General features: G+C 69.3%; 44 protein-coding genes and 5 pseudogenes. 32 read left to right on the top strand and 17 right to left on the bottom strand.

The window, feature by feature from the left end:
* The first annotated feature begins 62 nt into the window (after nt 1-62).
* From ACFYXM_RS24870 to ACFYXM_RS24835, 8 genes are all read left to right on the top strand, one after another.
* Complete coding sequence (locus ACFYXM_RS24870; protein ID WP_389292443.1) at nt 63-527, top strand: hypothetical protein; 465 nt, start codon at nt 63-65, stop codon at nt 525-527.
* Nucleotides 528-727: 200 nt separating this feature from the next.
* The gene (locus ACFYXM_RS24865; protein WP_389292442.1) at nt 728-1,234 is read left to right on the top strand and encodes a hypothetical protein; all 507 of its coding nucleotides are present in this window, start codon (nt 728-730) and stop codon (nt 1,232-1,234) included.
* Between the two features lie 188 nt (nt 1,235-1,422).
* Nucleotides 1,423-2,331 carry an LLM class F420-dependent oxidoreductase gene (locus ACFYXM_RS24860; protein ID WP_389292540.1) on the top strand — a complete coding sequence of 303 codons (909 nt, stop codon included), beginning with the start codon at nt 1,423-1,425 and terminating at the stop codon, nt 2,329-2,331.
* 13 nt (nt 2,332-2,344) lie between these two features.
* Nucleotides 2,345-3,142, top strand: coding sequence for an SDR family NAD(P)-dependent oxidoreductase (locus ACFYXM_RS24855; protein ID WP_389292441.1), 798 nt, complete (start codon nt 2,345-2,347; stop codon nt 3,140-3,142).
* Nucleotides 3,143-3,272: 130 nt separating this feature from the next.
* Nucleotides 3,273-4,400, top strand: coding sequence for an LLM class flavin-dependent oxidoreductase (locus ACFYXM_RS24850; RefSeq protein WP_389292439.1), 1,128 nt, complete (start codon nt 3,273-3,275; stop codon nt 4,398-4,400).
* Nucleotides 4,401-4,752: 352 nt separating this feature from the next.
* Nucleotides 4,753-6,492 (top strand): amidohydrolase family protein, encoded by a 1,740-nt coding sequence (locus ACFYXM_RS24845; protein ID WP_389292437.1) that lies wholly within the window; start codon nt 4,753-4,755, stop codon nt 6,490-6,492.
* Nucleotides 6,489-7,967: an aldehyde dehydrogenase family protein gene (locus ACFYXM_RS24840; RefSeq protein ID WP_389292436.1), complete on the top strand. Its 1,479-nt coding sequence runs from the start codon at nt 6,489-6,491 to the stop codon at nt 7,965-7,967. Before ACFYXM_RS24845 ends, ACFYXM_RS24840 begins: the two co-directional genes overlap by 4 nt.
* A gap of 248 nt (nt 7,968-8,215) precedes the next feature.
* Nucleotides 8,216-9,796, top strand: a complete 1,581-nt coding sequence (locus tag ACFYXM_RS24835; RefSeq protein WP_389292434.1) for an APC family permease — start codon at nt 8,216-8,218, stop codon at nt 9,794-9,796.
* Between the two features lie 163 nt (nt 9,797-9,959).
* Here the strand turns inward: ACFYXM_RS24835 and ACFYXM_RS24830 are convergent, their stop codons facing one another.
* Together ACFYXM_RS24830 and ACFYXM_RS24825 are read right to left on the bottom strand one after the other, a co-directional pair.
* Nucleotides 9,960-10,700 (bottom strand): endonuclease, encoded by a 741-nt coding sequence (locus tag ACFYXM_RS24830; protein ID WP_389292433.1) that lies wholly within the window; start codon nt 10,698-10,700, stop codon nt 9,960-9,962.
* Nucleotides 10,697-11,359, bottom strand: a complete 663-nt coding sequence (locus ACFYXM_RS24825) for a DNA polymerase ligase N-terminal domain-containing protein (RefSeq protein WP_389292431.1) — start codon at nt 11,357-11,359, stop codon at nt 10,697-10,699. The genes ACFYXM_RS24830 and ACFYXM_RS24825 overlap by 4 nt, the downstream gene beginning before the upstream one ends.
* Nucleotides 11,360-11,618: 259 nt before the next feature.
* Here ACFYXM_RS24825 and ACFYXM_RS24820 point away from each other — a divergent pair, with 259 nt between their 5' ends.
* On the top strand, nt 11,619-12,464 hold the full coding sequence (locus tag ACFYXM_RS24820; protein ID WP_389292430.1) for an LLM class F420-dependent oxidoreductase: 846 nt from the start codon (nt 11,619-11,621) through the stop codon (nt 12,462-12,464).
* Between the two features lie 322 nt (nt 12,465-12,786).
* Nucleotides 12,787-15,369 carry a bifunctional FO biosynthesis protein CofGH gene (locus ACFYXM_RS24815; protein WP_389292428.1) on the top strand — a complete coding sequence of 861 codons (2,583 nt, stop codon included), beginning with the start codon at nt 12,787-12,789 and terminating at the stop codon, nt 15,367-15,369.
* A gap of 90 nt (nt 15,370-15,459) precedes the next feature.
* Here the strand turns inward: ACFYXM_RS24815 and ACFYXM_RS24810 are convergent, their stop codons facing one another.
* On the bottom strand, nt 15,460-15,837 hold the full coding sequence (locus ACFYXM_RS24810; RefSeq protein WP_389292426.1) for a hypothetical protein: 378 nt from the start codon (nt 15,835-15,837) through the stop codon (nt 15,460-15,462).
* Between the two features lie 374 nt (nt 15,838-16,211).
* On the opposite strand from ACFYXM_RS24810, the pseudogene ACFYXM_RS24805 reads away from it, so the two are divergent.
* Nucleotides 16,212-16,643, top strand: a pseudogene (locus ACFYXM_RS24805) (ADP-ribosylglycohydrolase family protein); the annotation flags it as partial.
* A 2-nt stretch (nt 16,644-16,645) separates the two neighbouring features.
* Here the strand turns inward: ACFYXM_RS24805 and ACFYXM_RS24800 are convergent.
* The 3 genes from ACFYXM_RS24800 to ACFYXM_RS24790 form a co-directional block, all read right to left on the bottom strand.
* Complete coding sequence (locus tag ACFYXM_RS24800; RefSeq protein ID WP_389292425.1) at nt 16,646-16,852, bottom strand: DUF397 domain-containing protein; 207 nt, start codon at nt 16,850-16,852, stop codon at nt 16,646-16,648.
* Between the two features lie 249 nt (nt 16,853-17,101).
* Nucleotides 17,102-17,971, bottom strand: coding sequence for a helix-turn-helix transcriptional regulator (locus ACFYXM_RS24795; protein WP_351522379.1), 870 nt, complete (start codon nt 17,969-17,971; stop codon nt 17,102-17,104).
* A 453-nt stretch (nt 17,972-18,424) separates the two neighbouring features.
* Nucleotides 18,425-19,141, bottom strand: coding sequence for a GPP34 family phosphoprotein (locus ACFYXM_RS24790; RefSeq protein WP_073787079.1), 717 nt, complete (start codon nt 19,139-19,141; stop codon nt 18,425-18,427).
* 181 nt (nt 19,142-19,322) lie between these two features.
* Here ACFYXM_RS24790 and ACFYXM_RS24785 point away from each other — a divergent pair, with 181 nt between their 5' ends.
* The 3 genes and pseudogenes from ACFYXM_RS24785 to ACFYXM_RS24775 all read left to right on the top strand — a co-directional run.
* Nucleotides 19,323-21,926, top strand: coding sequence for a serine hydrolase (locus ACFYXM_RS24785; protein ID WP_389292424.1), 2,604 nt, complete (start codon nt 19,323-19,325; stop codon nt 21,924-21,926).
* Between the two features lie 502 nt (nt 21,927-22,428).
* Nucleotides 22,429-24,246 (top strand): MFS transporter, encoded by a 1,818-nt coding sequence (locus tag ACFYXM_RS24780; RefSeq protein WP_389292423.1) that lies wholly within the window; start codon nt 22,429-22,431, stop codon nt 24,244-24,246.
* A gap of 105 nt (nt 24,247-24,351) precedes the next feature.
* Nucleotides 24,352-24,820, top strand: a pseudogene (locus tag ACFYXM_RS24775) (isocitrate lyase/phosphoenolpyruvate mutase family protein); the annotation flags it as partial.
* A 37-nt stretch (nt 24,821-24,857) separates the two neighbouring features.
* Here ACFYXM_RS24775 and ACFYXM_RS24770 read toward each other — a convergent pair.
* Nucleotides 24,858-25,595, bottom strand: a pseudogene (locus ACFYXM_RS24770) (TerD family protein); the annotation flags it as partial.
* Nucleotides 25,596-25,657: 62 nt separating this feature from the next.
* Here ACFYXM_RS24770 and ACFYXM_RS24765 point away from each other — a divergent pair.
* On the top strand, nt 25,658-26,140 hold the full coding sequence (locus ACFYXM_RS24765; RefSeq protein WP_389292421.1) for a DUF5994 family protein: 483 nt from the start codon (nt 25,658-25,660) through the stop codon (nt 26,138-26,140).
* Nucleotides 26,141-26,227: 87 nt separating this feature from the next.
* Here the strand turns inward: ACFYXM_RS24765 and ACFYXM_RS24760 are convergent, their stop codons facing one another.
* From ACFYXM_RS24760 to ACFYXM_RS24750, 3 genes are all read right to left on the bottom strand, one after another.
* Nucleotides 26,228-27,421, bottom strand: coding sequence for a PP2C family protein-serine/threonine phosphatase (locus tag ACFYXM_RS24760; RefSeq protein WP_389292419.1), 1,194 nt, complete (start codon nt 27,419-27,421; stop codon nt 26,228-26,230).
* A gap of 134 nt (nt 27,422-27,555) precedes the next feature.
* Nucleotides 27,556-28,068 (bottom strand): DUF5994 family protein, encoded by a 513-nt coding sequence (locus tag ACFYXM_RS24755; protein ID WP_389292417.1) that lies wholly within the window; start codon nt 28,066-28,068, stop codon nt 27,556-27,558.
* A 232-nt stretch (nt 28,069-28,300) separates the two neighbouring features.
* Nucleotides 28,301-29,275 carry an STAS domain-containing protein gene (locus ACFYXM_RS24750; RefSeq protein WP_389292416.1) on the bottom strand — a complete coding sequence of 325 codons (975 nt, stop codon included), beginning with the start codon at nt 29,273-29,275 and terminating at the stop codon, nt 28,301-28,303.
* Between the two features lie 386 nt (nt 29,276-29,661).
* Between ACFYXM_RS24750 and ACFYXM_RS24745 the strand changes: the two genes are divergently transcribed.
* The 7 genes and pseudogenes from ACFYXM_RS24745 to ACFYXM_RS24715 all read left to right on the top strand — a co-directional run bounded on the left by ACFYXM_RS24745 (nt 29,662) and on the right by ACFYXM_RS24715 (nt 35,564).
* A complete protein-coding gene (locus tag ACFYXM_RS24745; RefSeq protein WP_389292414.1) occupies nt 29,662-30,060 on the top strand; it encodes a hypothetical protein in 399 nt (132 codons plus the stop codon).
* 1,097 nt (nt 30,061-31,157) lie between these two features.
* Nucleotides 31,158-31,328 (top strand): hypothetical protein, encoded by a 171-nt coding sequence (locus ACFYXM_RS24740; protein WP_389292412.1) that lies wholly within the window; start codon nt 31,158-31,160, stop codon nt 31,326-31,328.
* Nucleotides 31,329-31,387: 59 nt separating this feature from the next.
* Nucleotides 31,388-32,146: pseudogene (gene repSA, locus ACFYXM_RS24735) on the top strand (replication initiator protein RepSA); the annotation flags it as partial.
* Nucleotides 32,143-32,334 (top strand): helix-turn-helix domain-containing protein, encoded by a 192-nt coding sequence (locus ACFYXM_RS24730; RefSeq protein WP_389292411.1) that lies wholly within the window; start codon nt 32,143-32,145, stop codon nt 32,332-32,334. The pseudogene repSA and the gene ACFYXM_RS24730, both read left to right, overlap by 4 nt.
* The gene (locus ACFYXM_RS24725; RefSeq protein WP_389292539.1) at nt 32,331-33,485 is read left to right on the top strand and encodes a tyrosine-type recombinase/integrase; all 1,155 of its coding nucleotides are present in this window, start codon (nt 32,331-32,333) and stop codon (nt 33,483-33,485) included. Before ACFYXM_RS24730 ends, ACFYXM_RS24725 begins: the two co-directional genes overlap by 4 nt.
* Before the next feature lie 499 nt (nt 33,486-33,984).
* Nucleotides 33,985-34,202: pseudogene (locus tag ACFYXM_RS24720) on the top strand (transposase); the annotation flags it as partial.
* 90 nt (nt 34,203-34,292) lie between these two features.
* Complete coding sequence (locus ACFYXM_RS24715; protein ID WP_389292409.1) at nt 34,293-35,564, top strand: PIN domain-containing protein; 1,272 nt, start codon at nt 34,293-34,295, stop codon at nt 35,562-35,564.
* 54 nt (nt 35,565-35,618) lie between these two features.
* Here the strand turns inward: ACFYXM_RS24715 and ACFYXM_RS24710 are convergent, their stop codons facing one another.
* The 3 genes from ACFYXM_RS24710 to ACFYXM_RS24700 form a co-directional block, all read right to left on the bottom strand.
* Complete coding sequence (locus tag ACFYXM_RS24710; RefSeq protein ID WP_389292407.1) at nt 35,619-36,113, bottom strand: hypothetical protein; 495 nt, start codon at nt 36,111-36,113, stop codon at nt 35,619-35,621.
* A gap of 37 nt (nt 36,114-36,150) precedes the next feature.
* Nucleotides 36,151-38,232, bottom strand: a complete 2,082-nt coding sequence (locus tag ACFYXM_RS24705; RefSeq protein WP_389292537.1) for a tetratricopeptide repeat protein — start codon at nt 38,230-38,232, stop codon at nt 36,151-36,153.
* Between the two features lie 284 nt (nt 38,233-38,516).
* Complete coding sequence (locus tag ACFYXM_RS24700; RefSeq protein WP_389292405.1) at nt 38,517-39,053, bottom strand: hypothetical protein; 537 nt, start codon at nt 39,051-39,053, stop codon at nt 38,517-38,519.
* 636 nt (nt 39,054-39,689) lie between these two features.
* On the opposite strand from ACFYXM_RS24700, the gene ACFYXM_RS24695 reads away from it, so the two are divergent.
* A complete protein-coding gene (locus ACFYXM_RS24695; protein ID WP_389292404.1) occupies nt 39,690-39,902 on the top strand; it encodes a hypothetical protein in 213 nt (70 codons plus the stop codon).
* A 108-nt stretch (nt 39,903-40,010) separates the two neighbouring features.
* On the opposite strand, the gene ACFYXM_RS24690 is transcribed toward ACFYXM_RS24695, so the two are convergent.
* The 4 genes from ACFYXM_RS24690 to ACFYXM_RS24675 form a co-directional block, all read right to left on the bottom strand.
* Nucleotides 40,011-40,595, bottom strand: coding sequence for a hypothetical protein (locus tag ACFYXM_RS24690; protein WP_389292403.1), 585 nt, complete (start codon nt 40,593-40,595; stop codon nt 40,011-40,013).
* Nucleotides 40,596-40,995: 400 nt separating this feature from the next.
* Entirely contained in the window at nt 40,996-44,784 is a 3,789-nt protein-coding gene (locus tag ACFYXM_RS24685) for a hypothetical protein (RefSeq protein WP_389292402.1), read from the bottom strand.
* 268 nt (nt 44,785-45,052) lie between these two features.
* Nucleotides 45,053-45,592, bottom strand: a complete 540-nt coding sequence (locus ACFYXM_RS24680; protein WP_389292400.1) for a GNAT family N-acetyltransferase — start codon at nt 45,590-45,592, stop codon at nt 45,053-45,055.
* On the bottom strand, nt 45,589-46,875 hold the full coding sequence (locus ACFYXM_RS24675) for an XRE family transcriptional regulator (RefSeq protein WP_389292398.1): 1,287 nt from the start codon (nt 46,873-46,875) through the stop codon (nt 45,589-45,591). Before ACFYXM_RS24675 ends, ACFYXM_RS24680 begins: the two co-directional genes overlap by 4 nt.
* A gap of 227 nt (nt 46,876-47,102) precedes the next feature.
* On the opposite strand from ACFYXM_RS24675, the gene ACFYXM_RS24670 reads away from it, so the two are divergent.
* From ACFYXM_RS24670 to xerC, 9 genes are all read left to right on the top strand, one after another.
* Nucleotides 47,103-47,549 (top strand): ATP-binding protein, encoded by a 447-nt coding sequence (locus ACFYXM_RS24670; protein ID WP_389292396.1) that lies wholly within the window; start codon nt 47,103-47,105, stop codon nt 47,547-47,549.
* Between the two features lie 132 nt (nt 47,550-47,681).
* Complete coding sequence (locus ACFYXM_RS24665) at nt 47,682-47,870, top strand: hypothetical protein (RefSeq protein WP_389292395.1); 189 nt, start codon at nt 47,682-47,684, stop codon at nt 47,868-47,870.
* Between the two features lie 195 nt (nt 47,871-48,065).
* Nucleotides 48,066-48,245 (top strand): FxLD family lanthipeptide, encoded by a 180-nt coding sequence (locus ACFYXM_RS24660; protein WP_016825826.1) that lies wholly within the window; start codon nt 48,066-48,068, stop codon nt 48,243-48,245.
* A 215-nt stretch (nt 48,246-48,460) separates the two neighbouring features.
* Nucleotides 48,461-51,415 (top strand): lantibiotic dehydratase, encoded by a 2,955-nt coding sequence (locus tag ACFYXM_RS24655; RefSeq protein ID WP_389292393.1) that lies wholly within the window; start codon nt 48,461-48,463, stop codon nt 51,413-51,415.
* Nucleotides 51,412-52,677, top strand: coding sequence for a lanthionine synthetase C family protein (locus ACFYXM_RS24650; RefSeq protein WP_389292391.1), 1,266 nt, complete (start codon nt 51,412-51,414; stop codon nt 52,675-52,677). The genes ACFYXM_RS24655 and ACFYXM_RS24650 overlap by 4 nt, the downstream gene beginning before the upstream one ends.
* Before the next feature lie 21 nt (nt 52,678-52,698).
* Nucleotides 52,699-54,780: a methyltransferase, FxLD system gene (gene fxlM, locus ACFYXM_RS24645; RefSeq protein ID WP_389292390.1), complete on the top strand. Its 2,082-nt coding sequence runs from the start codon at nt 52,699-52,701 to the stop codon at nt 54,778-54,780.
* An 88-nt stretch (nt 54,781-54,868) separates the two neighbouring features.
* A complete protein-coding gene (locus ACFYXM_RS24640) occupies nt 54,869-56,005 on the top strand; it encodes a hypothetical protein (protein ID WP_389292388.1) in 1,137 nt (378 codons plus the stop codon).
* Nucleotides 56,006-56,303: 298 nt separating this feature from the next.
* Nucleotides 56,304-56,531, top strand: a complete 228-nt coding sequence (locus ACFYXM_RS24635; protein WP_389292387.1) for a hypothetical protein — start codon at nt 56,304-56,306, stop codon at nt 56,529-56,531.
* A complete protein-coding gene (xerC, locus tag ACFYXM_RS24630; RefSeq protein WP_389292385.1) occupies nt 56,512-57,531 on the top strand; it encodes a tyrosine recombinase XerC in 1,020 nt (339 codons plus the stop codon). Before ACFYXM_RS24635 ends, xerC begins: the two co-directional genes overlap by 20 nt.
* Nucleotides 57,532-57,671 lie beyond the last annotated feature (140 nt).

Here is a 57,671-nt window from a genome sequence, read left to right as displayed (position 1 = left end):
GACCCACGGGCCCCAGAGGACCCCGGGGAATCAGAGGACTCAGAGGAAAGAGGAACCGGATCATGGCAGCCGACTCATCCAAGGCGCGTGCGGTCCTGGTGGCCGCTCTCGGCCTGCTCTGCCAGGGCCAGTTGGCCGCCGGACATGCCTGGGCCGACGCCCCGGACGGCGGAATGGAGACACACCACGGCCCCTCCTTGATCACCATCGACAACTCCAACGCCGATTCCTGGCTCGAAGTCGACCGCACGGCCAATGTGCTGGCCCCCCTGAGCAAGGGCACGGCGGGCAGCGACCACGACGGCGGCGGGGGCGCGATCGACCAGAACGTGTCCGCCTCCCAGGACGTCGGCGTCCAGGCCGCACCGGACGAACGGGCGGGCGAGGAGGAAGAGGAAGACGCCCCGCGGCAGGGCGCGGCACCCAGGAACACGGCACCGGAGAGTGCGGCGACCGGAGGGGACGACGACGAGGGCGACGCGGACACCGAACGCGATGACCGCGCCGACGGGACCGTACAGCCGTAGCCCGACACCGCCGCCCTGTCCGCGTTCCGTCCGCTCCCTGATCGGGCACGGTTCAGAAACGCAGGGCAGCCGTCAGCCGATGGCCGGGCGCCCGGTGCGGCGCTCGGCGTTCCCGGCGGCCTCGTCGGCCGTACTCCGTGCGTCCCTCGTCGACCCGATCGGTACCGTGAGCGGTGTCGGACGGACGAGAAGGGCGCGGGATGCGTGAGCGTGCGGCAGGGGCGGACCGTTCCGGGGGCCGGTTCGTTCTGCACCGGTTCAACGGGGACGAGGTGTACCGCATCGCGTTCGCCGACATCTGGGTCTGTGCGGCGGAGGGGAGCGAGGGCCCGGTCACGCTCTGGTTCGAGGTCGCGGCGGATTCCGACGGCGCCCGGCGCTGCGAGGACACGGAGGCCCTGGGGATGGCGCCGACGGCGGAGGTCGGCGTCGAGCTGCCCGGGATCGATGTGGACGCCCTGGTGGGACGGGAGTTCGTGATGCCGGGCGTGCGGGACGACGACGAGGACTCGTGCATGTCGCTGCTGTACTACTGCGAACACCAGCCGCTGCGAGACAACCGGATCAACGTCCTCTCCCGTGACGGCGATCGGTTCCGGCTGCGCTGGACGGCTCGTACGCAGGACGTGAACTACTACGACGGGAGCAAGCCCCCGACCCGGATCGAGATCGAGGGCGATTTCCTGTTCAAGAGGGCCCGCGGCTGATCCGGTCATGACCGCGATCCGGCCCCGCCGCCCGTGCCGACGGGGCCGGGGGCGTGACCCTTGTGTGATGGCGCGTCAGGCACGACGATGGCCCCCGCAGGATGATGTGACGGTGTGTCAGATTCCTTCGGTCCACGGAAGGAGGCCGTTCGGTGCCGATCACGACCACCGGGCCGCTGTCGTACGGAATGCAGCTCCCGATCCAGTCGCAGAGCGCGATCTTCGCGGAGGGGTGGGAGGCGTCGGCGACCCCCGCCGACCTCGCCGAGATCGCCCGTACCGCCGACCGCACCGGCTTCGCCTATCTGGCGAGCTGTGACCACGTGGCGATCCCGCGCCGGCTCGCCGATGCCATGGGGACCGTCTGGTACGACCCGGTCGCCACCCTCGCCTTTCTCGCCGGGATCACCGAGCGGGTGCTGCTGATGAGCCATGTGGCCGTTGTCGGTCTGCGGCATCCGCTGGTCACCGCCAAGCAGTACGCCACCCTCGACCACCTCTGCGGCGGCCGGCTGGTCCTCGGGGTCGGGGCGGGGCACGTGCCGGAGGAGTTCCGGGCGCTGGGCGCGGACTTCGAGGGGCGGGGCGGGCTGCTCGACGAGACCGTCGATGCGCTCAGGGCGGCCCTCGGGCCGGAGGAGTACCCGGAGTTCGCCGGGGAGCGGTTCGCCTTCTCCGGGCTGGGGCAGCTGCCGCGTCCGGCACAGGGGCGGGTGCCCGTCTGGGTGGGCGGCTCCTCGCCCGCCGCCGTGCGCCGGGCGGCGGTGCGGGGCGACGGCTGGCTGCCGCAGGGCGACCCCCGGGACCGGCTGCCCGCGCAGATCGCCCGGCTGAAGGAGCTGCGCGAGGCCGCCGGGATCGAGCAGCCGATCGTCGTCGGGGCGATCACCGAGCCGCTGTACGTCGGCGATCCGGGGTGGCCCGTCGGGCGGCGCACCCTCACCGGGAAGCCGCAGGCCCTCGCCGAGTCGCTGCGCGCGTACGCGGCCATGGGTGTCCACCAGATCCAGGTGCGGTTCCGCAGCCGGAGCCGCGACGAACTGACCGACCAGATGGCGGCGTTCGCCGCCGAGGTCGCGCCTCATCTCGACGCGTAGGAGGTACTCGGACATGGGCAAGCTGGACGGGCGGACCGTGCTGATCAGCGGCGCGGCACGCGGGCAGGGCGAGCAGGAGGCGCGGCTGTTCGTCGCGGAGGGCGCGCGGGTGGTGATCGGCGACGTGCTCGACGAGCAGGGCGAGGCGCTGGCCGGGGAGCTGCGCGAGAAGCACGGGAAGGACGCCGCGCGGTTCGTCCACCTGGACGTGGGCGTGGAGGACGAGTGGCGGGCCGCCGTCGCCGCCGCGAAGGGCGCGTACGGGAGGATCGACGGGCTGGTCAACAACGCGGGCATCCTCCGGTTCAATGAACTGGTGAGCACGCCGCTGGAGGAGTTCCAGCAGGTCGTCCAGGTCAACCAGATCGGGGCGTTCCTCGGGATCAAGCACGTCGTGCCCGAGATCGAGGCCGCGGGCGGCGGGACCGTCGTCAACACCGCGTCGTACACGGGGCTCACCGGCATGGCGTTCGTGGGCGCCTACGCCGCCACCAAGCACGCGGTCCTCGGGCTGACCCGGGTGGCGGCGATGGAGCTGGCCGCCAAGAACATACGGGTCAACGCCGTCTGCCCCGGCGCCGTGGACACCGCCATGACCAATCCGGCGGCCCTGGACCCGGACGCCGACCCGGAGGAGACCGCGGCGGCGGTGGCCGAGCTGTACCGGAAGCTGGTGCCGATGGGGCGGATCGGCAGGCCGCAGGAGGTGGCGGCGCTGGCACTCTTCCTGACCTCGGACGACTCCTCGTACATCACCGGGCAGCCGTTCGTCATCGACGGCGGGTGGCTGGCGGGCGTCAGCCCCTTCTGAGCGGACCCCGGTGAAGGGATCTGACGGTGCGTCAGGTATTGACGGGTGCGGGGGGCGGTGGAACAGTCGGACGCATCACGATCTGACGGTACGTCAGAAAAGTCAGGGCGACTGAGGACGGTGAACCCCCTTGGAATTCGGGATCTTTGTACAGGGGTACGTGCCCGCCGCGCGGGCCAGGACCGACCCCGAGGCAGAGCACAAGGCGCTGATCGAGGAGACCGAGTACGTCATCCAGGCGGACAAGTCCGGCTTCAAGTACGCCTGGGCCTCCGAGCACCACTTCCTGGAGGAGTACTCGCACCTCTCGGCCAACGACGTGTACCTGGGCTACCTCGCGCACGCCACCGACCGCATCCACCTCGGCTCCGGAATCTTCAACCCGCTCGCCCCCGTCAACCACCCGGTCAAGGTGGCCGAGAAGGTCGCCATGCTCGACCATCTGTCCGAGGGGCGCTTCGAGTTCGGCTCCGGACGCGGGGCGGGCAGCCACGAGATCCTGGGCTTCATGCCGGGTGTCACCGACATGAACCACACCAAGGAACTCTGGGAGGAGACCATCGCGGAGTTCCCCAAGATGTGGCTCCAGGACGAGTACGCCGGCTTCCAGGGCAAGCACTGGTCGCTGCCGCCGCGCAAGATCCTGCCCAAGCCGTACGGGAAATCGCACCCGGCGATGTGGTACGCGGCCGGGTCGCCGTCCTCGTACGCCATGGCGGGCAAGAAGGGGCTCGGCGTGCTGGGCTTCAGCGTGCAGAAGGTCTCCGACATGGAGTGGGTCGTCGAGTCCTACAAGACGGCCGTCAAGGAGGCCGAGCCCGTCGGGGACTTCGTCAACGACAACGTCATGGTCACCTCCACCGCCATCTGCGCCGAGACGCACGCCAAGGCCGTCGAGATCGCGGTGGGCGGTGGGCTCAACCACCTCCAGTCGCTGCTGTTCCGCTACCACGACACGTTCCCCAGGCCGGAGGGCATTCCGGAGTGGCCCGAGCTGCTGCCGGAGTACACCGAGGAGATCATCGAGCTGCTGATCGCCGAGGAGCTGATGATCTGCGGCGACCCGGACGAGGTGCTGCGCCAGTGCAAGCGGTGGGAGCAGGCGGGCGCGGACCAGCTGAGCTTCGGGCTGCCGATCGGGATCAGCCGCGAGGACACGCTGAACTCGATCCGTCTGATCGGTGAGCACGTGATTCCGAAGATCGACACGGACCCGGTGCACCGGACCTCACGGTTCCGGGCCGCGGGGCGCGCGTAGCGCGTGTCGCCTGCGGCGTGGGGCGGTGCGGGGGCGTGTCGCCTGCGGCGGGGCTGTTCCCCTGCCCGCCCCTTCCCATAACCGGGGGCTCTGCCCCCGGACCCCCGCTCCTCAATCGCCGGAGGGACTGAAAGGGGTCCTCGGAGGGGCCGACGAGACCGGCGGCGTCTTCCCGGACCGCCGCCGCGTGGAGCCGGGGTGCGTACCGCGGCCGTGCGCACCCCGGCCGCACACCCGGCCGCACGCTCCGCCGCGCCCCGGCCGCCCGCCCCCGCGTACCGGGCCCCCGGCCGCCCGGCTGCCCGTCGACGTATCCGTACCTGCGGTTGGAAACACGGAAGGGAACCCCGTCATGCTCGACCACCTCATCCGCGGAGCGACCGTCGTGGACGGCACCGGCGGCCCCTCGTACCGCGCCGACGTCGGCATCCGCGACGGCCGCGTCGCCGTCGTCGCCGAACCGGACACCCTCACCGAGGAGGCCGTCACCAGCGAGGACGCCACCGGACTCGTCCTCGCCCCCGGCTTCGTCGACCCGCACACCCACTACGACGCCCAGCTGTTCTGGGACCCGTACGCCACCCCGTCCATGAACCACGGCGTCACCACCGTCGTCGGTGGCAACTGCGGCTTCACCCTCGCCCCGCTCCACCCGCAGCGGCCCGAGGACGCCGACTACACCCGCCGCATGATGGCGCGGGTGGAGGGCATGGCCCTGGCGGCGCTGGAGGAGGGCGTCGACTGGTCCTGGTCCAGCTTCCGCGAGTACCTCGACGCACTCGAAGGACGGATCGCCGTCAACGCCGGGTTCATGGTCGGCCACTGCGCCCTGCGCAGGCACGTCATGGGCGCCGACGCGATCGGCGGACAGCCCACGCCCGAACAGCTCGACGCCATGCTCGCGCTGTTCCACGACGCCATGGACGCCGGGGCCTGGGGGCTGTCCACCACCCGGTCCTCCACCCACTCCGACGGCGACGGGAAGCCGGTCGCCTCCCGGCACGCCCTCCCCGAGGAGCTCCTCGCCCTCGCCCGCGCGGTCGGCGAACACGAGGGCACCCAGCTCGAAGCGATCGTCGCGGGCTGCCTCGACCAGTTCTCCGACGAGGAGATCGACCTCCTCGTCGACCTGACGGCCGCCGCCGGGCGCCCGCTGAACTGGAACGTCCTCACCATCGACGCCGCCGTCCCCGAACGCGTGCCCCGCCAGCTCGTTCCCAGCGAACGCGCCCGCCGGGCCGGGGGCCGGATCGTCGCGCTCACCATGCCGATCCTCACGCCCATGAACATGTCGCTCGGCACGTTCTGCGCCCTCAACCTCATACCCGGCTGGGGCGAGATCCTCGCCCTGCCCGTACCCGAGCGCGTCGAACGGCTCCGCGACCCCGCCACCCGCGCCGAGATGCTGCGCCGCGCCGACAGCAAGGAGGCCGGGGTATTCCGCCGCCTCGCCGACTTCGGCCGGTACGTCATCGGGGACACCTACAGCGCCGCCAACGAAGGGCTGACCGGCCGGGTCGTCGGCGACATCGCCGCCGAACGCGGCCAGGACCCCTTCCACTGCCTGGTCGAGATCTGCGCCGAGGACGACCTGCGCACCGTGCTGTGGCCGATGCCCACGGACAACGACCCCGCCTCCTGGGAGCTGCGGCGACAGACCTGGGAGCACGAGGACGTCCTGCTCGGCGGCTCCGACGCCGGTGCCCACCTGGACCGCATGTGCGGTGCCCCGTACACCACCCGGTTCCTCGGGGACTGCCTGCGCCGACGCGGGCTCGTACCCCTGGAACAGGCGGTCAGGATGCTCACGGACGACCCGGCCCGGCTGTTCGGGCTGCGCGAGCGGGGGCGGATCGAGGAGGGCTTCCACGCCGACCTCGTCCTCTTCGACCCCGAACGCGTCGACGCCGGACCCGCCACCCTCGTCCACGACCTGCCCGGCGACAGCCCCCGCCTCGACTCCAGGGCCATCGGCATCGTGTCGGTCCGCGTCAACGGGGTCGAGACCCTGCGCGACGACAAGGTGACCGGCGCGGTCCCCGGCACGGTGCTCCGCTCCGGCCGCGACACCCGGACGGTGAGCACCGCATGAGCGACGGGAACCGGACGGAGCGGCGCCTCTTCATCGGCGGCCGGTGGACCGAACCGGACCTCGGCCACTACGAGATCGTGAACCCGGCCACCGAGGAGGTCGTCGGCCTCGCCCCCGAGGCGAGCCGCGAGCAGGTGCACGCGGCGGCCGCCGCCGCCCGAGAGGCGCTGGACGGCTGGTCGCGCACCCGCCCCGAGGAGCGGGCCGCGATCCTGGACCGGGCCGCCGATCTGATGCTGCGCGACCTCCCCGCCCACGCCGCGCTCGCCCAGGCGGAGAGCGGCGCCACGACGGGAACCGCCCGGGGCATGCAGGTCGCCGTCGGCGCCGCCCGCTTCCGCCGGTACGCCAGGGGTGCCCTGGAGCCGGTCGAGGAGCCGGTCGTGCCGCAGATCAACGAGGCCGGGCCGATGGGCCGGGCGGGCGTCTTCGGCGCGCTCGCGGTGCGTCAGCCGGTGGGCGTCGTCACCTGTATCACCTCGTACAACAACCCCTGGGCCAACCCGGCCGGGAAGATCGCCCCCGCGCTGGCCATGGGCAACACGGTCGTCGTGAAACCCGCGCCGCAGGACCCGCTCTCCGTCTACCGGATGGCCGAGGCGCTGGAGGCGGCGGGTGTCCCGGCGGGCGTCGTCAACGTCGTCACCGGTTCCGGCCCCGAGGCGGGCGAGGCCGCCGTCGACGCGCCGGACGTCGACATGGTCAGCTTCACCGGTTCCACCGCCGTCGGCCGGCGCATCGGCGAGGTCTGCGGGCGCGCCATGAAGCGGCAGCTGATGGAGCTGGGCGGGAAGGGGGCCGCCGTCGTGCTGGACGACGCCGACCTCGACTCCGCCGCGGCGGGCATCGGCACCACCTTCTCCTTCTACAGCGGCCAGATCTGCACCGCGCCGACCCGGGTGCTCGTCCAGCGCGGCGTCCACGACGCCCTGCTCGGCAGGCTCGCCGCGTACGCGGACCGGCTGACGGTGGGCGATCCCACGGACCGGGGCACGGTCGTCGGCCCGGTCGTCTCCGCCGCCCACCGTGACCGTGTCGAGTCGTACGTCGAACTCGGCCGCGAGGAGGGCGCGCGCATCGTCACCGGGGGCGAGCGGCCCTCCGGCCGCGGATTCGAGCGTGGCTTCTACGTCGCCCCCACCCTCCTCGCCGACTGCACCAACGACATGCGCGTCGTCCGCGAGGAGATCTTCGGACCGGTCGTCGTGGTCGTCCCCTTCGACGACGAGGAGGAGGGCATCGCGCTGGCCAACGACAGCGACTACGGACTGATCGACTACGTCTGGTCCTCGGACGTGGCCCGGGCCTTCCGGATCGCCCGCCGGCTGCGCGCCGGAGGGGTCGGCGTGAACACCGTCGGACGGAACATGGAGGCCCCGTTCGGAGGGTTCAAGAAGAGCGGGGTGGGCCGCGACGTCGGCTCGTACGCACTGCACGCGTACAGCGAACTCCAGGCGATCGTCTGGCCCGGCTGAGGCCCCGTACCGCCGTGGGTGTCCGCTGAGCGGACACCCACGGGAAATTTTTGAATGCACGCAAAACGGACAGTGGTGCGATTCCCGTACGGTGTCGTGAGTCGAGTCGACCTTCGTATCAGCAGGCATTGTGGGTCATTCGCCTTCGATTGGGGCCAACTTCGCCGGTCCGTAACGAAAAATTCAAGGATGAGACGGCGGAGTCTCATAATCCGGATGTGGAAATCGCAGGGCTTAACGTCCCTTTCATGACACACCTGGACGTGCGGCCGCAGGCCGGAGACACGGTACGGGGAGCCGCCCCGGCCGACGGCGGTGCGCGCGGCGACGGAGTACGCGGCAAGGGCCTGGGCGGGAACTCCGTCGGCCTGATGGGAAGCGCCGTCATCGGCGTCTCCACCGTCGCCCCCGTCTACTGCCTCACCTCCACCCTCGGTTCCACCGCGGGCGAGGTCGGGCTGCAGATGCCCGCCGTCTTCCTGGCCGGTTTCCTGCCGATGCTGCTCGTCGCCTTCGCGTACCGCGAGCTGAACAAGGCCGTGCCCGACTGCGGAACCTCCTTCACCTGGACGGTGAAGGCGTTCGGCCCGCGCGTCGGCTGGATGTGCGGCTGGGGCCTGGTCATCGCGACGATCATCGTCCTGTCCAACCTCGCGGGCGTCGCGACCTCGTACTTCTGGCTCCTCGCGGGCGAGGTCACGGGCAACCCCTCGATCGCCGCCCTGGACGACAACAAGCCCGTCCACATCCTGACCTGCCTGACCCTGATCGCGGTCGCCACGGCGATCAGCTACCGGGGCATGACCGCCACCAAGGGCGTCCAGTACGCCCTGGTCGGACTCCAACTCGTCGTCCTCGCGGTGTTCGTGGCGATGGCGGTGCAGAAGGCGGGCAGCGGCGAGTTCGCCACCTCGCTGGAGTTCTCCTGGTCCTGGCTGAACCCGTTCGCGGTGGAGTCCTTCGCGACGTTCACGGCGGGGCTGTCGCTGTCGATCTTCATGTTCTGGGGGTGGGACGCCTGTCTGACCGCCAACGAGGAGACCGTCGGCAGCGAGAAGACCCCCGGGCGCGCCGCCCTCATCGCGATGGTCGTGCTCGTCGGCTCCTATCTGGCGACGGGCATCGCCGCCCAGATGGCCGTCGGCTCCGGCGAATCCGGGCTCGGCCTGGCCAACCCGGACACCTCCGACAACGTCTTCGCCGCGCTCGCCGGTCCGGTGATGGGCCCCGGCCTCGGGATCCTGCTGTTCGTCGCCGTCCTGGCCTCCGCCGCCGCGAGCCTCCAGACCACCTTCATCCCGGTGGCCCGCACGGTCCTGGCGATGTCCACGTACGAGGCGCTGCCCGCCTCCTACGCCCGCGTCCACCCGCGCTTCCGGACCCCGGGGAAGGCCACGATCACGGCGGGCGTGGCGACCGGCATCTTCTACGCGGTCATGACCCTGGTCAGCGAGCACGTCCTGGTCGACACGATCTACGCGCTCGGCCTCATGATCTGCTTCTACTACGCGCTGACGGCCTTCGCCTGTGCCTGGTACTTCCGCGCCGACCTGACCCGTTCGTTCCGCGACCTGGCCTTCAAGGGCCTGTTCCCGGTCGTCGGCGGCATCCTGCTCAGCGCGGTCTTCGTCAAGACCCTGTGCGACATGTGGAACCCGGCGTACGGCTCCGGCTCGTCCGTCCTCGGGGTCGGCTCGGTGTTCGTGATCGGCGTCGGACTGCTGCTGCTCGGCCTGGTGCTGATGCTCATGATGAAGCGCCACAGCCCGGCCTTCTTCCGCGGCGAGGTGCTGACCAAGGAGACCCCGGCGCTCGTCGTGACGGACTGAGGCCCCCGGGCACGAGCCTTCCCGGGCCGGCGTCACCCGGCCCGGCGCCGCCCGGGCGACCCTTCCGGGCCGGTGTTCCCGGGCGACCTTTCCGGCCCGGCGTCACCCGGCCCGGCGCCGCTCGGGCCGGCGTTCCCGCAGCCGGCCGTTCCTGGGGCCCGCCTCACGCGGCGTGCTCGATGACGTCCTCCACGACGTGCTTGTCCAGGGCGGCCCGCACCAGGGCCGCCGCGAGCGCCGCGGTCCCGTCCTCGGGCCCGGTGGCCTCCCGATCCCGCGACCCCTGCCCGCTCCGGCGGCCCCGCCCGGCCCGTCCGCCGCGCTCCGCCTCCTCGGCCAGCCGCGCGAGCCTCGCCGGTGAGGTGGGAAGCCCGAGCCTCTCCGCGCCCTGGAGGGCCTTCCCGTCCACGAAGGGGGCCGTCTCCGGCCATACGGCCTGCACCTCGCGCAGGAAGATGTCCGCCCCGGCCGGGCCGATGCCCGGGGTCCGGCGCAGCCCGGCCCGCAGTACGTCCAGATCCCCGTCGGCCTCCGCGCGCAGCCGCCGCAGATCACCCCCGTAGTCGTCGAGCAGGCGCTCCGCGCCCTCGCCGAGCTGGGTGGCGGTCCGCTCGTCGTAGCGGCGGTAGCCGCCCTCGCCCAGCGCGTCGACGCGTTCCTGCCAGGTCGCGTCCCGCATCCGGTCCGGGGAGCGCAGGCCGTGGGCGAACAGCGCACGGGCCGCCGCCACCGCCACCGACGCCCGGATGCGGGCGCTGAGCAGATCGCTGAGCACCAGGAGCTGGTACAGCGACTGCGGGGTGTTGCGCAGCCGGATGCCGGCCTCGGCCGCGTACGTGGTCCCGTGGCGGTCGAGCAGGGTTTCCACGGTCTCGCGCGCGCTCGGGGTGTCGCGCGCGGTCACGGGGCCCCGCCTCCTTCCTCGGCGGCGACCTGCGCCAGGGTGCGGCCGGTACGGGCGGAGCGGGCCAGGTACGGGTCGGGGGCGTCCGGTCCGTCGTGCGTGGCCTGCCCGTCCCTGGCCTTGATCAGCAGCCACACCTCCTCGCCCGGGACGTCGTGCCCGCTGCCGCCCTTGAAACGGGTCAGGGCGAACTCGCCGTGCAGCCTGATGCCGTCCAGCCAGAAGGTGGCGTGCCCGTCCTCCAGCGCCTGCTCGAACGGCACGGGGGTGCCCCATCGGTCGTGGCTGAGCGGGTGGTAGATGCCCTGGTCCCAGACGATCACCGTGCCGCCGCCGTACCGGCCCTTCGTGATGACGCCCTCGAAGGTGCGGTACTCCAGCGGATGGTCCTGTGTGGCGACGGCCAGCCGCCGCTCGCGCGGATTCTCCGAGGGGCCGCGCGGCACCGCCCACGACTTCAGCACCCCGCCGACCTCCAGCCGGAAGTCGAAGTGCATGCGCCGCGCCTGGTGGATCTGCACGACGAAACAAGGCGCCGACGCCGCCGACGCCCCGGAGCCCCGTGCTGCTCGCCGTGCCGCTCCGGCGTGCCGTGCGTCGTCCCCGGAGCGTCCGCCGGGGGGTCGGAGCCGTTCGTCTCCCGCGTCGGTCGTGTTCATCCCGACACCTCCTCCGGCAGCCCCCGGTGCCCCTTCTTCCACTGTGACCCTCCTGGCGGCGAGGCGCACCGGATGCGGGAAGCGGGGCGCACCGGATAGAGAAACTCAGGGCAGGCACACCTGAATTCCTCCAGGGTTTCCCTCATGGACCGCTGGGATCCGGCGGGTGTCATGAACCGACGAGGCGCTCGGTTTCGCGCGTCGTACGGCATACGTTGGGGCCGTCACCGGACCGACCACGACGGAGGTGTCCTTTCCCATGCGGATCGCCACGACGATCTTCCTCACCGATGAGACGATCACGCCGCTGAGGCTCGCCCGTGAGCTCGAACAGCGCGGGTTCTCCGGGCTCTACCTGCCCGAGCACACCCACATCCCGGTGAGCAGGGAGACCCCCGCCCCCATGGGTGGCGAACTCCCGTCCGAGTACGGCCGCACCCTGGACCCCTTCGTCGCCCTCGCCCAGGCCGCCGCCGTCACCGAACACCTCGACCTCGGCACCGGCATCACGCTCGTCGCCCAGCACGACCCGATCGACCTGGCGAAGCGGATCGCCACCCTCGACCACCTCTCCGGCGGCCGGTTCACGCTGGGCGTCGGCTACGGCTGGAACGTCGAGGAAGCCGCCGACCACGGGGTGGACTGGCCGGCCCGCCGCGCGCTCACCCACGACCGCCTGGCCCTGATGCGCGCACTGTGGGAGGACGAACCGACCGCGTACGAGGGCGAGTTCGGCTCGGTCCGGGCCAGTCACGCGTACCCCAAGCCGGTGCAGCGTCCACGCGGCCCCGTGAACGGCCCCCGCACGCTGTTCGGCGGCGCGGCGGGCCCGAGGCTGTTCGACCACATCGCTCGGCACGCCGACGGCTGGCTCCCGATCGGCGGAGGCGGCCTCACGGAGTCGCTGCCGAAGCTGCGCACCGCCTGGGAGGCGGCCGGCCGCGACCCGAAGCACCTCCAGGTGGTCCCGTACGCGGTGGCCCCGAACCGGGGAAAGCTGGCGCACTACGCGGACCTCGGCATCGAGGAGGTCGTGCTGCAACTGCCGCCCGCCCAGGAGGCGGAGGTGCTCCGGGCGCTGGACGCGTACGCGGAGTTCTTGTAGCGGACCGTACGGCACACCCGGCCGCGCCCGACACGGGACGGCGGGCCCGGGCCCCATGCGCGGCCCCGTCCGGCGCCCCGTCGGCACGGCCGGGCCCCGGGCCCCATCGCCCTGTGCCGGTCCCCGGGCCGCCGTCCCGTGCCGGGAGGCGGGCCGGGGACCGGGAGCGTGTCACAGCATGAGCAGGGCCGGCGTGCCCCGGCGCCCGACTCATGGCGAGCCCGCCCCGCTCCGCCCCGTCCCGTCGGGAGCCCGCCCGGCCGGCAACCCGCCTCGCCGAGGCCCTGGTCCGGGGCGCGGCTCTCGCTCGTATGCTCGGTCCATGACCGATCCCCAGAGCGGACGCCCGACCACCAACGCCATGCGGCGCGCCCTCAGACGCGCCCGTGACGGCGTCGCCCTCGACGTCACCGAGGCCGCGGTGCTGCTCCAGGCGCGGGGCGACGACCTGACGGATCTGGCCGCGTCGGCGGCCCGGGTGCGCGACGCCGGTCTCGAAGCCGCCGGACGGCCCGGGGTCATCACGTACTCGCGCAAGGTCTTCATCCCGCTGACCCGGCTCTGCCGCGACAGGTGCCACTACTGCACGTTCGTCACCGTCCCCGGCAAGCTCCAGCGCGCCGGCCACGGGATGTTCCTGTCGCCCGACGAGGTGCTGGCCATCGCTCGTGAGGGCGCGGCCCTGGGCTGCAAGGAAGCGCTGTTCACGCTGGGCGACCGGCCCGAGGACCGCTGGCCCGAGGCCCGGGAGTGGCTGGAGGCCGAGGGATACGACGACACCCTCGCGTACGTACGCGCCATGGCGATCCGGGTCCTGGAGGAGACCGGCCTCCTGCCGCACCTCAACCCCGGCGTGCTGACCTGGACCGACCTCCAGCGCCTCAAGCCGGTCGCCCCCTCCATGGGCATGATGCTGGAGACGACCGCGACCCGCCTGTGGTCCGAGCCGGGCGGCCCGCACCACGGCTCCCCGGACAAGGAACCCGCCGTACGCCTGCGCGTCCTGGAGGACGCCGGACGCTCCAACGTCCCGTTCACCACCGGCGTCCTGATCGGCATCGGCGAGACGTACGGGGAACGCGCCGACGCCCTCTTCGAGCTCCGCCGGACCGCCCGCGCCTACCACGGCATCCAGGAATTCATCGTCCAGAACTTCCGCGCCAAGCCGGACACGGCGATGCGTGGCATGCCCGACGCCGAGCTGGAGGAACTCGCCGCGGCCATCGCCGTCGCCCGGCACATCCTCGGCCCGTCCGCCCGCATCCAGGCCCCGCCCAATCTCGTCGACGCCGAGTACGGGCTGCTCATCGGCGCGGGCATCGACGACTGGGGCGGCGTCTCCCCGCTCACCCCCGACCACGTCAACCCCGAACGCCCCTGGCCGCACATCGACGAACTCGCCTCCAGGACCGCCGAGTCGGGCTTCATGCTGCGCGAACGTCTCACCATCTACCCGGAGTTCGTCCGGCGCGGCGAACCCTGGCTCGACCCGCGCCTCCTCCCGCACGTCCGCGCCCTCGCCGACCCGGAGACGGGGCTGGCGAAGGAGGGCGTGATCCCCTCCGGTCTGCCCTGGCAGGAACCCGACGAGGAGTTCGGCGCCACCGGCCGCACCGACCTGCACCGCACCATCGACACCGAGGGCCGCACCGGCGACCGCCGCGAGGACTTCGACGAGGTGTACGGGGACTGGGACGCGCTGCGCGAGGCCGCCGCCCCCGGCATGGTCCCGTCCCGCATCGACACCGATGTGCGCGAGGCGCTGAGCCGGGCGGCCGACGACCCGACGAGGCTCACCGACGACCAGGCGCTCGCCCTGCTCCACGCCGACGGCCCGGCCCTCGACGAACTGTGCCGGATCGCGGACACCCTGCGCCGTGACGTCGTCGGCGACGATGTCACGTACATCGTCACCAGGAACATCAACTTCACCAACGTCTGCTACACCGGCTGCCGGTTCTGCGCCTTCGCCCAGCGGCGCACCGACGCCGACGCGTACACCCTCTCCCTGGACCAGGTCGCGGACCGGGCCGCGCAGGCGTGGGACGTCGGCGCCGTCGAGGTCTGCATGCAGGGCGGGATCCACCCCGACCTGCCCGGCACCGCGTACTTCGACATCGCCCGCGCGGTGCGGGAACGCGTCCCCGGCATGCATGTGCACGCCTTCTCCCCGATGGAGGTCGTCAACGGAGCCACCCGTACCGGCATGTCCGTCCGCGACTGGCTGATCGCCGCGAAGGAGGCCGGGCTCGGCTCGATCCCCGGCACCGCGGCCGAGATCCTGGACGACGAGGTCCGTTGGGTCCTCACCAAGGGCAAGCTGCCCACCGCCACCTGGCTGGAGGTCGTCCGCACCGCCCACGAGGTGGGCCTGCGCTCCTCCTCCACCATGATGTACGGACACGTCGACCAGCCCCGGCACTGGCTCGGCCACCTGCGGACCCTCGCCGAACTCCAGCAGGAGACCGGCGGATTCACCGAATTCGTCACCCTCCCGTTCATCCACACCAACGCCCCGGTCTACCTGGCGGGCATCGCCCGCCCCGGCCCCACCGACCGCGACAACCGGGCCGTCACGGCCATGGCCCGGCTGCTGCTCCACCCGCACATCACCAACATCCAGACCAGTTGGGTGAAGCTCGGCACGCAGGGCGCGGCGGAGATGCTGCGCTCCGGCGCGAACGACCTCGGCGGCACGCTGATGGAGGAGACCATCTCCCGCATGGCCGGGTCGAGTTACGGCTCGTACCGGTCGATCCAGGACCTGGTCGCCATCGCCGAACTGGCGGGCCGCCCGGCGAAGCCGCGTACGACGCTGTACGGCGAGGTGCCCGAGGAACGGGTGGCAGCGGCCACCGCGTCCGATGGCCACCTCCCGGAACTGCTGCCCGTGCTGCCGGACTGAGCCGGGCGCCTTTCGGGCCGATACGAGCCCCTGTCGGACCGATACGCGCGCCCTGTCGGTCCTGTCGGCGCTGTCGCGCTGGAGGTCCCGTCAGCCCTTGAGGTCCCGGGCCCGGGCCTGTACCAGGGCCTGCCGCAGCCGGTCGGCCCCGGGCAGCCCGCTCGGGCCCGAGCCGTCCGGGTCCCGGTACAGCCGGCAGGCGAGCCCCGGAGGGCGGCCGGGCTCGGCGAAGGGGTCGCGGCCGTCGATCAGGAAGGTGGGGGAGCCGGTGAACGCGGCCGCCTCGGCCTCCGCCCGGTCCGCGATCACCCGTGTGGAGAAGCCGGTGTCGTGCAGCCCCATGCCGTCGAGCACCTGACGCAGCAACTCGGCCGCAGGCCCGGTGTTCGGGCAGTCCGGTACGACCAGGATCTCGATGTCCATGACTTCGGCGCCCATGCCCTCGGCCTCCCTGTCCTCGGCGTCCATGCCTCCAGCATCGCGCATCCCGTACCGGGGCGCGGCTGCCCCACCCGCCGCTGAGGCACGGGCCCGGCGATCAACGGTCCCCATCGGGCCGGAACGACGGGAAGAAGTCCGTGACGTGCGGGTTCCCGCTCGGCGCCGCGTCGACCCGGCCCCGTACGCAGTCACCGGTCACCGGAGACTCCAGTGCCTTGTCGGATGCTCCCCGGGAGTGCCTGTTCGCGGTGCCCGTCAACCGTCCGGCCGGTCAAAAACGACCTGCGGGGACGTCCGTCCGCATACCCACGCGTACCCAGATCGGCGCCCTCTACCGGCCGTTCCTGTTCGATTACAGTGCTGCGCAGTCACAGGCGGGCTGCCCGACGGGGAGGGGAGCGGTGAGCACAACGACCACGGCTGTCTGGGGCCGTGCCGAGCAGCAGGACTTCCGCAGCCGGGTGCGTGGCGCGTTGTTGGGCGGGGCCATCGGGGACGCGTTGGGAGCCGGGGTCCACAGGCTCACGCTCGAAGAGATCCGGGCCGCCCACGGCGTCGACGGCGTCACCGACTTCGAGCCCGCGCACGGCGGGCGCGGTACCGTCACCGCCGTCACGCAGCCCAGCCTGTTCACCGTCGACGGGCTGATCCGCGCCCAGGTGCGGCGCGACACGGGTGCCTGGCACCCGCCCACGTGGCCGGCGGTGTTGGCACGGCCGTCGGGGCGAGGCCCCGGTGGAGCGGTGAGCCCTCTCGGCCGGGACGGCGAACCAGTCGAGAGGGCTGCCGGCAGCACCGGAACCGGTGCTGCGACGCGGGCTCCGAACGGCATCGATCAGGCGTCGGCGGCGCCCTTGCCGACGTCACGGACGAAGGCGTTCCACGCGGCGGGGACGAAGTTGATCGAAGGGCCCTCGGGGGCCTTCGAATCGCGTACGGCGACGGCCTGCGCGAAAGGCGACCTGACTTCGACGCATGCGCCGTTGCCCCCGGAATACGAGGACTTCGTCCACTTGTCCGTAGCACCCTGACGAATGGCCATTTTCACTCCGCTTCAGTTTCAGAGAGTCGTGGGGTCGTGCGAAAGACGCCAACAACGTTTTCGGTCGACGTTTTTCGTTGGCGTGATCGACGCTACTCGGCAAGCTCCTGGAGCGAAGGGGGTGTTCACTCGACCTAGTGGTATGTACCAGTCAGGTCTTCCCTAGTGGGGTGGCGGCGGTGTATCTTGCCGTCGCCGCCCAGAGAAATGGGCTCATTTCCAGCATCACGGACTTTTTTTGCTCTCCTCTCAGAGATCGGTGCGCTGGGCGTATTCCTTCGCGATCTCGCCGATGAAGATGCGGCTTTGTTCCACATTCAGCGACTGCGCCCGCAAGTGTTCGTACATGACGCTGTATCGCTGTACGTCGTGGGCCTTCTCCAGATACAGATCGCTGGTGACGCCCTCGATGTAGACGACGCTGGAATCCGCGGCGTCCGGGAATTCCAGAACGGCGTACTGCCCGTTGATACCGGGGTGGGCGCCCATGTCGAACGGCAGTACCTGCACGGTGACATGCGGCAGGTGCGACAGCTCGACCAGCTGTTCCAACTGCTCGATCATCACCTGCTTGCCGCCGACCATGCGGCGCAGCGCCGACTCGTCGATGACCGCCCACAGCCGCAGGGGCTGCTCGGGCGTGGTGATCCGGTCCTGGCGGCGGGCCCGGACGGTGACGCGCTTCTCGATGTCGTTCGGCGGGGCCTCGGGCAACGCGCCGTTGATCAGCGCCTCGGCGTAGCCCCGGGTCTGCAACAGGCCTGGAACCACCTGCGGTTCGTACACGCGAAGGGACTCGGCGTCGGTCTCCAGACCGATGTAGACGCTGTACGGGATGTCGCCGAAGGCGTGCCACCAGCCCTGCTGGCGCGAGTCCTTGGCCATCTGCATGAGCGATTCGACGATCCGGTGGTCCTCGACCTCGTACACTCCGCAGAGGTCGCGGACATCGCGCTGGCTGATGGAGCGGCGGCCGTTCTCCAGTCGGCTGATCTTCGACTGGGAAACCAGCAGTCGTTCGGCCACCTCCTCGGCCGTCATGCCTTTGAGTTCGCGCAGTCGGCGCAATTCCTGGCCCAACCGGCGTCGCCTGACGGTGGGATTGACGTGGGACGGCACGGAAACAGCACCTCCGGCTATGTAGGTGTATGTAGTAGCTGTGCGTATCTACTGCTGAGCAGATTGCCACCCCCGGCAGGGGATGCGCTGGGAAATGGACACAGACGAGTGCGCGGGGCAGCCGTGGTTGACGGCTGCCCCGCGCTCGGTGCGGCTCCCGGACCGGCTCCTGGGGGTGACGGTGCGGCGGTGTTCGGTTGGGTGGTCCCGTGGTGTTGATGGGGATGGTGCTGTTGGTCGTGCTTGTGGCGTTGATGGTGCTGGTGGTTCTGGGGTTCGACGTGTTGCCGTGGTACGGCGCTTTGACGTCGTGAGGTGCTGCGGTGGTGTGGTGCCGGTGTGGCTGTGCGGTGCTGCCGGTTGTTGCGGTGCTGCGGTGCTGCGACGTCACACGATGTGGCGTGATGTGGTGCTTGTGTGCGGCGGTGGTGCGGTGCGCGGGCCGGTGCGGCCCTAGCGGGCCGCGGTGTGCGCCATGCGGCCGCGACGCGACTGCGCTTGCGGTTGCAACGGCATTCCGCCCGCCTGGGTGCGGCGCGGCTGCGCGACTGCTCCGTTCTGGACGTCCATCACGGCATGCGCCACGAGTCCGCCCATCGGGTCGTGCCTGATCAGGTCCCGGAGCCGGGAGCGGGATGAACGCCCCTCGTTCCCGGGGTACAGATGCTTGCCGAGTCCGACCGCGTGGGCCAGTGCGGCGAGCGCCGCGGTCCGCGGGTCCGGCGGTACGCCGGTGCGGATCGCGCTGTCCAGCCTGGCCCTGATGTCCCGGCTGATTGCCGTGTCCGTCGCCTGGTAGCGAGTCGTCGGCAGTACTCCGCACATCTGGCCCGCCACGGCATGCACCATGCCGCACCGCTCCAGATGCGCGAGGTAGATCTGACGGAGCCCCAGCCGGGGTCCGCCGATCCAGTGGACCGCCCGTACCGGGCTGCCGCGTCGGCGCAGCAGTTCCAGTGCGGAGTCCAGAGTCGGATCTCCTGTCGGCCGCGGCATCACCACGGCGATACGATCCCCGTCAGGGGCTATCCGTCCTGCCAGAGCCAGCTCCACTAGCTGAGCTCCGGCGAGGCCGAGGTCGAGCGACTGCGGCTGCGCTGTGGTACCCGTGGCCGGGTCCAGAGCGAGCAACAGAAGCTCCTCCGGAATTGTTCTGCGGCTCCTGCCCATCCATGCCTCCCCGCGTGGATGAATGACAGGGTGACCCCTCTCACATTGGTCTGTCGAGAGTGCCTGGGCGCTTTGCATGGGAACCAGTAGGTATGTCGTTCTCGTCTAGCAGCCGAGGCCGGTGGTTCACACAGGACACTGGTAGATGGTTCGGACAGCGCGGGATTCCACCCCGCGGCGCATGGAGGAGGCATCGGTGGCGGGCGAGTCCCCCGACAGGTCGAAGCAGCAGAAGTCGTCGGGCACGGCTCGGAGCGAGAGTGATCCGCGGCTCGCCGTCTTCCGCGAAGAGTCCGCCGGGGGCGAGGGAGGCGGCGCCACGGACACCGCGACGGCCGTCCTCCGTACCGGGCCGTCCGGCGACGGTGACAGCGGGGACGAGGGCGCGGACGCCCAGGGCACCGGGAACGGCAGGGCGGACACGGCGACGGCCGTCTTCCGTACGCCGTCGTCGGTGCGCGCCGGGGGTTCTGGTGGCTCGGACGGCCCTGACGTTTCCGACGACGGCACCGACGACTCCGACGGCCCTGACGGCTCCGATGCGGCGGGGCGCGCTGCCGGGGGCCGGGAGGACGTGGAGGGCCAGGCGGCTCCGGAAGGTTCGGAGAGCCCGGAGGATTCGGCGGGGGCGTCCGACGCCGAGGCCGAGGGTTCAAAGGGCTCCGGCGGTGCTGCCGACGCGGACGCCGTGAAGCCCGAGCCGGGTGACGCGCGGCTGCGTGAGGCGGTCGCGGCCTGGGTGGCCGAGGACGACGGCTCGAAGAGCGGCGACGACGCCGTAGAGCCCGCAACGGCCGCGGATGCGGGAGCGGACCGTACGGACGGCGAGGAGGCCGACTCCGAGGCTTCCGGGGCTTCGGGGAAGGACGCGGGGGCCGCCGAGGGCGACGTGGACGCGGAAGGGCCGGATGCGGGGTCGGCGACCGAGCGCTCATCCAAGCCCGAGGCCAGGTCCGAGACCGGACCCGAGGCCGGGCAGCAGCCCGAGTCCCGGTCCGCGGCGGGTACGGAGGCGGACGAGGCCGACTCCGAGGCTGCCGACGAGGCCGACGAGGTCGAAGGGGAGGACAAGGGCTCCAGGGACTCCGGGGACTCCAAGGCCGACGCCGGCAAGGACTCCGAGGCCGACGCCGACGAAACGCCCCGGGGCGAAACGGAGACCAAGGGCGACAAGGAGGCCAAGGCGGCCGACAAGCAGGCCAAGGGCGACGAGCGCGGGGTCGATCAGCCGACCGCCGTCTTCAGGACTCCCGCCGCCGGGGTCGACCAGCCGACGACCGCGCTGAAGGTCACCCCGCCCCCGTCGAGGCCGAAGCCGGGCTCGGAGCCCAAGCCCGAGTCCGACGCCGAGCGGACGAGCAAGTTCGTGCCCCTGCGGCAGGACGACGTACGACCGGCGAAGGAACCGGCGGCCGCCTCCGTGGCGACGCCCGGCGAACGCCCCGCCGCGCCCTCGCTCGTCACCGCCGAGCGGACGACGCAGCAGCCGATGCCGCCCAGGCCGCCGCTCGACCTGCTGGCCGAGCTGACGAACACGCCCCCGCCGCCGGACACACCGGTCCGCGTAGCCGTCCGCAGGGTCAAGATCTGGACGCCGCTGGCCCTGCTCCTGCTGATCGTCTTTGCGATCGTGCAGATGGTGCGCCCGCTCCCGGACCCCGAGCTGGTCCTGTCGGTGGAGTCCGCCTACACCTTCGAGGGGCAGCGCCTGGAGCTCGACTGGCCGTCGCAGGGGCAGTCCGCGGTGAGCGTGGACGGCGTCGGCTCGATGGGCAGTGCGGGGGCGCAGAAGCCCGCGCCCATCGCCAGTGTCGCCAAGGTCATGACGGCGTACGTGGTCCTCAAGGACCACCCCCTCACCGGCAAGGAAGAGGGCGAGAAGATCACCGTCGACCAGCAGGCGGAGGACGAGTCCAAGCGTGAGGACGAGTCGACGGCGCCGATCACGAAGGGCCAGCAGTTCACCCAGAAGCAGCTGCTCCAGTTGCTGATGATTCCCTCCGGCAACAACGCGGCGCGGCTGCTCGCCCGCTGGGACGCTCCGTCCGAGAAGGAGTTCGTGGCGAAGATGAACGCCGCGGCCAAGGAACTCGGCATGACGAATACCAGGTACACCGACCCGAGCGGCCTGGACAAGGCCACCGTCTCCACCGCCGAGGACCAGATCAAGCTGGCCCGGGCGGTCATGCAGAACGACGTGTTCCGGGAGATCGTCGACACCCCGCAGATAAAGATCCCGGGCATCGACCAGTTGATCTACAACAACAACACCATCCTGCTGGAGCCGGGTGTGAGCGGCATCAAGACCGGCTCGTCCACTCCGGCGGGCGGCAACCTGCTCTGGTCCGCGAACACCGTCGTCGACGGCAAGAAGCTCTGGATCTACGGCGCCGTCATGGGGCAGCAGGCGGGCACCGGCCAGCCTTTCGACAGTCTCGCCATGTCGCTGGAGAACAGCCTCAAGGTGATCAAGGGCGCACAGAAGGCCGTCACGTCGGCCCAGGTCGTGAAAAAGGGGGACGTCGTCGGATACGTGGACGACGGCCTCGGCGGTCGTACCCCGGTGGTCGCGACCCGCGACCTGAAGGCGAAGGGCTGGCCGGGTCTCAAGGTTGAGCTCTCCATCTCGGACAACGGCAAGAGGGTCCCGAACAGCGCCTCGACGGGCACCGAGGTGGGTGTGGTGACCGTGGGCACCGGACCGGGCAAGGTCAGTGCCCCGGTGGCCCTCCAGGAGGAAATGAAGTCCCCGGGCTTCGGCCAGAAACTGACCCGGCTCGGCTGATCCGCTGCATCAGCGTCGAACGGACGGTGGCTCTGGGGGCAGCCCCAGAGCCACCGTCCGTTCGTCTGTGAGGTCAGCCGCAGTGCACGAGTCACTTGTCGAAAAGGGATGGGAAGCACTACTTCGTCTTCGTTCCATAGGTGATGCGACCGTTGTGCAAGGTTGGCTATGCCAAAGGTCGGAGGTGCCCGTGACGTTGTGGAGCGATCCGGTGGGCCGGTCCGCCGGGAGCTGAACCGGCTCGGCTGACCCCCGGTTCTGCCAGATGTGTCCGGTCCATCTCGGTCAGGTACCCGGTCGACCGCATGGCGCGAAGAGCCCTTGATCTCGACGGAAAGCACTCGGACGGGGTTTGCCGGAAACCACCCGGACGGGGCGAAAACCCGCGTGCTAGCGTCCCCGGAGCAACGTGGGGACAAGAAGGACGCGTCTTCCGGCAATGACGCCCGTACAGCAGACCGGAGGTTCCGGCGCGTCGGGGCGAGGACGGGAGAGAGCCGCAGTGACCACTGCTGAGCCCACATGGGCGAAGCGTCCTACAGCCGGTGCGGACTCGGCCGAGGGTTCCGCGCGGGCCGGCGTACCGGGGGAGAAGGGCCGGGCGGGCCGTTTCAAGGAGCGGTGCCGCCGACATCCGGTCCTGCTGACGACCCTGGTCGCGGGCGCCGCGCATGTGCTCTGGTTCTTCCTCTTCGCGAACAGCGGCGGCGACCTCGCGGCGCAGGACGCCTGGGCCGAGTTCGTCGGCCGGCACCCCGGTACGGCGTACAACCTCGCCTGGTACGGAGGCATGCACCCCGTCTCGTACAGCGTGATCTCGCCGTATGTGATGTCGGTGCTCGGTGTGCGCACCACGATGATGGTCGCCGGGACGGTGTCGGCCGGGCTGACCGCGCTGGTCCTGGTCCGGGTCCGGGCCGTCCGCAACCCGTTGGCCTGCTCCTTCGCCGGAGTGTTCGCGTACGTGTGCAACGCGGTGTCGGGGCGGGTGACCTTCGGGCTCGGCATGATGTTCGCGGTCGGCGCGGTCGCCGCGGTGTTCTGCTGGCCGCACCGGTGGCGGCACAGGCGCTGGGCGAAGGCCGCCGTCGCCGTCCCGCTCGCCGGGCTCGCGACCGCCGGCAGCCCCGTGGCCGGGCTCTTCCTCGGGATGGTCGCCGCCGCGCTCTTCCTGAACAAACGCCGCCCCGGAGCGTATGCCCTGGGGCTGCCACCGGTCGCGGTCGTGGCCGTGTCGGCGCTGCTGTTCCCGTTCTCCGGCACGCAGCCCATGTCGCTGGCGACGCTGTCGCTCCCCTTCCTCTTCGCGGTGCTCGTCTTCGTCCTCGTGCCGCGCGACTGGAAGACGGTCCGCACCGTGTCCGCCGTGTACGGCGTGGGGACGCTGCTGACCTATGTGATCGACTCGCAGATCGGGTCGAACATCACCCGCATGGCGATGCTGTTCGCCGGTGTGACGCTGCTCGCCGCGCTGCCGTACACCGAGCCGCGCTCCCGGCGCTGGTACGCGCTGGTGCTCGCATTCGTCGGGATGAACTTCTGGATCGGGTTCAAGAGCGTCGACGACGTCGTACGGACCGCCCCGGCCGCCTCCTGGACGCGTGAGCTGGCCCCGCTGGTCCACCAGCTCCAGAAGGTCGGGGCGGAGCGCGGGAGGGTCGAGGTCGTGCCGGCGAGCAGCCACCGGGAGGCGTCCGCGCTCGCGCCGTACGTGAACCTGGCCCGGGGCTGGAACCGGCAGGCGGACATGGAGCGCAACCCGCTCTTCTACGACGACACCCTGAACAGTGCCAATTACCGGCAGTGGCTCGACCGCTGGGCCGTGCACTACGTGGTGCTGCCCAAGGGGACGCCGGATTCCAGCGGTGCGGTGCGGGAAGCGGAACTGGTCGACGCGGGGCTGCCGTACCTGAAGCGGGTCTGGTCGGATGCCAACTGGCGGCTCTTCGAGGTCGACGACCCGGTTCCGCTGGCCGATCCGCCGGCCACGGTCGAGCGGGCCGGCGCGGAGGAGCTGACGATCCGCGTGAAGACGCCTGGTCGGATACTGATCCGTGTTCCGTACTCGCGTTGGCTGGCCCTCGTCGACGACACGGGCAAGAGCGTCGAGCGACCCCGGGAGACCGAGGAGTCCAAGGGACGCGCGGACGAGAACGGCCGCCGGACCTTCGTCAACATCAATGGCTGCCTGTCCAAGGCCGAGGAGGACGCGGACGGCGACGAGTGGACGGAACTGCTCGCGCCGAGGCCGGGCGTGTACCGGTTGGCCGCGCCCTACCAGCTGCAGCCCGGTACGCCGTGCCCGGACGAGCTGCGTTGAGCCGGATGCCGGGGCCGGGCGTGCCTCTCCTCGTGGCCGCGCCCGTACGCCGAGGTCTCGCGCCGTCAGCGGGGACAGCGGGGACGGTTCGGCGGGGGCCGAACCGCCCTCGCCGCGCAGGGCTTCCCGGCCATCGGGACGACCAGTCTCGGGGTGGCGGCCTCGGTGGGCGTGCCGGACGGGGGCGACCCGGGCGGAGATCCTGTTGCTGGCGCGGCGGCTCGGGCGGGGCCCGTATCTGCTGTCCGTGGACGTGGAGGGCGGGTTCGGCGACGATCCCGGCGAGGTCGCGGAACTGGCCCGCGAGCTGGCGGAGGCCGGGGCGGTCGGCATCAACCTGGAGGACGGCCGGCCCGACGGCACGCTCGCTCCGGTGGGGGTACACACGGCGAAGATCGCGGCGGTGAAGTCCGCCGTGCCCGAGCTCTTCGTCAACGCCCGTACGGACACGTACTGGTTGGGCGTCGACCGGGCAGCGAGGGAGGCGGAGCTCAGGCTCCACGCGTACGAACAGGCGGGCGCGGACGGTGAGTTCGTGCCGGGGCTTGCCGCCCCCGTGGCGATCGCCGTCCTGGCGCCCGGCTCGTCAGGCGCCCGGCCGTCCCGGTTCGTCAGGCCACCTCGATGCCGAAGTCCTGGACCAGTTCCTCCAGCCCGCCCCGGTACCCCTTGCCACCGACGACGAAGTCCCAGTCGCCGCCGGCGCGGCGGCGGAAGGAGCCGAGCACCAGGGCCGTTTTGCGGGGGCGGCCGTCGGAGACCTCCAGCCGGTCCAGTTGCGCGCGCTCGGAGTCGAGCAGCCGGATGCCCGCCTCGGTGAACCCCGACAGGTCTGCCGTCGGATTGACCTCGGGATCGATCGCGGCGACGACGACGAGGCGGTCGGCCCGCTCCGGGAGCGCGTCGAACGCCACACGGATGGCGGCCCTGTCCGGTGCGGCCGCGGGCAGCGCGCGGACCGAACCGTCGGGCGTACGAGGGTTGTTGAAGAAGACGAAGTGGTCGTCGTCCACCCTGTTGCCGTGAAAGACGAGCGCGCACACGTCCAGCGCGACGCCCCCGGTCCAGTACATGCCCAGCACGTTGTGGTCGTCGGCCCCGTCCACGGGCGCGTCATCCGGTGCCGTACGCGGAGCCGGTACGGCGCGCTCGCCACTGCCCAGCCGTCCGCGCAGTCCGTGGCGGTGGAGCAGGTCGACGAGTTCGGGGCCCGAGACCAGTTCCAGGGGCTTCCCGTTGGCGAAGGTGTGCGAGCCGGGGCCGAACCGGGACGTCGTGACCAGGACGCCCTTGTTGGCACCTGCGTCCTGGACGGTGCCGTACAGGTCACGTACCGCGGTCGGAGGAGTAGCGTGGAAAAAGCGAGGCGAGTCCCGTGATCGCGCCGATTTCCCGAAGACGGGTGATCCTCATGACCGGCTCCGATGCACGGCCTGTTTCCCGGCATCTGCCCAGCGGCGTTCACAAGGCCGTGCAGCCGGGGTGTGCGCTGCTCCGGCTGGAGACCACGGAGGCGCGCGAAGGCGTCCTTGATGGTGCGTGGTGGCCGCGGTCGCGCGACATCGGTGCCGAGCTGCCCGCGCTGCTGAGCGCCCTCATCGGCCACCTCGGCCCCGTCACGCGTGTCGGGCTGGACACCGCGGCCTGGGAAGCGCTCCCGACGCGGATCGTTGTCGAGGACCGGGTGGTGCGCATCGACTCCTTTCCGGTGGGCGACGACACCGTCCTGATCACTCGCGGCGATAAAGACATCTTCTCGCTGCTGGTGGTTCCGCCGGACGCGGCCCCCGAGGCCGCCCGCGCCGCGATGGCTCAGGCCGTCCGGGCCGACAACGTCACCCAGGCGGAACAGATTCTTATCAACACCGGAAGCGTGCAGGTGCCGCCGGACTGACGAGCCAGCCGTGGGCGGCGGAGCGGCACTGGACGACACCGGTGAGGTCAGCACGACACCGGTGAGGTCAGCACGACACCGGTGAGGTCAGCCGCGCCACTCCACCAGGAGCAGCGTTGCGTCGTCCGTGGTGTGTCCGCCCCGCGCCCGCTTGAGCGTGTGGGACAAGGAGCGCGCCACCGCCCGGATCCCGCGGCCGGTTCTCTCCAGCTGGTTCACCCAGTCGATCAGCTGGTCCTCTCCGAACTGCTCTTCACCCATCGCGTGTTCCTCGATGAGTCCGTCGGTGAAGCAGAGGAGGCGGTCCCCCAATTCCAGCTTCATCTCGCACATCTGCGGCTCCGGACCGCCGAAGCCGACAGGGAGGGTCGTCGGACCGGTCAGTCGGAGGGCTACATGATGATCACGTACAAGCATCGGTGACGGGTGCCCGGCGTTGACCCACTGAAGATGTCCCGTCGTGGTGTCCAGCTGCAGCATCTGCGCGGTGACGAAGTGCTCGGGGCCGAATTGGTCCGCCACAGCGCGGTCCATGAAGTCGTAGCTCTCCGGCAGCCCGGTGCCGGCGCGGCGGGCGTGGCGGTAGGCACCGATGGCCACGGTGGCCATCGTGGCCGCGTCCAGGCCGTGGCCCATCGCGTCGATCATGGCCACGTGAAGGACGTCTCCGTTGAGGGCGTAGTCGAAGCTGTCCCCCGCCACGTCATAGGCGGGTTCCAGGATTCCGGCAACGGCGACCCGAGGCATGATCATCGCCAGCGGTGGCAGCAGGGACCACTGGATCTCCGCGGCGACGCTCATCGGTTCACCGCGTCGGACACCGAAGAAGAGGTCGGAGTAGCCGTGCTTGGTCACCAGTAGGTCGGCCACCAGGCCGGCGATCCTGCGCAGTATGCGGCGGTCGTGGTCATCGACGTTGTCCAACGTCACTGCCATGACCCCGACCTGGTCGCCGCCGTCCAGCAGCGGCAGGTGAACCCGCACGCCGTCGTCTTCGGGCAGTTCGACGGGGTGAGCGTCGAGAAAGCAGCGGCCCGCCTCGGAGCCGTCGATCACCTGCGGTTCGCCGTCCGTGAGGCCGTCGCCGGGCAGGGGTACCAGCAGCAGTTGTCCGTAGTCCTGCAGCAGCACCTGCGGTCGGCGGCCCCCGAGCTGCTCCATTACGTCGGCGACCAAGGGCCCGATGAGATGGGGCGGCAGTTCGTGCGCGCGATCGAGGACCTCGCCCAGCAGAGCTTCCCCGAAGCTCTCGGAGCGGTCCGCGCGCCGTCCGGTCGTCATCCGCTCACCCGCCATGGGCCGTGCCGGTCAGGGCGGCGGGCTGGGACGACGCAGGGTTTGTCGGTGTCATCGCTCCATCGAGGGGGCGTAGACGCCCGGGTCGGCCCGGGCACGTGGGCCCGACCGGGGGCTGCTCACCTGAGTCCGGCTCCTCCTTCCGACTCCCATGTGTCCTGTCCGTCGGGGCCGCACTCGGCGAGTGCCAGCAGGCGCGGAGCCGACAGCGAGTTTCCGGGATCGGCGGCCGTGTTCAGCAGCCCGGCAGCCGCTCCGGCCGGCTCGTCCGGTGGGATCACCAGCAGTTCCCAGCGTCCCACGGTGCCGCAGTCCACAGTGATGGCATGCGTCTCGGCGGCGAGGTCGCTCAGGACCACCTCGATCACATGGCCGGGCGCCATCACCTTCTGCGGGGCATCGGGCCAGGCGGCGGTGCCCACGGTGACGCGGGTGACGGTGCCGACGCTCGGATCCAAGGAGCTGACCAGCGAAGGCAGCTCCAGTTCCAGTGCGTCGCAGCGCGGCCACCACGCTCCGTCCAGCGGACCGTGGCTGACGTCCGGCGTGAGGCGCAGCCGGGGCAGGGGCATCCGGTAGGTGTGTCCGTCACCTGGGGCTGTACCTTCGACGGGCTTGGTGATGGCGTCCATCGTGCGATCCCGTCCCGGCCGGCTTCCGGCTGCCCGTGTCTGTCGCTCGCCGGGATGGGTGCCGCCGTGGTCGTGCGCCGAAGAACTCTCTTGGTACCTGTCAGGCTACTCCCGGCCGTGCCGGACGGCACGGCCCCGCGGCCACCGCACGGAGACACGTCCGTACGGCCGACGACGGGTGGTGTGACCGCCCCGGCCGGTATGACCGTCGGCTCATCGTCCCTCTGTCAGATCATCGGCGCGCCGGGGACAGCCCTTCGAGAGGCAGGATCAACACGCAGGGGGTGACAAGGCCGGGCAGCCCGACAACCTCCCCCATGTTCTGCCAGCCCCAGGACGAGAAGGCGGCTTGTCCCGCGTGGTCGGCAGGATGCAGCAGTGCGACCCCGAGGGAGGAGTGCAGGTCGGTGAGCAGGCGCTGTTGCAGGCGGCGGGCGATGTCGCGGTGTTGAGCGTGCGGATAGGCCACGACCTGGGTGAGGACGACGAACCGCGCGCGGGAGGTGAGCCGCTGGATGCTCTCCTGGAGCGTTCCGTCGAACCTCCGGCGGCCGGAGCCGTCAGGGCCCACCGGAAAACCGAAGGAGCAACCGACCAGCACCGTTGTTTCGGCGACCAGCAGCGCGAAGCCGGGGCGGTGGGCCATGACCGCCAAGCGGTGCAGGAAGTCTCCACGGTCGTGGTACGCCTCGCAGGGGGTGCCCGCGACTGACTCCGCGGCCAGGTCCGCGAGGTCCTCGCGCATGTCTTCGGCCTGCCAGCGGGTCAGCGGGCGAAGGCGGATTCCGTCCTTGAGGACCGGCTGACCCGGCCGACGAGCGGGGTCCCCCGGCGCCCGCGTCCCGGTACGCATGAGGTCGCCGGGCACGGTGGGCGGCACGAGACTCACGGGGGCCGCAAGGAGCAGCGAAGTGGATCCAGTTGCAGCGAGGAGCTGGGTGATCTGCGCGCACGGGTGGTGCAGCCGCAGGCAGGCGTGTACCCGGCCGGCGCGCCGTGACGCCGACAGGAGGACGTCCAAGCCCCTGGCGTCGCAGGAGCCGACCGTGGTCAGGTCGATGTCGATCACGGTGACACCGTCCAGCAGACACCGCTCCAATGCGGCCCGCAGCAGCGGTGTCGTGGCCGGACCGATGTCACCGGCGAGCGTGACGAGCGTCCGCTCCCCTCGGTTCCGCCGGTGGATGTCCAGCCGGGAAAGGGCCATCACGCCTCCTCTGGGCGGGGGGCGCGGACCGGTGCGGGTGCTCAGTGCGGCCGCTGCCGGCATGAGCTTGCGCGGAGTTGCTTCGACTGCGGCGGACATGATGCCGACCCGTCTCCGCGCCGACCACTGGGGCGGCCCGGGGGTTCGTTCCTCGCCGAGGACGACCCGGCGTGGCGGCCGGAGTGCGTGATGTCCTCGGTACGTCAACCGTACGCCGGCCGCAACCGGAAGCGGCTGCGCCGAGGGGTGCCAGGAGTACCGTGGAGAGAGTCGAGGGTATCTCGTACACCGGTGACAGGGCTGGTCTCGTCCTCGGCGCGCGGCATGGTGGGGGGCCGCGTGACACCTCACGGGCCGTTCGCACGGTCCGGGACAGGTTCCGTCCGATGACTACCGAATCCCTGCACTCACCGTACTCATTCCTGACCGTGGACGTTCCGGACGACCTTCCCGTCGAGCGCAGGGTCGAGGTGCGCATCGTCTCCATGGACGCCGAAGCGGCCCGCCACGTCGCGGACGCTCTCCGACTGCTGTTCGCCGGGGGCGAGCAACGCAGTTATCCGGCGCTCCCGTCGGGGAGAGGGACGCGTCTGCACCTCACGCTCGACCCCGCCGAGCGGGGCGTCGGCCCGCTCCGCTCTTGGCTGGAGGCCAGCAGGCCGACGGTCGACCGGACGCATCCGGGCGAGACCGCGCGGTACGTGCGGCCGCCGGGCCGGTCGGCGCCCGTCGAACCCCCGGCCGTGGCGAGTCCCCCGCTCCCATGGCTCCAAGGGCCCTCATGACGACCATCCCTTCGCCCCACCCGCCTTCCGCCCGGCTGCGGCTGGGGGAGCAGTCCGGCGCTGGTACGGCGGGGCGCGGGGCGGCCCCACGTGGCTCCCACGGGTCAAGTCCGTAGCGGTCGGAGGTCTTTCTCTCAGGCCCGGTCAATCGCAGCGGCAGCCACATCCCCGGCCGACTGCTCGATCTGCTCGGGCACCTGCCGCTCGTCGAGCACGGAGAGGCGGCCACCAACAAGATGGGTGGTCGTCTTCCATCCGAGACGACGCCTTGCCTCCCGAGAGACGCGCCGGACGTCCTTGAGTTCTCCCAATCTCCGCTAGGCCTGCGCGTTTCACTTGCAGCGGTGTCCGGATCATGAGCGGGAACGGGAAAGTGCCTTCTGAGCTGGGATGGTGAGGGTTGTCCAAGGTCTCCGTCAGCCCAGCAGAAAGGCACTTTCTGCGTGCAGGTGCGACACGAGGTCGCGTGTGTTGAGTGGGTGCTCTTGGAGGGGAGGGTCGGCGATGTCGCCGATGACAGGGTAGCCCCGGGTCCGTGTCCGATGGCCTGTTCCCACCCGGACGTGCGTCGCTGGTAACGGCGGGGTGCGAAGCTCCGGGGAGAAGCCGAAGTTCCGCCGTTCCACCCGGCGGCAACAGGCAAGGGGAAGACCGGGCGGGCGAACACCGTGAACCCTCGATGACGTCTCGTGAAGAAAAGCCCTGCCGGTGGGATGTAGCAGCAGGGTGCAGGGCGGGCCGCTGAGATGTGGCAGGCGCCGGGCGGATTTGCATGCCGTCCGGGAGGACACCGTCGCCCCGGGATACAGAGGGCGCCCACTCCGGTCGTATCTCGCATGCGCGCAACGTGGAAACCCCGACGGAGGCCGCCGCCCGGACAGGGCTGGCGGTGGGCCGACCGTGAGGAAGGCTGATGTCTCCGGCGGGACAGGACGGCTCAATAAGCGAAGGCCGGCAGGCCGAAAGGCCAGAGGAAACCGGGACAGCACGAGCGGCGGCCTCTCCGCCGCAGTCCCGGCCAACTCGCCGGATACCGGACGGGTGTCCGGGTCCGGAAGGACGCTGACGTGAGCCGGGTGAGCCTGTGAGGAGGGACGATGACGACAGCGGCAGTGCCGAAGGACAAGTTGGACGCCACGGCTGCGGCCGGGGCGAACGGACCGGAGGGCGACTTCTTCGCGGACTGGGACAGTATCGACTGGGACCAGGCGGAGGCGAACGTACGCCGCCTGCGCCAAGCGCATCTTCACGGCATCGAGGGACGGTGACCTGGCGAAAGTCAGGAATCTGCAGAAACTGATGCTCCGGAGCCTGAGTAACACGCTGGTTCGGCAAGGTCGCCGAATTCCAGAAGCGTGGCGCACTGCACTTCCACGCGGTGATCCGGCTCGACGGCCCGGAGGGGCCCGGAACGCCGCCACCTGCCTGGGCAACGGTCGACCTACTTGCCGACGCGATTCATGCAGCCGCGGCGCACTCCTGCACGTCCGTTTCCGTCCCGTCCGCCGGGGACCAACCGGCCCGGTCCTTCCGTTGGGGAACACAGCTCGACGTCCGCCCGGTGACGGCATTCGGCGACGGCTCCGACATCACCGAACAGGCCGTTGCCTCCTACGTCGCCAAGTACTCCACCAAGGCAGCCGAGAACACCGGCACCCTCGACCGCCGTATCGGGGAACTCGCCGAGCTCAACCGCCACCAGGTCCCGGACCACACCCGCCGCCTGATCACCGCATGCCGCGACCTGGACGGCCTCTACCCGGACCGGCGCCTCTGGGCCTGGGCGCACATGCTCGGCTTCCGCGGTCACTTCTCCTCCAAGTCCCGCCGTTACTCCACCACTCTCGGCGCTCTCCGCCAGGCACGCGCCGACTACCGCGCCACCCAAGAGGCCGCCGCCCTGGGCTTGGACGCCCGCGAACCGGACACCGTCCTCGTCCTCACCGACTGGCAGTACGCCGGCCACGGCCACACCCCCGGCGAATCCGCCCTCGCCGCCTCAATCACCCGGGACCTCCAGCTCAACCGCGAGACGGCGCGTGAAGCACTGCAAGACCAACTCGCCCTGGAAGGAGCCGCAGCATGAACACCGCCGTCACCGCCGAACTGCTGACCGTGCCGGAAGTCATGGCGCGTCTCAAGGTCGGACGCTCGAAGGTCTACGACCTGATCCGCTCGCGCCGTCTCGTCTCGATCAAGATCGACGGGGCTCGTCGTATCCCCGACGTCGCCGTTCGTGACTTCGTCCTCGGCCAGATCGAGGACGCTGCCTGACGGCCGGTCCGCGCAAGCGCAATCCCAACGGCGCCGGCACCATCACCAAGCGCAAGGACGGCCGTTACCAGTGCGCGGTCTACGTCCTTCAGCCGGACGGCACCCGCGCCCGCAAGTTCGCCTATGGCAAGACCTGGGCCGAGTGCGACGCCAAGCGCCGGGAACTGCTCGACAAGGTCGACCAAGGCGTGCCCGTGCCCACCCGCTCGGCCAAGCTCTCCGAGTGGCTGCCGTACTGGCTGGACAACGTCATCAAGCCTCGGCGGAAGCTCAGTACGTACGACAAGTACGAGGCGCATGTTCGGCTGTACCTGGTGCCGTTGATCGGCGCCAAGCGTCTCGAATCGCTCGGCGTCGCCGACGTACGCCGCTTCCTCGTCCGCCTGGAGAAGGGGACCACTGCGGCAACCGCCAAGGAGTCTCACCGCGTCCTGCGGTCGGCGCTGTCCTCCGCCTGCCGGGAGGAACTGATCACGCGCAACGTCGCCAAGCGCGTCGAGCCGCCCCGCACCGACAACCGCGAACTGAAGCCATGGACTCTCGACGAGACGCTGGACTTCCTCACGGCCTCCCGCAAGGAACCGCTGTACGCGGCCTTCGTGCTCGCCATCGCCATGGGGCTCCGCCGGGGTGAGATCGTCGGCCTCCGCTGGTCGGACCTCGACCTGGACAACCGCGTCCTCCACGTCCGCCAGCAGACCCAGCGCCGTCGGGGCGTCCTCTACGACGACGATCCCAAGAGCCGCCGTCGCCGGGTCGTCCCGCTGCCCGCCCTCTGCATCGCACCCCTGCGCTGGCACCGGATGCGGCAGGCAGCTGCGCGTGCCAAGGCGGGGGAGCGGTGGCAGGAGTCCGGCTACGTCTTCACCACCCGCACCGGCCGCCAGGTCGAGCCGCGGAACGTCTACCGCTCCTTCACCCGCGTCGCCGAGTCCGCCGGCCTCCGCGTGATCCGGCTGCACGACGCCCGGCACGGCACGGCCACTCTCCTTACGGCAGCCGGAGTCGCGCCCCGCGTCGTGATGGAGATCCTCGGGCACTCTCAGATCAGCATCACCATGGACGTGTACACGCACGTCGTGCAGGACACGCAGCGGGAGGCCATGAGCCACATGGACCGGCTGCTCAGAAGGCGTCCCGGTCGTCAGTGACCGTCGCCGTTGATGTCAATGGTGGATGTCAAAGCAGAGGGGTCACCTCCGAAAATCCGGAGATGACCCCTCTGACCTGTGTGCCCCCGGCAGGATTCGAACCTGCGACACCCGCTTTAGGAGTGGGATTGGATCCTTGCCGGGGGGTGACTGGGGCTGCCGTGTGGTGCTGTTCTGCCTGATCAGCGCCACACGGTACAGGGGGTGCACCAGTCTGTGACGGCTAGTCCCACACCGTCCGCTCACGCATCGCTCACGCATGTGGGACGTTCTCACCTGCGGCGGAGTGAGTGTCTCTGGGCAGCTGTCGGACGTGCGCCCCCGCCCCGGGTAGACAGGAAAGATCCCGAGAGGGCCATCTGCTGCTGCGCTACAAGGGCGGGACAGAGCCGGAACTGGTGGAGCCCTGGCGTGCGCCCCTGGCCCTACTCGATGGCCGCCGAGCGGTTCGCTGTGGGCGGTCGGCGGTTCGGCGTTCCGGTCCCGGACCGGCCAGATGCTGTGCGGGATCCTGTTCGTGCTGCACACCAGCGTCCAGTGGGAACACCTTCCCCAGGAGCTCGGCTTCGGGTCCGGTATGGCGCGCTGGCGACGGCCGAGGGACTGGAATGAGGCCGGGGTCTGCAGCAGATGCATGAGGTACTGCTGGCCGAGCTGAATGCCGCCACCCGCCTCGACTGGTCGAGAGCGGTCGTCGACTCCAGCCACGTCAGAGCGTTGGAACAGGAATGCACCTCCACTCAGTGATCAGAAGTTGAGAGAGTGTGGTTGTACGACTCGGATCCGAGGGAGACGGAGCCACCCGCCTTGATCATTCTGGACGCGAACATCCTCAAGTCGACCTCGCTGCGGAGTCCCGCCGCCGACATGCTCCGCGCGATCCGGGCCGCGAAGGTGGAGCGGGTCGCGGCTCCTTGGATAGCCATGGAGGAAATCGCCGCGCAGCAGGTCCTCAGCTACCAGGCGAAACACGATGCGGTTTTGGAGGCAGTGGATACCCTGCGCAAGGCCACCCCTTGGGCAGACATCGTGCACCCTAAGCGGTTCGACGACGAGCACGTACGCAAGCACTGGCGGGCGCGGTACTCGGAGATCGCGGATGTCATCGAGACGCCCGCGTCCGCCTACCAGATGGCGATGTTCCGCGAGACGAACCTCCTCGCCCCGTGCAAGACCGTCAACAGCGGCAAGAACAAGACCGGTGCCCGAGATGCCGCGATCTGGCTGACGGCCGTCGAGTACGCCAGGAAGCACCCGAAGGAGACCGTCTACTTCGTTAGCAATAACACGGAAGACTTCGGTGACGGCACGTCCTTCCCCTCACCCATGGACAAGGACCTCCGGGGCCTGGAGAACCGGTTCTTCCTCTTCACCTCGCTCGACGGCGTCCTGAAGAAGTTCGCCACCGAAGTTGACGCAGAGGTCGAGGACGTCCAGGCGCTCCTGGGCACCGAGGAGAGCCATACAGCGGTCTTGGAAGCTGCCCGGGGTGCGAGCCGGCGCTTCCGGAGGGTCTATGGATCCGTGCTGTACGAGGACGGAATGCGCGGGACCCTGAGCAGCGCTCGGGGGTGGGACCCGCGAGCAGTTGCTCTCGACACTGTGTCGGAGGTCAGCGCCCGCGAGATCGACGGGCATAAATGGTTCACTGCGTCCGTGCGCTGGCTGTTCGCGGAAGACGGGCATCAAGTTCGCCGGTTCGGCAGGGAGTGCGACAGGGTTGCCTACGCTTGGCAGACGCGCGTCCTGCTGAGCCCAACGGCTTCGGACAGCAGCTTGACAATTCTCGACTCGAAGCGTCCTGGCCCGGTCAGTAGGGACGACGTCCCTAACGTTCCGATCATCGTCGAGTCTGAAGAGCTGACAGCACTGTTGGAGGCAGCGCTCGCTGGCGACCTCTCAGGCTCGTCCGTGCAGTTTCGGCAGATCTTGAACGCTCTGAGGCACGGCATGACCGACCGCAGCACTCGGGAAACGGCGCTGCGTCTCTTGGCCGATAAGGATGACGCCGCAGCCTTCAGGTTGCTGAGGAACGCAGTGCACGATCTTGGTGAGGAGGACACTGACGAAGCGCCGTAGCGGCGATGAGCGGCTGACGGGGCAGTCGGCCGCCCGCGCCTAATGGTGGAGGTCTTAGCCCAGGCCGTAAGCCTGGAGGTAAGGCAACTCGGCATCGGTGGCTCGCAAGAAGTGAGGTTCTCGCGCCCTGCCGCCAGCCGTACGGCAAGCGACTTCAGGGGATGCGCCGCAGTTGCGGCACTCCCAATCTAGGGCTTCCTTCAGGCCCTGTTCCTTGATCTCATCCAGCACGGCTCTGCGCTGCCCCCACCAAGCGTCTCTCTCGGCATTTCCGGAGGGCGGCTGTGATTCCTGGCTGTGGCGAAACAACCTCTGTCGTTCCGGGTCGGCAAGCGGACCGGACAGTGGTTTGGTGGTGACTGCAGTTCCAGCTGCTCTTTCGTTCGCTTCCAGCTCAGCCCCCAGGGCTTCCACCCGCCGGCGCAAATGGTGCTCAAAGTCAGTCAGCGTCGCCTCAGGATGTGTCGCTGAAAATTCTAGGATTTCGAAGTGGAAGGCGCGCAAAGTGTGAAGTGTTTGCTGTCCCTTATGGTTTATGAAATTGCGCATTGCGGGTCAGTTTCCCTTTCTTTGCGCGCCGTGGAAATTAATGGGAGGGTAATTTCAGGATGGTGCCATTAGTCCAGTGGAATTGAGTGAGGAGGCGGCGCGTGAGTTGAACATCGGGATGATTTGGCCCCAATTCCCGGAGTCCCCTCTCTAGGAGGTTAGATAGGATCGCTATGCCTTCCGTGAGGTCGCCGTATTTGCCCTTCCAGTAGCCAAGATTATGAAGGAGCGCTCGGATATTCGGATGATGCGCCTCAAGGTCCGACTCCTCCTCCAGGAGAGCGGTATAGTCCGTGATTGCTCCCGAGATGTCACCCGAGCACCCCTTCCACCAGGCAAGGCTTGTGCGCAGGGAGCGGACGGCTCCGTGGTTCAAGCCCAGATACTGGCCGAGCCCTTCAGCAAGTTCGGCGTATTGATCGACTGCTCCCGCTGCGTCTCCAGATCTCCCGCACTGTTCGGCGAGGCTGGTGAGACCGCTCAAAAATGCGTCGAATTCCTCTTCTGTCATCCGTTCGGGATCGATTTGCTGGTGACGTATGGAGAGCACTTCCTTGATGCCATCCGTGGCTAGCGTCGTGTCGCCAGCCACACCTTGCCAGTAGGAAAGGTTATGGCGAACATCCAGAGCAAAGAGATCGGTTGCCCCACGGTCCTTCACGGCATCCTCAAGAACTTCCGCGAGTTCTGCTACGGCAGTGGCTACCTCTCCGGCTTCTCCCCTGACGTTGGCTAGAACCCGGCGAGTGGCCAACGTGAGGTGGTCCGTCGGCCCGAATACCCGCTGCGTTTCGCCCAACAGATCTACTAGCGCGGTGGAAGCACTACCCAGGTCTCCCGCGCGCCACTGCCAATAGGCGAGGTTGTGTCGCGTTGCAAGCGTGTGCCGATTGTCCGAACCTAGTCGGAGGTTGGCTTCCTTTGCCAGTTGGCGAAAATGCTCCAGAGCGGCATCGAATTGGCAATCGGCACCAAGGCTGGCGCCGAGCTGCGGGATCAACGGGTGCGGCTCAGGGTCCCACAGGTCGCCTTGTGCGTTCTGAATCACTGCTAGAGCATTGGCAAGAAAGTCATCCTTGTCGGCCCTGTCATTCCGGTGCTCGTCGACGGTAGCCAAGAGCGAGTCAGCGGCTGAACGGGTCATATCAGCACGATCGATGGGTGAGAGTGACTCGCGTATGGCGCGTTGGACGAGTTGATGGACTCGAATGCGTGGGTGGGGCGCATCCGGAGAATGCTCAATCAGGCTGAGACGGTGCAGAACTCGCAGGGCCGCACGTGTTTTGTCGCCAGAGACGCTGTACTCCGCCTGATGGCCCTCACAGCGGTCTCTGCGAGCGATGAGGTAGGCGAGGGCGGGCGGGCTGGTGAGAGCGTGTTCAGGAATACCGTTCGGGTCCATGGCCGAGGCAAGCTGGAGCACCGGCCGGGCCAGACCAGCGGGGCGCAAAGTATCGGCGCGGTCGAGAGACAGGCTCCAGGCGGCGGCCACGGTGTGGGTTTGGTCGTCGGGTAGGACGTCGGGGGCGGCGTCGGCCAGCGAACGAGTGCGGTCGGCCAGCAGGCCCCGGTAGACCTGGCAGCTGATGCCAGCGTCGATGATGTAGGCGGCAGCCTGAGATAGCGCAAGCGGAAGCTGGCCCAAGTCGTCGGCGAGGGCGGTGAGCTGCTCTTCGGGCTCGATACGGCCGTAGGCGGCCAGAGCACTCGTGACGTAGGCCAGGGCCTGGGCTGCAGTGAATAGGCCGACCTCGATCAGGCGTCTACCACCCCCGGTCAGGGCGGCGTCCTTGCGTCGGGTGGTGGCCAGGGCGCGGCCGTGCGGGCTGGCTGGCGGCCACCACCCACTCAGGTCAACGGGGTCGGCGATGTCGTCCAGAACCACAAGCCAGCGGCATGGGCTCGACTGCGACTTGGGCTCCAGCCAGGCCAGGAACTCCCTCGCCGCCTCTTGGCCACCTGGGTCAACGCCCAAGATCTCCACCGCAGCCTGGGCATAGCCAGCTACGACGGCGCTACGGCTGTTCGCAGTGATCCACACCAGCACATCCAGCGTGCCAGCCTCCCAGGCAGTGCGCGCATAGTGGGCGGCTAGCTGAGTCTTACCAACCCCGCCCATCCCTGCCAGTACCCCGCTCGTCGGCACTCGGTCTGCAGATTCGACGACCGCGGTACCGCCGCTGGCCAGCAGCTGGGCCAGTCGGCTGGTCTCGACCCGGTCCTGGAACCACTCCGCTTGAGATGGGATCACCCCGACCTGACACGGCCATGTGGCAGGCACGCGTGGCGCGGCCTGGTAGATGACCCCGACTGCTGTGCTGTTGTGGGCGGCATGGACCGCTACCCTCTCGGGCATAGCGGTGCTCGCGGACTGTGGTGGTGGGCTTGGAGCTGCCGGTCCGTTCAGCCCTGGGACGGATCCGGCGCCGGAGGGGGGCCGATCTGCGCGCCTCCGTGAATGACTCCGGCTGCGATCGAGCCTCCCTCTGCGCGGATGCCTATGCTGCCACCAACGGCCAGCCCACCCGGGCCGGCCGATACTCCGCTGTGGGGGGTGTGCTGGGCGAGCAGGGCACGCAGTTCGTCGGCGGCCTGGTCGCACTCCGTCTCATCCAGGCTCTCCAACATGGCCTCGATCCGGGCCTGCCAGGTCGCCTCTTGGCGAATGCGTACCCGATCCACTGTGTCCGCATCAGAGGCTTCGAGTGCAGATGCGGTCTGGTCCAAGCGCTCCAGCTCTGCCTGCTCGCGTTGTCCGTCGCCGCGCCCGAACCACCGTGCAATCGCCTGCCGCAACCCTGTCCATGCCTCCGTTCCGGCGGCCTCCACCACCGCGATGCCGCCCGCTGCGGCTACAGCCGCCAACGCCTCCTCCAGCACCTTGTGCCCCCTTGCTTTGCCGCCGATCCGTGGTAGCTGACTGAAGAGTGTATCGGTCAACAACCGTCTGGTCCTGGCTAGATTACGCTGGGCGGCATTCTATAGTCGCGAATCCACGCGAAGTTCACGCCCCGGGCAGGTAATCAACAGCTCGAATCGGTGAGTCAGTTATCGCATAACACGCCACGATGCCGAAGACGCCGTTCTGGGCCGTTGACGGAGGCCCAGAGTCGGGTGATCAGCCGTCAGGAATTCATGCGACGACCTTGAGTGGGACTTGCCCTTGGAGGGGGTGGGCCCGTCATGGACTGATGTCATCACCCCAGCATCTGGCCTTCAACACCCTGATGATGAAGTGCCGTTGCGCTCTGTGCAGTATCATCGGCAACAGCGGGCCTCTAGCCCCGCGCACCTGTGCGCCCCGGTAAAACGGGAGGGCAGGACAAGCCAGCAATGCTGACGGGGATGTGACCGCCAAGGCACCCCGCGACGCTAGTCAGCGGAGTTGGTGGTTTCCGCCACGTCGTTTCATGTCGGACAGTAGTGCCCCGGGCTGAGAGCAACAGTCCAAACGAGAACATTTTGCGTGCAGCGTCAGCGCAGGTGTCTCGACCCGAATGAAGGAACGCCCATTCGGTTCGAGCTGCCTGCAGCGTGGACCCTTTGGGTGTTCCCCCGAACACGAAAGGGACGTCGGTGGACGGCGCAGCCATCCTCTTCATTCTCGCCATCGCTGGTGTGGTCGCAATCTTCCTCTTCTCCGTGAAGGGGGTGCTGGACCAAGTCCCCGGTGTGCTCGACTCCGCTGGGCGCGCGCGTGATGCGTGGGAACGATTCAAGGGCGAGGGTGACAACCCTCGTGAGCTGCCGCCCTGCGCGGACGACGAGGAGCCGCCCATTGCCGGGTAGGGCGTCCCGGGTTCCGGTAGCACCACGGAGCGCATGAGACCCCGGGCCTCCCAGGCCCGGCGTGCACGCGAGAGGCCCGGGAGAATGCCGTCCCGGGCCTCGTGCTGGTCAGCGGGTGGAGCCGCCGGGCTCAATCTCATCGGGCTGTCGGTTCTCTTGCTCAGGCAAGAGGCGGTTGACCATCACCTCTGGGGTCGACTGCATGTCGAGCGCCTTCATGGCTGCCGCCGAGTTGAGCCGATCGCGCACCGCCGGATCGTCGACACGATCGATAAAGGTGGTGGCGGTCTCCATCTTGTGATCGAGGTCGATCTTGACGTCCATCCGGTCGGCCTGTTCTGTGACGTGGGCCCTGGCACGTCGGGCGTGAACCGCCAGCGCGCCACCGCCGCCCGTGATCAGTGCACCCGTCAGGAACGTCACGACCGGCAGGTAGCTGAGGTCCGGATTCCCGGCGTGCACCAGTCCCAGGACAGCCGCAGTCAGGATGATGGCTGCGCCGCCAGCCATGAACCAGACGCTCAGCCGGAACGTCCACTCGGCTTGCTTGAGCGAGTGCTTCAGAAAGTCGAAGAAGAACTTCTGTCGCTGCTCAGCGAGGGTCTCACCGTCGGCCTTCTGAGCGCTGTTTGTCTCAGCGCGCTGATCCGCACCAACATTGATGACACTGCCGGTAACGCTGCCGATGTGCACCACACCGCACCGTGATTGCTGACCTGCCCCCATTCTTCGTCGCCTTCTGCTGGCACCGCGTAACTCGAATCGTCCATGTCGTCTCTCGACATGTCGTCCCCCCGTCCGGCGCAACCGCCGCTGCTCCAACTTCGGTCAGAGTAGCGGCGGCAGGACTGTCAGGCGGCGATGGTGACGCGGAACCGAATCGGAGCCAGAGCGGCACCCGGCGCGGAGACGGCGCTGACCCGCACGGGCACGGTCGGACTCTCGACGTCCCGGCCCCCGGACAGCCGTGATACTGGCCGACGCGGAGGCCCGAACCATCGGGCGCTTAACTGGCGTACACGATGGTTGAGACAGCCGAGGAGAAACTGGACCTCCTTCGCTGGCAATTCCGCGGGACTTGACGCGGTACGGCCTACTCCAGGCCCTGGTGCCGTCGCTCGGCCTCTCGGTCCTCCCGCCGGGCGTCAGCTTCGTACGACTCCGCAAGCCCTTTGAGCAACTTTCTGGTTCGCGGCCACGCGCGTGCACGTTCGGCCTGTTCCCGGAAGGACCGGGCCAGCTCCGATTCTTGAGCTCCGCCATCCAGGAGTCCCCGGCTGGTCACACCTCGTTTGTTGTAGATACCGATTCTGAGACCTAGTTCGAGATCGCTACTGTTGATCTCTTCAAGTAGGTCTCGGACAGCCTCCGGGACCTGCACGTTGTCCGGGTCGCGTGGGGCGAAAGCGAGTACCTGACCGATCTGCTCGTCACCGATCCTGGCGCGATCTCTGGCAGCCAGTTCTGTCCGTGCCGCCATCACCCACGTGCGCAGTGCAACCGGGTCGAGGGTCCCATCGGCCGTAAGTCCGGGACATGTACGCAAAGCGTGAAGGACGCTGTAGGCGCGGCTCGCGAGACTGCGTCTATTCTCCTGCTCGACGGGACCTTCCACGTCCTCTTCGGCAGTGGTGCTGGGGCGGAAGGACCACGTCACCAAATCTGCGAATGTCTCGGGGTCCTCAACCAGCGTCTTGTGGAGGGTTGGGGCCTCAGCGTCGAATCCGAGCGCAGGGAAGAGCTGCCACTCCAGATTGAGGATGCGTTGACGTCCGACGTGCTCGTGATGCCGGGCCAGCAGCGCGAAGAGATCCTGGAAGCGTGAACTGAGTTGCCCAATCTCAGGATCGCTCCACCCAGCTGCAATGAGGTCTTCAAGCCCGGTGACGACGATCTCAGCGGCCTCTGCGGTCTCCCCTTCTCTGTCGTATAGGAGGATGACGGCCAGCGCCGCTGCGGGACGGCCTGCGCTCAACAGCGACCGAGCTGCATCAAGAGCTTGCGGGAAGTCGGAGCCGAGCCCGAAGTAGGAGAACTCACGCCAATAATGTCCTGCTACTTCCGGACTGAGTTCGGCGAGCTTGGACCAAGCGGTGGCTGGCTTCGGGGCGAGCCGCAGGATCGTTGCCTGAGTCTGCGGATCCTTTGTGAGAGAAAGAAGCCTGTCGCGGAGATCACTCCCCTGGGCCCACATGCGCCGACGCAGGTACCCTGTCGCAACCTCCTTGGCTGGTGAGGCGTCCGCCTCGAGCCAGGACAGCAACTCTTGGTCATGGTCTTCGGAGTGCTCTGCCAGAGCGATGCCCACCAGATCTGCGAACTCCGTTGCGGAGGCCAGCGCCACGAGGGCCCCCAGTCCTCCGTCCGCGATTGTCTCCCCAACCGCTGCGGCCCGCCGGGCGAGGATTTCCGCGTCGTAGGCGGCGAAGTCGTCACGTCGCCTGATGTCGCCGAGCGTGATCCAGTGGGATTGGAACAGCCAGGCGTGCCGCTGCACCGGATTCCGAGGCTCCAGCGCTTCGCACGCGGCTTGCAGAGGGCGAAGCTCGTCCGCGGGAAGCGCCCATGCGGCGTCCGAATACTCCTGGTGCCGGGAGATCTGATCGTGCAGCGCGTGGTGGAGAACCGCACGCTGATCGTCATCTTCCAGGCCGTCGGCCAGCTCGGTCAGCCGTTGCGCGACCTCAGCGCGATGCTTGGGAGGTAGATCGTCGATTTTGCCGATCAGGTCCACATACAGCTCGGGCGCGGCATTGAGTTCGTCGAGGAGCAGGTCGACAACGGCGGTGGTAACACTCCATCGATCACGGGGGGTGACGGCGGTGTCCCTTTTCCAGTCACGGAAACGCGGACCAGGGTGGCCCATCTGCACCGCATGACTGTCAGGAACGAGTTGGAGGAGCAACCTGCGGCCGACTACCGGGTGCCTCCGCGCCAGGCGTTGGATCACTCTGATGCGGTCCTCGGCGCGGGCGGTCGTGTTGGGAGCCCATGCGCTGAGAATCCCCACCAGACTCGCGAGGGGACGATTCGAGAGTCGGCCGCCCGGGTCCACGACGGCCAGCGCGGCCAGCACGTCGACTGCGTCATCGAGGTGCTCCGGAGACCATGCCAGGATTTCCAAGGACCACAGGAACCTTGTGTGGGCAGAGCTGGATCCCAGCCCCATGTTGTCAGGCTGGTTGTCGGTGAACATGGCAGCGTGAAGAGGCGTGGTACCACTGAGGCCCTCGTGTATCGCTTCTATGAACTCCTCCGGGGCGGCCTCAGCCAGCAAGGTGAGCACATCGCCCAGGGAGCGCCACAGGCTGTACGTGTCATCAGCGTTGGCCTGCTCCAGCAGATCACGGACCATCAGCCGTGCCCATCGATCCCCCGTGACGCCTTGGGGGCCCCGGAGGTCCGCGCCCAGGGTGCCCAGGAGGGCGAGCGACTGGGCGAGCCCTGCGCGAAGGGTGTCTGAGAAGCGCCGTCTCACGCCCATCACCCCGGCCCTCCACCGCTCGCCCGGGTCTAGGTCGAGAATCGGGTCCGTTTCAGTCAGTACCTCCAAGACTGCCGTTCGGAAGACGTGGAGATCGTCGCTGGTTAGGGATGTACCGAGCAAGGTCCAAGCGTCCTCGGCTGCGAGCACGTGCCAGATTTCTTCCAGGTGGCCGAGGAAAGGGATGTCGGTCCCGGCGGCGAGCTCCCGGGCCCGTTCCTGCAACTTTTCGTACTCAAGTCCCAAGCACTGTCCAACCACACGGCGGTCTTCCCGGTTGTCCCCGTTCCAGGAATTCAGCAGGAGCAGCCGCCGGCGGACCACATCGAGCGTCGAGGCCCGTTCCGGTGTGAGTGGCTCCGGGTGGTGAGCCAAGGCTCGCCGCAGCGCGAGCAGGCTGCGGCGACCGAGCGTGCCGAACCGGGCCGCACGCTCGTACGACATGCCGGCGGACCGCAGCAGGGATTCGATGACCTGGCTGTGGAGCCTGGGCACCTTCACGTCGCACGGGCCGCCGGGCATCGCCGCCCACACGAGCTGGTGAGGGCGCTGCTGCGGAATTTCCCGTGCGAGCGTCGGGTCTGCGAGGACCAAGATCAAACGCTGACGCTGCGCGACCAGTTGCTCGAGACTGTTCCTGTCGGAAACGAACAGCACCCGCGCCCCCACCTGACTGGAGCCGAGGATGCCTTCCTGTTCCAGAGCAGCGGCAACGAAAGCACAAACCTCGTCGGGGCGCAGGTCACCACCTAGCGCGATCACCGACCGCCCGGTGGCGAGTACGGCACTGAAGTCGGCGGCCGCCTTCTCTCTCCCGGCCAGCACCACCGCCCGGTCCAGTGGGACGCGCGTCGAACGGAGCCAACTGTCAGTCCACCACGTTTCCAGAGACCGCACGCCCGGCAGTGCCTTCCCCAGTCGGGCAGCAAGCCATGCCGTGGTGGCGGGCGCCTGTTCCAGCCAGAGGTCGATCCCGTCGAGGTTGTACCCGCGTACCTCCCGCCACCGACCATCCTCGGTGTGGCGCGCGGCCCAGGTTCGAGCATCTCTCCACGTGTCGAGAACGACTTCCACATAGGCGACCTCTTTGGTCGCGAGCCCGCTCGGCCCTTTCGTCCTCTTCTCGTAGTCTTCCTCGGCCTTGCTGTTGCCGCCGCCAACAGACAACTCCCACACCGAGGTTCCCTCCGGCACGAACGCCGACGGTGCCGACGCTGTGACAATGCCGTCGAAACCTCCGACCGCGGTGCCGGAGCCTCCCGGCATGTCCAAGGATTCCAGCCCGCTTGCGGTCTCGGCTATCAAGCGCCTGACGAGCAGGGGGAGCACGGTATCGAAGCCCGCGTCACCACGTGCCCTGCGAAGATCGTCACGATTAATTGGCGGCCATGCAGTCATGCCCCGACGGTACTGCCACCCACCGACACTCATTTCGGATTCAACTCCGTCGACGCCATCATCGCCCGCGTCGCACCCGCAGACCGGGGTTCGACATGATTCGGCGGCCCGGAGGCCGGAATCTGGGGTTTGACGCGCGTGGACAGGGTGGGACCGCCTTGAGTGACTCGACTCACCTGTAGAGACCGGTCGACACCGGCTGTCGTCGCGGGCCGTGCCCTTTGAGCGGTCGCGCCGTTCGAAGACGGCGGGGCGCCGCAGGCGCCGGTCAGCGGATAGCGCGGATCATCACGGTGAGGACTGGCGAGGCCGGTGATGGCTGGCTCCGCCCGATGTCCTCGTAGCCCCACGACTTGTAGAGTGCGTGAACTTTTCCGTCGCCGGCGGCCGGGTTGACCATGAGCGTGATGTACGGCTCGTCGCGTGTGGTGAGGAGGGCGTCGTGGATGCGGCGGGCGGTGCCGGTCTTGCGCCAGGCCGGGCGGACGCCAATCTCCTTCAGGGCCAGGGTCGGACGCGCGGTGTACTTCTTGGCTGGCGCCGGGCTGGTGCGCTGCCAGTAGCGGTCGCCGTGCTCGATGGTGTTGCCGTAGGCGTAGCCGACCGGATGCCCGTCCGCGTACGCGAGGACGGCCGTAAACCCTGGCTCGGTGGCGTGCCGGTCGAGGCGCTCGCCGAACGCGGTGACCGCGTAGTTCGGTAGGTGGAGCAGCGGGGCGCGTACGTCGGCGTACACGTCGAGGAGATCGCCGCGGGCGGTGTCGAGGGTGGTGAACGTGCGCAGTTCGGTGGTGGGCGCCGTGGTCATGCGGCCATCCTCCAGGTGGTGGTGTGTTCGGTCCAGGTCTGGACGGTGGTGCTGCCGGGCGCGGTGGCACGCAGCGCGGCCCCGAACTCTTGGAGCATGCGCGACACGCGGGCGTGGCGGGTGGCGGCGTCTGCGGGGACCTTCATCGCGGTGGCCGTGGCGGCGTCGGCGGCGCCCTGCGCGAGCAGGGCGTGTGCGAGACGGGTTGTGGTGATGGCCCGGGACCTGACCATGTGGGGCCGGAGAGAGGACAGACAGCGGTGGGCGTGGTACTCGGCGGTCGGGTAGTCGCCGAGCGACAGGTACGCGGAGAGGGCCAAGGAGTCCAGCTCGGCCTGGTCGTAGAAGGCGAGCAGCCACACCGGCCGGTAGTCGGCGGGGTCGGCGCGCAGCATGGCGTCCTGTGCCTGCTCGAACGCGCGGTGGGTACCGGTGCGGTTCTGCGCCGTGCCGTGGATGGCACCCTGGCGGGCCAGACCGAGGGATGCGAACAGAGGGTCTCGGCGTGTGAGGTGGAGGTTGCGGGCGACATCGTTGGCGGCGCACGCATCGGCGGGGCGGCCCATGTGGCGGTACATGGTGCCCGCATGACTCCAGATGCGGAACTTGATCGCCTGGTCTCCGGACATCTCGGCGAGGGCCTGGGCCTCGCGCATGTGGGCCTTGGCGACGTCGTAGCGCCGACCGTCGATGGCTGCCCACATCGCCGATGAGCGGAATGCCGCTGCGGAGGCGTAGAGGCTGCTGCGCACGCGCTGTGTGGCACTGCCTGCGTTCTGGAGGTTGAGCGCCTCGTCGGCGAGGGCGGCGGCCCGCTGCTCGATGCCGAGTTGCCCGCCGTGGCGGTGGTCGCTGGCGATGATCTCGGTGAAGCGCTTGTTCAGGCGGTTGACGTCGCTCATGCCGATACGGCGCGGTGATGCGGTGCCGGGCGCGGCTGCTGCGGCAGCGGCTGCCGCGATGCCGCCGACGAGGGTACGGCGCTTCATGTCGGGCTCCTCCTCCTGCTTCGGTGACGCTGGGGTGGGCGAAGGCCGGCCCCGCGGCACGAACCCTAAAGCGACGGCAGGTAATCCGGTGACGTCCTCAAGTGCTGCACGTGTCGCCGACTTTGGCCAGGTGACCCGGCCGGCCTTCCATGCCCGGACCGATGCCCCGTCGATCCCGCCTAGGTGGCCGGTTAGCTGCTCGACGGCCCTGTTCACGGCATCGGCAAGGCTGTTGGAGCTGTAGCCGTGTTCGGTCATCCACGCCTCAAGGACGGTGTTGCGGATGGCGTCCATGCGGGCACGGTAGCCCGCGCACTTCCCGCCCGCCAGGTAAAGAGGAGGTCAAAACGCCCTAGGTCCTGCCGTCGGACGAGTGCCGGAACACCCTAACCAGGCTGCCTGGAGCTGGAGTTGTCTGGTTGTCGGCCGCCTCCAGTGAGCGGCTGTTGACGGTCCGGTCCGCCTCTGAAGTGCCACGAGAGAGCGGGGCGGGCGCCGAGACGACACGAAGGCTCCAACCAATGCCGAGTCTGAAGAAACCAGTTGCGGCCATCCTCGCCAGCTGTGCCACGTACAGCGAGATCTTTCCGTGCCAGCCGTCCACGGCCGAGACCGGTCGCAAGCTCGTCCGGGACGTCCTCGGCATATGGAACCTCGACGACCTCGCCGACCGAGCCGAGCTGATCATCACGGAGCTGATCGCGAACGCCTCTCGGCACACCCCGTGTCCCGAGATCCGTCTCGTTGTCGGGCGGCCGAGCGCGACAAGGGTGCGTGTCGGGATCGTGGACGAAGAGCCGTCGCGTCTGCCGGTGCTCAGCCACGCGGGTGAAGAGGACGAGTCGGGGCGAGGGCTGCTCCTCATCGATGCCGTCGCCGACCGCTGGGGCTGCGACCTTCAGAGCTCGGGCAGACGCCTGCGGGGCAAAGAGGTCTGGGCCGAGCTCCGCACCGAGGAGGACGAGTGAGTTCCCGGCTGCGGCGCCCGCGGCCTTCCGGACGCCGCAGGAGCCTGCCGTTCCAGTTCAGGGTCAGCGACGCCAGATGCCAGCGCCGCCAGGTCGTCCATCTCGACCAACTGGGAAAGGAGCCGTTCTCCCATGGAGTCGCTATGGATCACCGGTGCCTGTTGGCTCGGGTGCGAGCGCACCGGAGTCCTGGTGATCTGGCTCGGCCCAGTGCAGTGGGACGGGCAGCACGCCCCCTTCTACGCCTGCGAGCCGTGCCTCGATCGCCTCAAGGACCAGGCGCTCGCCTACTTCATGGAGCGGCGACCGGCGTCCACTTGATCAGACCTCCGGCACGTGACTTCCCGGCGTGAGGTGGGCGGCCCACGAGGACTTCCTGCGCGGGCCGTGTCCCCTCGTGCCGGGCGGCCAGGAACCGTCCGGGGAGCCAGCCTGTCCGGCGACGCTCCTCCAACGGCTCCTGGTGGGCATCCCAGCCCAGCTCTACAACATCCAACGATCGCAAGGAGTTGAAGCATGACCCGCAGCACCGTAGTCCCCAGCCGTACCGAAGTGCGTCCGCAGATCCCGGGTGCATCAGACGGCTTCGACCTGGACGTCTCGCTCGTCGAAATCGCTGACCCGGCAGGTCTGGTCAACCTGACCGACGACAACTGCGGTTCCACCTGCGGCGCCTGCACCACCAACGTCGCCTGACCGAACCCAGATCACTCCGGTCTGGTGCCGTCGCGTCCCGACGCGGTGGCACCAGCCGCCTGTCCCCTCGCCCATGGAGATCATCGATGGTTGCTCCGCCCGCAGCGTTTCGAGCCGGTTCCACCGCGCTCGTACGTGCCGTGGCCCGCCCGTCTCTGCTGGTGCCTCCGTGCCCTGACCTCGATGACCACTCGCCCGACGGTTCGTCTGCCTGTGTGGCGTGGCTGCGCGTGGTCTGGGCGGCCCAGGATGTCGCCGAGGCCGTGGAGCATTCCAGCCCGGTCCTGGCCGCGCAGGTACGGGCCGTGTGTACGGCCGGGAATCCTCCGCCCCGGGACGTACGGCGCACGGCGCTGTCCGTCGTCCGCTATCTGCTGCGGGCTCAGCACCGGGCGACGCCCTTCGGCCTGTTCGCCGGTGTGACCACCGCGGAGTTCGGCCCGCAGGCGCGTGCGGACTGGGGTGAGGGGCACGTGGCCGTCGGTCGTGCGGGGGCGGAGTGGCTGGCCGCCGTGGTCGAACGGTTGGAGTCTTTCCCGAGCCTCCTGGACCGACTGCCCGTCGTCGTCAACAACACCGTGATGAGCCGGGGGGACCGGCTCATCGTGCCGTTCCAGCCCGAGATCCAGGACGACCGGAGGCGCGCGGTTGAGGCATCTCTGGCCCTGACAGAACCGGTGCGCGTGGTCCTCGCCGCGTCCCGGACGCCGATCCGCTGTGACGTCCTCGCGGACAAGCTCTTGGCGGAGTTCCCCGAGGCCGGACCGGAGAAAGTGCGCTGTCTGCTGGCGGAGTTGATCCGGCGGCGAGTGTTGATCACGAGCCTGCACGCGCCAAGCACCGAGGCCGACGCCCTTGGGTATCTGCTCGGACAACTCGACGCGATCGACGTCGGTGACCTTTCCTTAGTCGCGGAGACAGTGCGCGAGCTGCGCGCAGTCTGGACGGGCTTGGAGGAGTGCGCCACGCGTGGCGGCTGGGACAGCGTCGCAGCACGGATGCGAACTCTCGTGCCCGGCCTGCGCCGCCATCCAGTCGCGCTTGACCTGCGGTTGGAAGGGCAGATGGTTCTGCCGGAGGAAGTGGCCCGGGAGATCGAGCGTGCCGCCTTCATTCTGACTCGGGTGAGCACCCGCCCGTACGGGACCGCTGCGTGGAATGCGTACCACCAGCGCTTCTACGAGCGCTACGGCATCGGCACGATGGTGCCGCTCGTGGAGGCTGTGGCGGACAGTGGTCCCGGCTTTCCCGACGGCTACCCGGGCACCCCTGCCGACGCACGTCGGCCTCGTGTCTCCGCTCGGGATGACGCCCTCGTGCGCCTGGCGCAGACCGCCGTCTTCGACGGCCGCGACGAGGTGGTTCTCACCGACGAGCTGATCGCCGCTCTGGACGTGGGGCCCGACGAGCCCCGGGTGCCGCCGCATCTGGAGGTGGACGTGCGTGTGCACGCCGCCGGCCTGGAGGAGTTGCAGCGCGGACGATTCCGGCTGGAGGTCGTGAGCGTGTCTCGCGGTGCTGGCGTTTCGACAGGTCGGTTCCTCGGCGTGCTGGCCCCCTCCGGCCGTGAGGCCCTGGCCGCAGAGCTGGCCGATCTCCCGGCCGCGGACAGCGACACCGTGCCTGCCCAGCTTTCCTTCCCGCCGCTGCTTCCGGAGAGTGCTCACGTCACCCGCTCCTCGCAGGTCCTGCCCACCGTTATCAGCCTCCAGGAGCACCGCGCCCTGAAGGACACCGTCCTCACACCGGAGGACTTGGCCGTGGGGTGCGACGGCCGCCGCATGTACCTGGCCGCTCCGGAACGGGGCCACCGCGTCGAGGCCGTCGGGATGAACGCGTTGAACCTGCACACGCACACTCCGCCGTTGGTGCGGTTCCTCACCGAGCTGTCCCGCGCCCAGTGCGCACAGGTCACCATCTTCGACTGGGGTGCCGCAGCAGCGATGCCGTTCCTGCCGCGCTTGCGGTACGGGCACACGGTGCTGGCCCCAGCGCGCTGGCGGCTGGAGGCGTCCGAACTGCCCGGCCGCACTCGCCCTCGGGCCGAGTGGGACACGGCCGTCATTGACTGGAGGGCCCGGCGACGGCTGCCTCACCGCGTCTACCTCGTTGAGGACGACCGACATCTCTTCCTCGATCTGGACGAGGCGGGCCACCGGACGCTCCTGCGCCAGCACCTCGACCGCACACACCTGGCCGTGCTCGTCGAGGCTCCGGAACCGGAGGCGTACGGCTGGTGCGGCGGGCGAGTCCACGAGGTCGTAGTGCCCCTCAAGGCGACCCGGCCGCCGACGTGGCCGCCCCTGCCCGCTCCCACCAGGGCTCGCGCCTTGTCGCCGGCCCAGTCGCAGACTCCGGCCGCTTCCTCAATGCTGCTCGCCGCCTTGTACGGAGACCCCCGCCGCCAGGACACCCTGCTCTCTCAGCACCTCCCCGGCCTCCTGGAACAGCTCGGCAATCCGCAGTGGTGGTTCATCCGCTTCCGGGACCCGGACCAGCACCTCCGCGTACGTATCGCCCTTCCCGACCCCGGAGCATTCGTTCAGACGGCGCGCATCGTGAGCGTGTGGGCCAACGAACTGCGCAGTGCTGGCCTGCTGGCCGATCTGCGCTATCCCACCTCCTACCGGGAGATGGGCCGCTGGGGCTCCGGCACCGCATGGGAGGCGGCCGAGGAGGTGTTCCGGGCGGACTCGCGCGCCGTTCTGGCCCAGCTCGCGCAGCCACAGCGCCCAGGTCAGCGCGCGCTGGTGGCGGCTCATACCCTCGCTATCACCTCCGCATTCCTCGGCAGTACCGAATCCGCGATGCGCTGGCTGACCGACCACATCTCGCCGACAGCGCCCGCGCCGGTTCCGCGCCCGCAGTTCGCCGAGGCCGTACGGCTCGCCAACCCATCCGACGACTGGGCCGCGCTGCGCGAAGTCCGGGGCGGAGACGCCATCGTGTCGGGGTGGGCAGACCGTGATGCGGCGCTCGCCGCGTACCGGCTGCACCTTCCGGGCCCGGACACCCAGGGCATCGCCGTCGACGACGTCCTGACTTCCCTCCTGCACGTCCACTTCGTGCGGCACGTCGCGGTGAACTTCCCCGAGGAAGAGGTGTGCCTCTATCTGGCGCGTGCCGCCGCTCTGGCCTGGACCGCCCGCACCATCGGGAGGCCGTCGTGACCGCCCACCTCGCGCTCGACCTGGTCAACGCCATCGCCTCCCAGCTCGCCAACCCCCACACGGCGCCTCGCGTCTCTCGGGAACACCGGCAGCACCTCGCCTACGGCCCTCCCGGCATCGCGCTCCTCCACATCGAGCGGGCCGCGTACGGCCTCGGGCCGTGGCAACGCGCACACGACTGGCTCGCCGTCGCGTCTCGCCGACCGCTCACGTCCGGACCCGATAGTCATCCCTTCTACGGGACGCCTGCCTTCGCCCACGCTCTGGCCTGCGCGGCCGACAACCTTTCTGGCTCCTACCAACACGCCCTGCACGCGATGGACCGACAGATCGAGGCAGACATCAGACGCCGTCTCGACGCCGCACATCACCGCATCGACGCCGGACGCCTGCCGCAGCTCGCCGAGTTCGACACCATTCGGGGCCTCACCGGATACGGCGCCTACCTTCTTCGCCGTAACCCCGACAGCCCCACGGTGCGCGCTGTCCTTGACTACTGCGTGCGCCTCACTGAACCGATCACGCACTACGGCGAGACCCTGCCAGGCTGGTGGACGGAGACCGGGCCCTCGGGCGGTCCGGACAGGCGATTCCCCGGCGGACACGCCAACACCGGCGTGGCGCACGGCATCGGCGGCGGGCTCGCACTCCTCGCTCTTGCCGCTCGGAAAGGCACCGTCACCGACGGGCATCACGGAGCACTGCGCACCATCCTGGCCTGGCTGGACCGCTGGCAGGAGGAGACCGGCCGAGGACCTGTCTGGCCGTACTGGATCACCCGCAGCGAGCTGCGTACCGGTCGCCTCGCCCCATGCGTCCTCCGGCGGCCGTCCTGGTGTTACGGCACTGCTGGCCTCGCCCGCGCCCAGCAACTCGCCGCGCTCGCTCTCGGCGACGCCGGCCGCCAGATCGACGCGGAGAACGCGCTCGTGGCCGCCTTCACCGATGCGGACCAACTCAGAGCCATGACGGACAACGGCCTGTGCCACGGCTTCGCGGGACTCACCCACGTTGCCGTCCGCATGGCCGAAGACGCCCATCCCTCGACCGCGGGCCGACTCCGCGCCGTGATTCCGGCGCTCCTGGCCGCGGTCACCCCGCCGGGCACCGACCCCGAGCTCATGGCCACGGCACTCGTCCGGGACGAGAGACCGGGCCCCGGTCTGCTCGACGGCGCCGCCGGCACCGCCCTGGCCCTCCTCGCGCCCAGCACCGCCGCACCGCCCCAGTCCGCCTGGGACGCCTGCCTGCTCATCGCCTGATCCACCGACCGAAGGACCTCTATGCCCCCCGACCGCTGGCAGCAGCACAACATCACCTTCATCGACCGCGAGAACGCCCGGCGCGCCATCGTCGAACGCCTCGGCCCCGCCCTGATCGCGGCCGAGGCCGAGGGGCAGCTCACCGGCTGGTGGTTCATGAACAAGCAGCCCTGGCCGCTGCGGTATCTCGCCGACGAGCCCTCTCCGGTCATCGAGTCGCTGCTGAGTGATCTCGTTGGCGACGGGGTGGTCGTGTCGTGGCTGCCCTGTGTCTACGAGCCCGAGACCGAAGCGTTCGGCGGCCCGGACGCCATGGACGTTGCCCACGAACTGTTCCACAGCGACTCCCGCCACCTGCTCACCTACGAGTGGAGCCCTGAGCACCTGGGACGTCGGGAGACCGCCGCCCTGCTGGCGAGCGCCATGATGCGTGGTGCGGGACTCGACTGGTTCGAGCAGGGCGACGTCTGGGCGAAGATCGCCGCACTCCGGCCGGTCACCAGTCCTCTGCCACCCGAACGAGTCGCCGAACTGGCCCCGGCCGTGCGGGAACTCATGACCACCGATGCCCACGGTCTCTGCCGCCCGGACGGTCCACTCCACGCGCACGGCGCATGGGTGACCGCCTTCGAACGGGCGGGGGCCACACTCGCCGACCTTGCAGGCTGTGGCGCACTCACCCGCGGCCTGCGAGCCGTCATCGCCCATCACATGATCTTCCACGCCAACCGCGCCGGTCTTGTCCGAGACGACCAGAGCGCCCTGTCCAACATCGCACGAAAGGTAGTCATGGGAACGAGTGACCACACCGCGTCGCCCGACGAGGCAACGACCAACGCCGATAGCGTCAGCGCGGTGAACACCGACACGATCGCCGCCCCCACGGCGGACGCCGAGCGCCTCCGCAACGCCCTGGTCGACCAGCTCCGCGCTGACGGACACGCCCGTACTCCCGCCGTCGAGACCACCTTGCGGACCGTGCCGCGTCACGTGTTCGTTCCCGACGCGTCGCTCGAAGACGCCTACGCCAACGCGCCGGTGCACATCAAGTACGACACCGACGGCACGCCGATCTCCTGCGCCTCCCAGCCGGGCGTCGTCGCCCTCATGCTGGACCAACTCGACGCCCAACCCGGCCAGCGCATCCTCGAACTCGGCGCCGGCACTGGCTATAACGCCGGTCTGCTCGCCCATCTGGTCGGCGAGCGTGGGCACGTGACCACCCTCGATGTCGACGAAGACCTCGTGGAGGGCGCCCGCGCGCATCTCACCGCCGCTGGTATCAGCAACGTTGAAACGGTGACCCGCGACGGTGCTCTCGGCTACGCAGAAGGTGCGCCGTACGACCGGATCATCGCCACCGTGGGCGCGCACGGTGTGCCGCATGCCTGGCTGCAGCAGCTCGCGCCAGGCGGCCGGCTCCTCGTCCCCCAGCGCCTCAAGGGCACGGTATCCCGGTCCATCGCCTACGAGCAGCGCGACGGCCGGTGGGTGTCTCTCGGCAGCGAGATGAACACCTTCATGCCGCTCAGGCGGGGCATCGCCGACGACGACCGCCGAGTCATCCCGCTCAGCGCGGACGGCACCGTACGACTCCAGGCCCCCGCTGGGCAGAACATCGACGCCGATGCCCTTGCCGGTGTCCTGGACCAGCCGCGCACCGAGGTGTGGACCGGCATGATGGTCCGCGCCATGGAGTCGCCGGAGTGGATGGAACTGTTCCTCACCTGCTCCCTCCCCTCCGGCCTCATCCGGATGCTGTTCCCCCAGAGCGCCAAGGGCACTCTGCTCACCGAGGACCCCTACCCCTCGTCAACCGCCGTCGCCGACAAGGGCGCCGTCGCCTACCTCGCCCGGCGCCTGTCGGAGGAGAAGACCCCCGAGGGCGACAAGCTCTGGGAGTTCGGCGTCATCGGCCATGGCCCCGGCAGCGACGAGCTGACCGCGAAGGTCGCCGACGCCATCCGCACCTGGGACCGGGAGTACCGAGGCCGCGAGGCCACGTTCGAAATCCAGCCCCTCGACGCACCCGCGCCCGAGCAGCGCCCCGGCCTCTTCGGACTCGAAACCCCGCTGAACCGCATCGTCGTCGACTGGCAGTGACGCCTTACGCGTAGCGGACGGTGGCCGTCGACGTACAGCCGGCGGCCACTGTCGCCTCACCAGTTCTCACTCACACCCGGGGGAGTTCATGGACCCGAACGGATTCACAGTTCAACGCTTCCCGCTCGTCGCCCGATTCCGCCCCGCCTGCCTTCCCCTGCCAAAGCGCGTGCGCGCGCTCGTCGACCTGGCCGACACCGCGGTGAAGGAGACCGACCAGGGACTCGCATCCTCCGTCTACAACCAGGCCGCACTCATCGCCTCCGATCTCGGCCTTCCCGACCTCGCCCGGGAGATGTGCCACCAGCACGCCGCCGCCTACCTCCATGCCTGCCCCCTGCCCGGCATGAGCGCGATTCGTGGGCTGGAGCCTGTCGTCAACCTCGCCCGCCTCCAGATCCGCGGCGGTCACGCCGATGAGGGTCGTCAGCGGCTGCTCGACCTGTACGCGGCTGTCGAGGCGGGCGCAACTGCCCGGTTCGAGGGCATCGAGGTGCCAGCGGACCTCACGGCGACCGCCAAGGACCGCCACGAGGTCAGCGCGTGGCTGTGGCGCGTGCTCCTTGCCGACGGCACGCGCGCTCTCACCACCGAGGGACGCTGGGCCGAGGCACTGGCACACATCGAAGCGCGCCGAGGCGTAGGCAAGCGGATGCTCGACGGGCGCCAAGTAGCCGTACTCACCTCGCTCGTTACAGGTGATACGGCACAAGCCGCTGTTCTCCTCACCGACACGATGCCCGGCGATGCGTGGGAGCAGGCCGTAACGGCATGCCTGACAGTCTTGTGCAGGCGCGATGCCGGGCATCCGGTCGACGGTCACCTGGCGGACCTGGTGACGACCTACTCCGAGCGGAAGACCGAAGCCGGGATGACCGTCTTCGATATTCGGCTCGGACTCACCATCCTCGACGCGATCAGCTCCGCTGAGGCGCCCGGCGCGCGCCGCATCGTCGAGGAGCTGCACCGCAGGACGACAAACGCCGAAGACGGATGCGCGGCTCGCGAGAACTTGGCGCATCCTCTGTTCACCGCGATCGCCACGGATCGGCAAGCACGGGACTGCCGTGCGCTGGTGCGTGCCTGCGCCCTCGGGGCAGAGACTCTCCCGGACCAGGTACGACGAGAGCTGAGGGTGGCCCTGCGCGCCAGCGACAGCGTCATCCGGGAAAGCCATGCACGGTCCTCCTATTCCGGACGTGCAAGCCCTCTGGACACAGCCTGAAGGATGCATGGCTCCGGAGCTCGTCGAGGTAGCTGGACCTGCTTGCCCCAGGTTTTCTGCAGGGTCGTGATCAACGCCGCAGCGTGCGTGGCGACTGTGGGGCCGGGACGGCGGCTGTCGCGTGGGCCGAGACGTTGGAGCGCTGTGCTGAGCTACGGGCCATTGCTGTACGCGCTCGTGCACTGGGCGCCGGGCGTGCGCTGAGGCGCTGAGTGCGCCAGACCAGGGCCCTTGCGGGGGAGCGGGCGTCATCCAGGGCACGCTGGTTGGCGGCCTGCCGGAGAAGTTGTTCTGGGGCGTGGCCAGATGCTTCGGCCTCGGCGAGGGCGGCGGTGAGGGCATCGAAGGCAGGGTCGTCAACGACCTGTTTTGCGTACTCCGGCACACACCGATGCACGCAGCGGACGTACCGCTCTACGGCCTGCCGGGGCGGTCGGCGCTGGGCGAGAGCAGCCAGCGGTTCGGCTGCGGCCTCCTCGCACGCCGCATGGAGGTGGAGCAGGGCGATGAAAGCGGCCATCGCTGAGATGGATCCGTACCGCCGCATCGTCGGTCCGGCGACGCGCCAACGTGTTCGCTCCACGCTGCGGGCCGCGTTGAACGCCGCCATCGCTCAGCAGCTGATCACCTTCAACCCGGCCTCTCATGTCGAGTTGGAGGCGGGCAGGCGTCCCAAGGCGCTCGTGTGGACCGAGGAGCGCATCCTCCACTGGGAGCGCACCGGCGAGAAGCCCTCGCCGGTGATGGTCTGGACGCCGGAACACACAGGCCTCTTCCTCGACCATGTAGCCGAGGACCGGCTGTACGCGCTGTTTCACCTGGTTGCCTTCCGCGGACTTCGGCGAGGCGAGGCATGCGGTCAGAGGTGGACCGACACGCACCTGGAGACTGGGCTTCTCACGGTTGCCAAGCAACTCGTCGTGAATGGCTGGGAGGTGTACGAGGACGATCCCAAGACCGATGCCGGAGCGCGCACCATCGCCCTCGACTCCGACACGGTCCAGGCCCTCAAGCGGCACCGCGCCCAGCAGGACGAGGACCGCAAGGAGTGGGAGAGCGGGTGGGTGGAGACCGGAAGGGTTTTCACCCGCGAGAACGGAGAACTGCTCCACCCCGCCAACGTCACACGGCGGTTCATCGAGCTGCACGAGGAAATCGGTCTTCCGCCGATCCGGCTCCACGACCTCCGACACGGTGCCGCGACACTGGCTCACGCGGCCGGTGCCGGCCTGAAGGACATCCAGGAGATGCTCGGCCACTCCTCGATCACCATCACGTCGGACACGTACACGAGCCTGCTCCCCGAGGCCGATCTGGCGATCGCCGAGGCTGCGGCCCGGCTCGTGCCGCGAGCACGCGTCACTTCCGAGGACACCGGACGCGAGGTGCGCGCCCAGCCCAGCGAGGCTGGCGAGCCCGTGCCGTTTGATGCTGATCCGTTGGGCGATATTCGGGAGATCAACTCCCCGTCCGCTCACGCACCGCTCACGCAAACGGCCCCGGACGAGAAGTCCGAGGCCGAGTAAGAGCCCTCCCTGGGGAAGAAACCCCAGGTCAGAGCGGTAATGCGTTGTGCCCCCGGCAGGATTCGAACCTGCGACACCCGCTTTAGGAGAAAACGTAAAGCGATCATGTGTCTCAGCGAGGCTGAGTGAGTCTCGGTGAG

The organism is Streptomyces sp. NPDC002476 (assembly GCF_042889785.1).
Taxonomy (GTDB): Bacteria; Actinomycetota; Actinomycetes; order Streptomycetales; family Streptomycetaceae; genus Streptomyces.
Note: the sequence above shows the minus strand (reverse complement) of the source record. Positions and strands in the feature narration are given on the sequence as shown.

Excerpts from the sequence above, each read along its gene's own strand:
- ACFYXM_RS24870 (WP_389292443.1), top strand. The coding sequence starts at position 63 with ATGGCAGCCGACTCATCCAAGGCGCGTGCGGTCCTGGTGGCCGCTCTC.
- ACFYXM_RS24865 (WP_389292442.1), top strand. The coding sequence starts at position 728 with ATGCGTGAGCGTGCGGCAGGGGCGGACCGTTCCGGGGGCCGGTTCGTT.
- ACFYXM_RS24860 (WP_389292540.1), top strand. The coding sequence starts at position 1,423 with ATGCAGCTCCCGATCCAGTCGCAGAGCGCGATCTTCGCGGAGGGGTGG.
- ACFYXM_RS24855 (WP_389292441.1), top strand. The coding sequence starts at position 2,345 with ATGGGCAAGCTGGACGGGCGGACCGTGCTGATCAGCGGCGCGGCACGC.
- ACFYXM_RS24845 (WP_389292437.1), top strand. The coding sequence starts at position 4,753 with ATGCTCGACCACCTCATCCGCGGAGCGACCGTCGTGGACGGCACCGGC.
- ACFYXM_RS24840 (WP_389292436.1), top strand. The coding sequence starts at position 6,489 with ATGAGCGACGGGAACCGGACGGAGCGGCGCCTCTTCATCGGCGGCCGG.
- ACFYXM_RS24835 (WP_389292434.1), top strand. The coding sequence starts at position 8,216 with ATGACACACCTGGACGTGCGGCCGCAGGCCGGAGACACGGTACGGGGA.
- ACFYXM_RS24825 (WP_389292431.1), bottom strand. The coding sequence starts at position 11,359 with ATGAACACGACCGACGCGGGAGACGAACGGCTCCGACCCCCCGGCGGA.
- ACFYXM_RS24820 (WP_389292430.1), top strand. The coding sequence starts at position 11,619 with ATGCGGATCGCCACGACGATCTTCCTCACCGATGAGACGATCACGCCG.
- ACFYXM_RS24815 (WP_389292428.1), top strand. The coding sequence starts at position 12,787 with ATGACCGATCCCCAGAGCGGACGCCCGACCACCAACGCCATGCGGCGC.
- ACFYXM_RS24810 (WP_389292426.1), bottom strand. The coding sequence starts at position 15,837 with ATGGACGCCGAGGACAGGGAGGCCGAGGGCATGGGCGCCGAAGTCATG.
- ACFYXM_RS24800 (WP_389292425.1), bottom strand. The coding sequence starts at position 16,852 with ATGGCCATTCGTCAGGGTGCTACGGACAAGTGGACGAAGTCCTCGTAT.
- ACFYXM_RS24790 (WP_073787079.1), bottom strand. The coding sequence starts at position 19,141 with ATGGGCAGGAGCCGCAGAACAATTCCGGAGGAGCTTCTGTTGCTCGCT.
- ACFYXM_RS24785 (WP_389292424.1), top strand. The coding sequence starts at position 19,323 with ATGGAGGAGGCATCGGTGGCGGGCGAGTCCCCCGACAGGTCGAAGCAG.
- ACFYXM_RS24765 (WP_389292421.1), top strand. The coding sequence starts at position 25,658 with ATGACCGGCTCCGATGCACGGCCTGTTTCCCGGCATCTGCCCAGCGGC.
- ACFYXM_RS24760 (WP_389292419.1), bottom strand. The coding sequence starts at position 27,421 with ATGACGACCGGACGGCGCGCGGACCGCTCCGAGAGCTTCGGGGAAGCT.
- ACFYXM_RS24755 (WP_389292417.1), bottom strand. The coding sequence starts at position 28,068 with ATGGACGCCATCACCAAGCCCGTCGAAGGTACAGCCCCAGGTGACGGA.
- ACFYXM_RS24750 (WP_389292416.1), bottom strand. The coding sequence starts at position 29,275 with ATGGCCCTTTCCCGGCTGGACATCCACCGGCGGAACCGAGGGGAGCGG.
- ACFYXM_RS24745 (WP_389292414.1), top strand. The coding sequence starts at position 29,662 with ATGACTACCGAATCCCTGCACTCACCGTACTCATTCCTGACCGTGGAC.
- ACFYXM_RS24740 (WP_389292412.1), top strand. The coding sequence starts at position 31,158 with ATGACGACAGCGGCAGTGCCGAAGGACAAGTTGGACGCCACGGCTGCG.
- ACFYXM_RS24730 (WP_389292411.1), top strand. The coding sequence starts at position 32,143 with ATGAACACCGCCGTCACCGCCGAACTGCTGACCGTGCCGGAAGTCATG.
- ACFYXM_RS24710 (WP_389292407.1), bottom strand. The coding sequence starts at position 36,113 with ATGCGCAATTTCATAAACCATAAGGGACAGCAAACACTTCACACTTTG.
- ACFYXM_RS24705 (WP_389292537.1), bottom strand. The coding sequence starts at position 38,232 with ATGGGCGGGGTTGGTAAGACTCAGCTAGCCGCCCACTATGCGCGCACT.
- ACFYXM_RS24685 (WP_389292402.1), bottom strand. The coding sequence starts at position 44,784 with ATGACTGCATGGCCGCCAATTAATCGTGACGATCTTCGCAGGGCACGT.
- ACFYXM_RS24680 (WP_389292400.1), bottom strand. The coding sequence starts at position 45,592 with ATGACCACGGCGCCCACCACCGAACTGCGCACGTTCACCACCCTCGAC.
- ACFYXM_RS24675 (WP_389292398.1), bottom strand. The coding sequence starts at position 46,875 with ATGGACGCCATCCGCAACACCGTCCTTGAGGCGTGGATGACCGAACAC.
- ACFYXM_RS24670 (WP_389292396.1), top strand. The coding sequence starts at position 47,103 with ATGCCGAGTCTGAAGAAACCAGTTGCGGCCATCCTCGCCAGCTGTGCC.
- ACFYXM_RS24665 (WP_389292395.1), top strand. The coding sequence starts at position 47,682 with ATGGAGTCGCTATGGATCACCGGTGCCTGTTGGCTCGGGTGCGAGCGC.
- ACFYXM_RS24660 (WP_016825826.1), top strand. The coding sequence starts at position 48,066 with ATGACCCGCAGCACCGTAGTCCCCAGCCGTACCGAAGTGCGTCCGCAG.
- fxlM (WP_389292390.1), top strand. The coding sequence starts at position 52,699 with ATGCCCCCCGACCGCTGGCAGCAGCACAACATCACCTTCATCGACCGC.
- ACFYXM_RS24640 (WP_389292388.1), top strand. The coding sequence starts at position 54,869 with ATGGACCCGAACGGATTCACAGTTCAACGCTTCCCGCTCGTCGCCCGA.
- xerC (WP_389292385.1), top strand. The coding sequence starts at position 56,512 with ATGAAAGCGGCCATCGCTGAGATGGATCCGTACCGCCGCATCGTCGGT.